General features: G+C 62.8%; 56 protein-coding genes and 3 pseudogenes (2 of these 59 only partly in view). 24 read left to right on the forward strand and 35 right to left on the reverse strand.

The annotated features are described in order from the left end of the window. The 4 genes from ACG873_RS17605 to ACG873_RS17620 all read right to left on the reverse strand — a co-directional run. On the reverse strand, positions 1-246 hold the 5' portion of the coding sequence (locus ACG873_RS17605; RefSeq protein WP_394886285.1) for a hypothetical protein. The gene continues 93 nt to the left of window position 1, outside the view; 246 of the gene's 339 nt are visible here — the first part of the coding sequence; the start codon lies at positions 244-246; its stop codon lies beyond the left edge, outside the window. A gap of 15 nt (positions 247-261) precedes the next feature. Then, positions 262-2,094 (reverse strand): SLC13 family permease, encoded by a 1,833-nt coding sequence (locus tag ACG873_RS17610; protein ID WP_394886286.1) that lies wholly within the window; start codon positions 2,092-2,094, stop codon positions 262-264. Positions 2,095-2,249: 155 nt separating this feature from the next. Next, positions 2,250-3,461, reverse strand: a complete 1,212-nt coding sequence (locus ACG873_RS17615; RefSeq protein WP_394886288.1) for a M20/M25/M40 family metallo-hydrolase — start codon at positions 3,459-3,461, stop codon at positions 2,250-2,252. A gap of 54 nt (positions 3,462-3,515) precedes the next feature. Then, positions 3,516-5,066, reverse strand: coding sequence for an AbgT family transporter (locus tag ACG873_RS17620; protein WP_394886289.1), 1,551 nt, complete (start codon positions 5,064-5,066; stop codon positions 3,516-3,518). Between the two features lie 493 nt (positions 5,067-5,559). On the opposite strand from ACG873_RS17620, the gene ACG873_RS17625 reads away from it, so the two are divergent. After that, positions 5,560-7,197, forward strand: coding sequence for a hypothetical protein (locus ACG873_RS17625; RefSeq protein WP_394886291.1), 1,638 nt, complete (start codon positions 5,560-5,562; stop codon positions 7,195-7,197). A gap of 133 nt (positions 7,198-7,330) precedes the next feature. Here the strand turns inward: ACG873_RS17625 and ACG873_RS17630 are convergent, their stop codons facing one another. Next, complete coding sequence (locus tag ACG873_RS17630) at positions 7,331-7,525, reverse strand: hypothetical protein (protein ID WP_394886292.1); 195 nt, start codon at positions 7,523-7,525, stop codon at positions 7,331-7,333. A gap of 253 nt (positions 7,526-7,778) precedes the next feature. On the opposite strand from ACG873_RS17630, the gene ACG873_RS17635 reads away from it, so the two are divergent. The 3 genes from ACG873_RS17635 (at position 7,779) to ACG873_RS17645 (ending at position 10,748) form a co-directional block, all read left to right on the forward strand. Then, on the forward strand, positions 7,779-8,459 hold the full coding sequence (locus ACG873_RS17635) for an esterase/lipase family protein (RefSeq protein WP_394886293.1): 681 nt from the start codon (positions 7,779-7,781) through the stop codon (positions 8,457-8,459). A gap of 96 nt (positions 8,460-8,555) precedes the next feature. After that, a complete protein-coding gene (locus ACG873_RS17640) occupies positions 8,556-9,845 on the forward strand; it encodes an alpha/beta hydrolase (protein ID WP_394886295.1) in 1,290 nt (429 codons plus the stop codon). Positions 9,846-10,055: 210 nt separating this feature from the next. Then, a complete protein-coding gene (locus ACG873_RS17645) occupies positions 10,056-10,748 on the forward strand; it encodes an adenylate/guanylate cyclase domain-containing protein (RefSeq protein WP_394886296.1) in 693 nt (230 codons plus the stop codon). Between the two features lie 93 nt (positions 10,749-10,841). Here ACG873_RS17645 and ACG873_RS17650 read toward each other — a convergent pair whose 3' ends face one another. Beyond that, complete coding sequence (locus ACG873_RS17650) at positions 10,842-11,291, reverse strand: GatB/YqeY domain-containing protein (protein ID WP_394886298.1); 450 nt, start codon at positions 11,289-11,291, stop codon at positions 10,842-10,844. 287 nt (positions 11,292-11,578) lie between these two features. Between ACG873_RS17650 and carA the strand changes: the two are divergent. The 3 genes and pseudogenes from carA to ACG873_RS17665 all read left to right on the forward strand — a co-directional run bounded on the left by carA (position 11,579) and on the right by ACG873_RS17665 (position 14,791). Next, positions 11,579-12,782 (forward strand): annotated as a pseudogene (gene carA, locus ACG873_RS17655) (glutamine-hydrolyzing carbamoyl-phosphate synthase small subunit). 690 nt (positions 12,783-13,472) lie between these two features. Continuing rightward, positions 13,473-13,693, forward strand: a pseudogene (locus tag ACG873_RS17660) (glutamine amidotransferase-related protein); the annotation flags it as partial. Between the two features lie 399 nt (positions 13,694-14,092). After that, positions 14,093-14,791 (forward strand): SH3 domain-containing protein, encoded by a 699-nt coding sequence (locus ACG873_RS17665; RefSeq protein ID WP_394886300.1) that lies wholly within the window; start codon positions 14,093-14,095, stop codon positions 14,789-14,791. A gap of 17 nt (positions 14,792-14,808) precedes the next feature. Here ACG873_RS17665 and ACG873_RS17670 read toward each other — a convergent pair whose 3' ends face one another. From ACG873_RS17670 to ACG873_RS17685, 4 genes are all read right to left on the reverse strand, one after another. Beyond that, positions 14,809-15,723, reverse strand: a complete 915-nt coding sequence (locus tag ACG873_RS17670) for a neutral zinc metallopeptidase (protein WP_394886302.1) — start codon at positions 15,721-15,723, stop codon at positions 14,809-14,811. A 129-nt stretch (positions 15,724-15,852) separates the two neighbouring features. Next, the gene (locus ACG873_RS17675) at positions 15,853-18,552 is read right to left on the reverse strand and encodes an EAL domain-containing protein (protein WP_394886304.1); all 2,700 of its coding nucleotides are present in this window, start codon (positions 18,550-18,552) and stop codon (positions 15,853-15,855) included. Between the two features lie 196 nt (positions 18,553-18,748). Next, a complete protein-coding gene (locus ACG873_RS17680; protein ID WP_394886306.1) occupies positions 18,749-18,937 on the reverse strand; it encodes a hypothetical protein in 189 nt (62 codons plus the stop codon). A 149-nt stretch (positions 18,938-19,086) separates the two neighbouring features. Next, positions 19,087-20,268 carry an MFS transporter gene (locus ACG873_RS17685; RefSeq protein ID WP_394886308.1) on the reverse strand — a complete coding sequence of 394 codons (1,182 nt, stop codon included), beginning with the start codon at positions 20,266-20,268 and terminating at the stop codon, positions 19,087-19,089. Positions 20,269-20,545: 277 nt separating this feature from the next. Here ACG873_RS17685 and ACG873_RS17690 point away from each other — a divergent pair, with 277 nt between their 5' ends. Next, positions 20,546-20,899 carry a hypothetical protein gene (locus ACG873_RS17690; RefSeq protein ID WP_394886310.1) on the forward strand — a complete coding sequence of 118 codons (354 nt, stop codon included), beginning with the start codon at positions 20,546-20,548 and terminating at the stop codon, positions 20,897-20,899. Between the two features lie 50 nt (positions 20,900-20,949). Here the strand turns inward: ACG873_RS17690 and ACG873_RS17695 are convergent, their stop codons facing one another. Continuing rightward, a complete protein-coding gene (locus ACG873_RS17695; RefSeq protein ID WP_394886311.1) occupies positions 20,950-21,231 on the reverse strand; it encodes a hypothetical protein in 282 nt (93 codons plus the stop codon). A gap of 322 nt (positions 21,232-21,553) precedes the next feature. Here ACG873_RS17695 and ACG873_RS17700 point away from each other — a divergent pair, with 322 nt between their 5' ends. Next, the gene (locus tag ACG873_RS17700; protein ID WP_394886313.1) at positions 21,554-22,255 is read left to right on the forward strand and encodes a class I SAM-dependent methyltransferase; all 702 of its coding nucleotides are present in this window, start codon (positions 21,554-21,556) and stop codon (positions 22,253-22,255) included. A gap of 378 nt (positions 22,256-22,633) precedes the next feature. Beyond that, positions 22,634-23,077 (forward strand): MucR family transcriptional regulator, encoded by a 444-nt coding sequence (locus ACG873_RS17705; protein ID WP_394886315.1) that lies wholly within the window; start codon positions 22,634-22,636, stop codon positions 23,075-23,077. A gap of 49 nt (positions 23,078-23,126) precedes the next feature. Here ACG873_RS17705 and ACG873_RS17710 read toward each other — a convergent pair whose 3' ends face one another. From ACG873_RS17710 to ACG873_RS17725, 4 genes are all read right to left on the reverse strand, one after another. Continuing rightward, complete coding sequence (locus ACG873_RS17710; RefSeq protein ID WP_394886317.1) at positions 23,127-23,480, reverse strand: RcnB family protein; 354 nt, start codon at positions 23,478-23,480, stop codon at positions 23,127-23,129. Positions 23,481-23,644: 164 nt separating this feature from the next. Then, on the reverse strand, positions 23,645-25,900 hold the full coding sequence (locus tag ACG873_RS17715) for a xanthine dehydrogenase family protein molybdopterin-binding subunit (RefSeq protein WP_394886319.1): 2,256 nt from the start codon (positions 25,898-25,900) through the stop codon (positions 23,645-23,647). Then, complete coding sequence (locus ACG873_RS17720; protein ID WP_394886320.1) at positions 25,893-26,951, reverse strand: FAD binding domain-containing protein; 1,059 nt, start codon at positions 26,949-26,951, stop codon at positions 25,893-25,895. The genes ACG873_RS17715 and ACG873_RS17720 overlap by 8 nt, the downstream gene beginning before the upstream one ends. Next, positions 26,948-27,439: a (2Fe-2S)-binding protein gene (locus ACG873_RS17725; protein ID WP_394886322.1), complete on the reverse strand. Its 492-nt coding sequence runs from the start codon at positions 27,437-27,439 to the stop codon at positions 26,948-26,950. The genes ACG873_RS17720 and ACG873_RS17725 overlap by 4 nt, the downstream gene beginning before the upstream one ends. 185 nt (positions 27,440-27,624) lie before the next feature. Here ACG873_RS17725 and ACG873_RS17730 point away from each other — a divergent pair, with 185 nt between their 5' ends. Further along, positions 27,625-28,221 carry a TetR/AcrR family transcriptional regulator gene (locus tag ACG873_RS17730; RefSeq protein ID WP_394886324.1) on the forward strand — a complete coding sequence of 199 codons (597 nt, stop codon included), beginning with the start codon at positions 27,625-27,627 and terminating at the stop codon, positions 28,219-28,221. Between the two features lie 92 nt (positions 28,222-28,313). Here ACG873_RS17730 and ACG873_RS17735 read toward each other — a convergent pair whose 3' ends face one another. From ACG873_RS17735 to ACG873_RS17745, 3 genes are all read right to left on the reverse strand, one after another. Next, positions 28,314-28,565 carry a DUF6074 family protein gene (locus ACG873_RS17735; protein WP_394886326.1) on the reverse strand — a complete coding sequence of 84 codons (252 nt, stop codon included), beginning with the start codon at positions 28,563-28,565 and terminating at the stop codon, positions 28,314-28,316. A 137-nt stretch (positions 28,566-28,702) separates the two neighbouring features. After that, complete coding sequence (locus tag ACG873_RS17740; protein ID WP_394886328.1) at positions 28,703-28,933, reverse strand: hypothetical protein; 231 nt, start codon at positions 28,931-28,933, stop codon at positions 28,703-28,705. 276 nt (positions 28,934-29,209) lie between these two features. Beyond that, positions 29,210-29,674: a CAP domain-containing protein gene (locus tag ACG873_RS17745; RefSeq protein WP_394886330.1), complete on the reverse strand. Its 465-nt coding sequence runs from the start codon at positions 29,672-29,674 to the stop codon at positions 29,210-29,212. Positions 29,675-29,924: 250 nt separating this feature from the next. Between ACG873_RS17745 and ACG873_RS17750 the strand changes: the two genes are divergently transcribed. Further along, complete coding sequence (locus tag ACG873_RS17750; protein ID WP_394886332.1) at positions 29,925-30,281, forward strand: ArsR/SmtB family transcription factor; 357 nt, start codon at positions 29,925-29,927, stop codon at positions 30,279-30,281. 27 nt (positions 30,282-30,308) lie between these two features. On the opposite strand, the gene ACG873_RS17755 is transcribed toward ACG873_RS17750, so the two are convergent. Continuing rightward, complete coding sequence (locus tag ACG873_RS17755) at positions 30,309-30,878, reverse strand: hypothetical protein (RefSeq protein WP_394886334.1); 570 nt, start codon at positions 30,876-30,878, stop codon at positions 30,309-30,311. A gap of 251 nt (positions 30,879-31,129) precedes the next feature. On the opposite strand from ACG873_RS17755, the gene ACG873_RS17760 reads away from it, so the two are divergent. Continuing rightward, a complete protein-coding gene (locus ACG873_RS17760; RefSeq protein ID WP_394886336.1) occupies positions 31,130-31,789 on the forward strand; it encodes a dihydrofolate reductase family protein in 660 nt (219 codons plus the stop codon). Between the two features lie 4 nt (positions 31,790-31,793). Here ACG873_RS17760 and ACG873_RS17765 read toward each other — a convergent pair whose 3' ends face one another. After that, entirely contained in the window at positions 31,794-32,396 is a 603-nt protein-coding gene (locus tag ACG873_RS17765; protein ID WP_394886338.1) for a TetR/AcrR family transcriptional regulator, read from the reverse strand. A 128-nt stretch (positions 32,397-32,524) separates the two neighbouring features. Between ACG873_RS17765 and ACG873_RS17770 the strand changes: the two genes are divergently transcribed. Beyond that, on the forward strand, positions 32,525-33,535 hold the full coding sequence (locus ACG873_RS17770) for an NADP-dependent oxidoreductase (RefSeq protein ID WP_394886340.1): 1,011 nt from the start codon (positions 32,525-32,527) through the stop codon (positions 33,533-33,535). A gap of 120 nt (positions 33,536-33,655) precedes the next feature. After that, positions 33,656-34,093, forward strand: a complete 438-nt coding sequence (locus tag ACG873_RS17775) for a VOC family protein (RefSeq protein ID WP_394886342.1) — start codon at positions 33,656-33,658, stop codon at positions 34,091-34,093. 139 nt (positions 34,094-34,232) lie between these two features. Here the strand turns inward: ACG873_RS17775 and ACG873_RS17780 are convergent, their stop codons facing one another. The 4 genes and pseudogenes from ACG873_RS17780 to ACG873_RS17795 all read right to left on the reverse strand — a co-directional run bounded on the left by ACG873_RS17780 (position 34,233) and on the right by ACG873_RS17795 (position 38,119). Then, on the reverse strand, positions 34,233-35,423 hold the full coding sequence (locus ACG873_RS17780) for a calcium-binding protein (protein ID WP_394886344.1): 1,191 nt from the start codon (positions 35,421-35,423) through the stop codon (positions 34,233-34,235). Next, positions 35,414-36,208 (reverse strand): hypothetical protein, encoded by a 795-nt coding sequence (locus tag ACG873_RS17785; protein ID WP_394886345.1) that lies wholly within the window; start codon positions 36,206-36,208, stop codon positions 35,414-35,416. The genes ACG873_RS17780 and ACG873_RS17785 overlap by 10 nt, the downstream gene beginning before the upstream one ends. 606 nt (positions 36,209-36,814) lie before the next feature. Beyond that, positions 36,815-36,949 (reverse strand): annotated as a pseudogene (locus ACG873_RS17790) (pirin family protein); the annotation flags it as partial. A 276-nt stretch (positions 36,950-37,225) separates the two neighbouring features. Continuing rightward, a complete protein-coding gene (locus ACG873_RS17795) occupies positions 37,226-38,119 on the reverse strand; it encodes a LysR family transcriptional regulator (protein WP_394886347.1) in 894 nt (297 codons plus the stop codon). A 153-nt stretch (positions 38,120-38,272) separates the two neighbouring features. Between ACG873_RS17795 and ACG873_RS17800 the strand changes: the two genes are divergently transcribed. Continuing rightward, positions 38,273-38,926 carry a hydrolase gene (locus tag ACG873_RS17800; protein ID WP_394886348.1) on the forward strand — a complete coding sequence of 218 codons (654 nt, stop codon included), beginning with the start codon at positions 38,273-38,275 and terminating at the stop codon, positions 38,924-38,926. 202 nt (positions 38,927-39,128) lie between these two features. On the opposite strand, the gene ACG873_RS17805 is transcribed toward ACG873_RS17800, so the two are convergent. The 3 genes from ACG873_RS17805 to ACG873_RS17815 form a co-directional block, all read right to left on the reverse strand. Further along, entirely contained in the window at positions 39,129-39,422 is a 294-nt protein-coding gene (locus ACG873_RS17805) for a hypothetical protein (protein ID WP_394886349.1), read from the reverse strand. Between the two features lie 172 nt (positions 39,423-39,594). Then, positions 39,595-40,221 carry a hypothetical protein gene (locus ACG873_RS17810; protein ID WP_394886351.1) on the reverse strand — a complete coding sequence of 209 codons (627 nt, stop codon included), beginning with the start codon at positions 40,219-40,221 and terminating at the stop codon, positions 39,595-39,597. Positions 40,222-40,302: 81 nt separating this feature from the next. After that, on the reverse strand, positions 40,303-40,509 hold the full coding sequence (locus tag ACG873_RS17815) for a hypothetical protein (RefSeq protein WP_394886353.1): 207 nt from the start codon (positions 40,507-40,509) through the stop codon (positions 40,303-40,305). A gap of 247 nt (positions 40,510-40,756) precedes the next feature. On the opposite strand from ACG873_RS17815, the gene carB reads away from it, so the two are divergent. From carB to ACG873_RS17840, 5 genes are all read left to right on the forward strand, one after another. After that, positions 40,757-44,236 carry a carbamoyl-phosphate synthase large subunit gene (gene carB / locus ACG873_RS17820; RefSeq protein ID WP_394886355.1) on the forward strand — a complete coding sequence of 1,160 codons (3,480 nt, stop codon included), beginning with the start codon at positions 40,757-40,759 and terminating at the stop codon, positions 44,234-44,236. 598 nt (positions 44,237-44,834) lie between these two features. Next, positions 44,835-45,404 carry an HD domain-containing protein gene (locus ACG873_RS17825; protein WP_394886357.1) on the forward strand — a complete coding sequence of 190 codons (570 nt, stop codon included), beginning with the start codon at positions 44,835-44,837 and terminating at the stop codon, positions 45,402-45,404. Between the two features lie 55 nt (positions 45,405-45,459). Further along, entirely contained in the window at positions 45,460-46,284 is an 825-nt protein-coding gene (locus ACG873_RS17830) for an IS5 family transposase (RefSeq protein ID WP_394885740.1), read from the forward strand. A 115-nt stretch (positions 46,285-46,399) separates the two neighbouring features. Beyond that, positions 46,400-47,203, forward strand: a complete 804-nt coding sequence (locus ACG873_RS17835; RefSeq protein WP_394886359.1) for a hypothetical protein — start codon at positions 46,400-46,402, stop codon at positions 47,201-47,203. Next, positions 47,190-47,708: a hypothetical protein gene (locus ACG873_RS17840; RefSeq protein WP_394886361.1), complete on the forward strand. Its 519-nt coding sequence runs from the start codon at positions 47,190-47,192 to the stop codon at positions 47,706-47,708. Before ACG873_RS17835 ends, ACG873_RS17840 begins: the two co-directional genes overlap by 14 nt. A 110-nt stretch (positions 47,709-47,818) precedes the next feature. On the opposite strand, the gene ACG873_RS17845 is transcribed toward ACG873_RS17840, so the two are convergent. After that, positions 47,819-48,580, reverse strand: a complete 762-nt coding sequence (locus ACG873_RS17845) for a DUF899 family protein (RefSeq protein ID WP_394886362.1) — start codon at positions 48,578-48,580, stop codon at positions 47,819-47,821. Positions 48,581-48,837: 257 nt separating this feature from the next. Then, positions 48,838-49,008 carry a hypothetical protein gene (locus tag ACG873_RS17850; protein WP_394886364.1) on the reverse strand — a complete coding sequence of 57 codons (171 nt, stop codon included), beginning with the start codon at positions 49,006-49,008 and terminating at the stop codon, positions 48,838-48,840. 192 nt (positions 49,009-49,200) lie between these two features. Here ACG873_RS17850 and ACG873_RS17855 point away from each other — a divergent pair, with 192 nt between their 5' ends. After that, positions 49,201-49,719: a hypothetical protein gene (locus ACG873_RS17855; RefSeq protein ID WP_394886365.1), complete on the forward strand. Its 519-nt coding sequence runs from the start codon at positions 49,201-49,203 to the stop codon at positions 49,717-49,719. 144 nt (positions 49,720-49,863) lie between these two features. Here ACG873_RS17855 and ACG873_RS17860 read toward each other — a convergent pair whose 3' ends face one another. The 3 genes from ACG873_RS17860 to ACG873_RS17870 all read right to left on the reverse strand — a co-directional run bounded on the left by ACG873_RS17860 (position 49,864) and on the right by ACG873_RS17870 (position 51,948). After that, entirely contained in the window at positions 49,864-50,322 is a 459-nt protein-coding gene (locus ACG873_RS17860; protein ID WP_394886367.1) for a GFA family protein, read from the reverse strand. Between the two features lie 73 nt (positions 50,323-50,395). Beyond that, on the reverse strand, positions 50,396-51,436 hold the full coding sequence (locus ACG873_RS17865) for a serine hydrolase domain-containing protein (RefSeq protein WP_394886369.1): 1,041 nt from the start codon (positions 51,434-51,436) through the stop codon (positions 50,396-50,398). Between the two features lie 77 nt (positions 51,437-51,513). Further along, on the reverse strand, positions 51,514-51,948 hold the full coding sequence (locus tag ACG873_RS17870) for a MarR family winged helix-turn-helix transcriptional regulator (RefSeq protein ID WP_394886370.1): 435 nt from the start codon (positions 51,946-51,948) through the stop codon (positions 51,514-51,516). A 102-nt stretch (positions 51,949-52,050) separates the two neighbouring features. Here ACG873_RS17870 and ACG873_RS17875 point away from each other — a divergent pair, with 102 nt between their 5' ends. Next, positions 52,051-52,722 (forward strand): glutathione S-transferase family protein, encoded by a 672-nt coding sequence (locus ACG873_RS17875; RefSeq protein ID WP_394886372.1) that lies wholly within the window; start codon positions 52,051-52,053, stop codon positions 52,720-52,722. A 4-nt stretch (positions 52,723-52,726) separates the two neighbouring features. On the opposite strand, the gene ACG873_RS17880 is transcribed toward ACG873_RS17875, so the two are convergent. Next, on the reverse strand, positions 52,727-53,203 hold the full coding sequence (locus ACG873_RS17880; RefSeq protein ID WP_394886373.1) for a GNAT family N-acetyltransferase: 477 nt from the start codon (positions 53,201-53,203) through the stop codon (positions 52,727-52,729). A 15-nt stretch (positions 53,204-53,218) separates the two neighbouring features. Then, positions 53,219-53,911 carry a transglycosylase SLT domain-containing protein gene (locus ACG873_RS17885; RefSeq protein ID WP_394886374.1) on the reverse strand — a complete coding sequence of 231 codons (693 nt, stop codon included), beginning with the start codon at positions 53,909-53,911 and terminating at the stop codon, positions 53,219-53,221. Positions 53,912-54,106: 195 nt separating this feature from the next. Here ACG873_RS17885 and ACG873_RS17890 point away from each other — a divergent pair, with 195 nt between their 5' ends. Continuing rightward, positions 54,107-54,697, forward strand: a complete 591-nt coding sequence (locus tag ACG873_RS17890; RefSeq protein WP_394886376.1) for a methylated-DNA--[protein]-cysteine S-methyltransferase — start codon at positions 54,107-54,109, stop codon at positions 54,695-54,697. A 9-nt stretch (positions 54,698-54,706) separates the two neighbouring features. Here the strand turns inward: ACG873_RS17890 and ACG873_RS17895 are convergent, their stop codons facing one another. Beyond that, on the reverse strand, positions 54,707-54,899 hold the 3' portion of the coding sequence (locus ACG873_RS17895; protein WP_394886378.1) for a hypothetical protein. It continues 131 nt past the right edge of the window; 193 of the gene's 324 nt are visible here — the last part of the coding sequence; its start codon lies beyond the right edge, outside the window; its stop codon occupies positions 54,707-54,709.

Consider the following 54,899-nt stretch of genomic DNA (forward strand, 5'->3'; position numbering starts at 1 on the left):
CGGGGTGAGGCCGCCCATACTTTGAGACGTGGCGTCAGCCGCCTGTTCGACGCGCCCGACAAACCGGCCGATGCCGGGCGTCCGCGCCGCCAGCCAGGTCAGCGCCAATCCGCCGATCGCGCCGGCAAGCGCGTCGCCGCCAGCGCCGAGGCTCAGGCTACGAACGAACCTTCCAAAGAAGATGCCTCCCGCCGCGCCGCAAACGATCTCGATAATGATTGGAACGAGTGCTTGCGCCGTCAGCATGGCTTCACCCCGCCTTCAAAACCGCCAGATCAGCGGCACGATGAAGACCGCGACAACGAAGAACCAGAGCAGCAGCGGCAGTCCGAGCTTCCAGTAATCGCTGAAAGCATAGCCGCCGGGTCCCATCACCATCAGATTCGTCGGCGTTGCGATAGGAGTCAGGAACGCGGCGGCGGCGGCCACCGCCACGCTCATCAGTACGGGACGAGGCGAAATGCCCATGGCCGCCGCGGCGGCTACACTGATCGGGATGATGATCAGCGCGGTGGCGGTATTGCTGATGAGCTGACCCATGATGGCGGTCATTACGAACAGGCCGGCGAGCAACGCCAGCGGGCCTGCGTCGCCGACGACGTCCACGAGGTGCTCGGCCATGAGCTTCGCCGCGCCCGTTTCCATCATGGCGGTGGACAGCGGCATCATGGCCGCGACCAGGATCACCGTCGTCCAGCCGATAGCGCGGTAGGACTGCTCCACAGTCATGATCCCCGAGAGCACGATCGCGCCGGCGGCGAGCAGGCCGGCGACTGCCGGCGGGACGACGCCAGTGGCAAGCAGCAGAACCATGGCGACCAGAATGGCGACGGCCTGGCGTGCACCCGGTCCCATAGGGACAGCCTGGCGTCGCACCAGGTCGGGGGAATTGACGACCAGAACGTCGGGATCGTCGAGGTGAGAATCGAGCGCTTTCCATGTTCCCTGCAGCAGCATGGTGTCGCCGGCCTGCAGCTTGATTCCGCCGCCATGCCTGGTTGCGCCGGCTGCGATCTCCGCGCCTCCGCGCTGCACGGCCAGAATGATCAGGTCCCCGCTTTCGGTGACCATGCCGGGGAAAACACTTTGGCCGATCAGGCCCGAGCGCGGCGGGATGACGACCTCGGCGAGACCGGAACTGCGATTGAACAGTGTCTCTTCGCCCTTGCCGGACGACGCCTCTTCGCGAAATGCAAGATGCTTTTCGCTGGCGAACGCCGCCGCCGCCGCCGCCTCGCCGCGCAGCAGCAGATGATCTCCCTCGGCCACCACGGCCCTGCGAAGCGGACTGGCAGTTTCGCCGTCTTGGACGGCAACTAGCTGTAGTTCCGGATAGGCGGCGAGATCGATCGCCGACGGCAGCGCTCCCACATAGGGCGAGTTCGCGCGCACCCGCATCAGAAAGACGCCGCTGGCGAGGCCGTACTGCTCGACCAGCGTCTTGGCGTGGCGGCTGAAATCCGAGGGCATGGTCGCGCCGTTGCGCTCGGGAAGGAGCTGCTTTCCGAAGAGTATGATAATCGCCATCGTTCCCGCCAGCAGCGGCACGCCGACAAGCGCGAACTCGAAAAAGCCGAACATGCCAACGCCGGCGTCGCCCGCAGCATCGGAAACCAGCACGTTCACAGGTGTTCCGGTCAGCGCGAGCATCGAGCCTGCATGTGCGGAAAAAACCAGCGGCATCAGCAGTTGCGAGGAGTTCCGCCTGAGCCGGACGGCGATCACGACCACCACCGGCAGCAGTGCTGCGACTGCACCGTTGACGCTGATCAGCGCGGTGAGCAGCGCGACCAGGCTCATTGTCAGCACCAGAAGGCGCGTGCGGCTTTCTTCGCCCGCTCCGCGGATCAGAAGCTGGCCGGCCCATGCGGTCACGCCGGTGATCTCGAGACCCGCGCTGACGACGAAGAGCGACGCGATGAAAATAACCGCGGGATCGCCGAAGCCGCCGAGGGCCTGCCCGATCGTCAACACGCCGGTCGCCCACAGCGCCAATGCGACCAGCATCGAAACTATGACCACAGGCAGTCTGTTCGAGACAAACAGGACGACGGCGACGGCGATGATGGCGCCGGTATAGGCTATTGGGCTCAATCGCTCAGCTCCGTACAAAATGCCGGCATCTTGCGGGTTCCTCTTCGACTACGCCATGCGAGGAAAAGCGACCCGCGCAGGACGACGAGGACCAATCGGCCGAGCCCGGTTCCGAAGCTGGCTGGGAGATGTCCTCCGGTGATACGCACCCGTTGCTATCGCTGGTTCTCCAGCGTCGCCATGAGCAGCCCGAGACGGCAACCTTTCTCGTACTCGGCAAGGTTCACATATTCCTTGATCGTATGGATCTCGGCCTGGCCGGCGCCGATGGTGATGGTGGGAATGCCGTGCTTGTCGAGCCAGTTGGCATCAAGTCCGCCATTGGAAAACAGATAGGTCGGCTCGATGCCCAGCATCCCGAGCGCTTTGGCGGCGCGCTTCACGATCGGGCTTTCTTCGTCGAGCTTGAAGGGCGGGTAGGACGCCACGTGGCTGAACTTGACCTCTGCGGATTCACCCTCGTGATCGACCACAGCCGCCTTTGCCTTGGCGAAGGCTTCCTTGTAGCCTTCCGCGATCTTGGTGGCGAAGGCCGCCTCCGGGCTGCGCGCCTCGCCTCGGATATAGGCGTACTCGGTGACGACGTTGGTCGCGTCGCCGGCGGCAACCTTGCCCTCCTTGCCGCCGAAGATGCCGACGTTGCTGGTTCCGCGTCCATCCGGCTTGACGACCTTGCCGAACCAGCCGGCGCTCCGCGCTTCGGCGAGCGCTACGGCCCCGACCATCGTTGCCGATATTCCCTTCTCCGGCGCGACGCCGGCGTGGGACGCCCTGCCCTTGATATCGACCTCCCAGTTCTCCTGTCCGACCGCGCCGACGATCAGTTCCGAGGCGCGCTGGCCGTCGACATTGATGCACATGACCGGCCCGCCGAGATCCGCTGGGTTCAACTCGCGGGCGCCGTGCAGACCGCTTTCTTCGCGGACCGTGAACAGCAGGGTTATCGGCGGATGCGGGAGCTTGTGCTTGATGAGCGTCTCGGCAACGACGACGAGCAGAGCGACGCCCGTGCGGGCATCGCCGCCGAGTGCTGTCGTGCCGTCCGAGACGATGCGGTCGCCCTCGCGCCGGGGCTTGGCGCCGGCGCAGAGCGGCACGGTGTCGAGATGAGTGGAGAAAAGCAGATGCGGTCCCGGCCGCGTGCCGGGCAGATCCACGATGAGGTTGCCGGTTTCCGTCGGCAAAGGGATGCGCTTGTTTGCATCGTCGAAACGAATGGCCGAGGCCGGCACGCCGGCGTTCTTCAGCGCATCGCTGACCGCGGCGGCGATGTTGGCCTCGTGGCCGGTCACGCCTTCGACCGAAAGGAAACGCATCAGATGCTCTTCCGCGGCCGCGACATCGAGTGGAATAGAGCTACTGCTCATGGCATCCTCCGATCGTTCAAGTCGTTTCGTCCAGGCGGCCGGGATAATCGGCTGTCACAGACCCCAGGGAAGGCCCAGCGCCTGCCAGATCGCGAAGAGCACCGTCCACAACACGAGTATCAATACGACGTAGGGGAGCATCAGGGACACGATCGTGCCGACGCCCGCGGACTTGTCGTATTTCTGGGCGAAGCCGACGACGAGGGCGAAATAGGCATTGAGCGGTGTAATCGCGTTCATCGGCGAGTCGCCGACGCGATAAGCCGCCATGACAGCTTCGGGCTCGACACCGAGCTTCATCAGCAGCGGGACGAAAACCGGCGCGAAGATCGCCCATTTCGCGATCGCGCCGGTCAGCAGCAGGTCGATGATCGCCACCACGATGATGAAGCCGATAAGCAACGGTAGCGCGCCGATATTGGCCGCCTGCAGAACGCCGGACAGGCTGAGCGCCATCACCGTTCCCATATTGGTATAGGTGAAATAGGCGACGAACTGGCTCAGCACGAAGAACAGGAAGATCGTGCCGCCCATATTCTTGATCGACTTCTCGATCGCGCCGATCACCTCCGTCAGGGTCCGCAGGGTGCCGGCGCCGATGCCGTACGCCCAGCCCGTCACCAGGAACAGCAGCACAATAAGCGTTATGAGGGCGTTCATGAATGGCGAGTTGCCGATCAGTTCGCCGGTGGTCGGACTGCGCAGCGGCGCCCACTCGGGAATCGTCAGAAGGCAGAAGACCGCGATGAGCCCGAGCAGCCCAAAGCCGGCGAACCTCAAGCCGCGCGACTCCTGCTCGCTGAGCATAGCGCCCTGGTCGGTCGTGGTGCCCTCGGAGGCCTTTTCAGGATTATAGGCTCCAAGGCGCGGTTCGATGATGCGATCGGAGATGAATGCGATAATCACCGTGAGAAACAGCACCGATGCAATCGAGAACCAGAGGTTCGACGCCAGGCCGATCGACCTGTTGGGATCAACGAGATGGGCCGCATCATTGGTGAACTCGACGAGGACGGTGTCGAGCGGCTTTATCAGCCAGTTGATCGTGAAGGCTGCGGCCACGCCGGCAAAGCCTAGCGCCAGCCCGGCCAAGGGATGCCTCCCGACAGCCAGATAGGCGATGCCCGCGAGAGGGATCAAGACCAGATAACCTGCATCGGCGGCGATGCTCGCCGTTATGCCGACAAAGGCCAGGATGTAGGTGAGCGCCCAGTGCGGCGAAACCGCGACGAGCTTGTGGATCAGCGCCGTGACCAGGCCCGACTCCTCGGCGACCCCCGCGCCGATCATGGCGGCGATCATCAGGCCCACGGCGGTGAAGGCCATGAAGTTGGGCACAAGCGACTCGTACATGAAACGAATGCCGTCGCCGTTCAGAAGGTTGCGGATGGCGACGCTCGCTTGCTCGATTTCGTGCGTCTCGGGGTTGATGCGCTCGAAAGTGACCGCCGTTCCAAACGCGCCCAGCGCGGCTGACAAAACAATTACGATGGCAATCAGGATGAGAAAGATAATGACCGGGTGGGGGACCATGTTCCCCACTTTCTCGACGCCGTCGAGAAATCTCTGCATCAGGGTCTTGGGCACAGCGTTCACGGTGGCCATTGCTTGCCTCCCTTAACAACTGTTGCCAAGACGGGCATGCAGTCTTGGGCGGTTGCTGTCTGCTGGTTTGTTACTTTACACAGACAGAGCACCCGCACACAATCCCAAACTTGTTGCCTTTCTCTAAATTTAAAGGCGAAGAAAACGTGATTAATATTAGAGATTGCTAATATAATTACCAACAACTCCAATTCGGATGTTTAACGAAACCAAACAATAGCACGCTTCCTTTCAATTTTCATAAATCTATAATGGACGAAGCTGGAATAAATGACCATCCTCGATTGCTGGAGATGCCAATGATCGATGGGCCGGCCAGTTCCAATTGCGGAGATTGAGGTGGACGCGCCCGGATTGCGGAGACGATCCGCAACCGAGGCCAAGCCAAGCGGATGCAAGGCGCATGAACGAAACCACTCCGGAGGTTGGATTTGTCGTTGCGGTCGCGTCCCGCCTCGCCGATTTTCAGCCGCTCAATCCAGCCGAGGCCAAGGTGTTTGCGGAACTGCGGTCTGGAGATTTCGAACGGCTGGGCGATGGCCTGCGCCCGGAGTGGGACGATCCTGCGAGAATCGTTCGCGCCGAGTTCATTCGCTTCCTCATTCTTGGTGGTGACGAAGGCTCCCGCTTGCACGAGAAGGGGTTGAGAATCAGCGGCGCTCGCGTGGTCGGAAAACTGGACCTCGAAGGTTGCCGCATTCCGCGCGACATCGGCCTCAAGGATTGTCTCTTCGACGCTGCTCCGGTGCTGCGCTCCGCGATCATCGACAATCTTTTCCTCGACGGCTCGGCCTTTCCCGGCTTGCAAGCCGAACGGCTCGAGGCGCGCGGCGGTCTCACGATCCGCAGCGCGAACGTGACCGGCCAAATCCGACTTTCCGGTGCTCGAATAGGAGGCAACATCGAGGCAGATGGAGCCACGATCGCGCTGCCGGACGAGGTGGCATTCCATGCGGATGGATTGGAGGTCCGGGGAAGTATCCTTTTGCGCGGCGCGCATGTGCGCGGAAGTGTCAACCTCTCAGGGGCGCGGCTGGGCGCCGACGTCAATGCAACCGGCGTGCGCATCGAAAGACCGGGTGAAGTCGCACTCGACGGCGAGGGCATCGCAGCACGTGGCGACATGGTCCTTAGAGGGGCGACAATCGCTGGCGAGGTGCGTTTATGGGGCGCCGATTTCGGCGGCAACGTTCATTGTGCCTCGGCAACGCTTGCCCAGCCTGGCGGTTATTGCATGCGGCTCAATCGCGCGAAGGTAGACGGTGCATTTTTTCTTCTGGAGGGCGCCTCGGTCGATGGGGTGCTCGACCTGACCGCCGCGGCGATTGGCGCGATCCACGATGACGAAGCAAGCTGGCCCCAACGGGGTGATCTGCTGCTCAACCGTTGTCGATACGGCGCCTTTATCGGCGGACCGGTCGACGCGGAAAGCAGGCTGAACTGGTTGGCGCGCCAGGTGCCCGAGCGATGGAAAGAGGATTTCTGGCCGCAACCCTACGAACAGCTTTCGACGGTGCTTCGAGACATGGGCCATGATGAGGACGCCCGCACCGTCCTCATCGCGAAGGAACGGCTGCAGCGGCGCGCACGGCGGGCACGCACAAAAAATCCGGCGTTGCGGATAGTATTGGCGGCAATCGACGGGGTCCTTGCCGTGACCGTCCGCTACGGACGCCAGCCCCTGTACGCCTTTGTCTGGCTTATGCTGTTTTGGGTGATCGGAGCGGTGGTGTTTAACCTCGCCTATCGAAACGGCGCGCTCAAGCCCAACAGCCCCATAGTCCTGCGCTCTCTTGAATGGACACTGTGCGCCCTCGAACAGACCGACGGTCGCTATATGCCCTCGACCGGACAGGTCATGTCTGGACGCGCGGCGGCCGGTCAGACCCAATTGTCCTGCTTCCTCAGTCAACCTGAATCAGCCAGCTATCCGGAATTCCACCCGTGGATGTATTCGCTCGACACGCTCCTGCCGGTTACGGAGCTAGGCCAGGGAGAATTCTGGCGCCCCGATCCATCCAAACCGAAAGGCTGGTTTCCCCTGCACTACTATTTTTTCCAGTCGGTTATCGGCTGGGCGCTGAGCCTGCTGGCGGTTGCGGGATTTTCGGGACTCGTCAAGTCGAGATAACCTCCTCCATCTCGCCGGAGTTCGCATGTACCGCGAGGCGCGGCACTCAAAGCTTTTGAACGGAAATCACGTCCCGGATGTGTCGACAACGCAGTTGACCCGGGCGCGCCTGCCAATGAGCGCACGACGTCCCTCAGGCGTTTTCGTTACGTCTAACGATCTTCAATACCAGGAGGACCAGGCCAACAGCGATAAAGACGACACCCGCCACGATAAGCCAGTTAGACGTGGACCTGTAGCCTTCGGCGGCCAGCAGGAAACCGAAAATGATCGCTACCAGAGCGCCGAGTTTGTTGATCAAAGGGTGAGTTTCACCGGAGACTGCCATATCGAAACTCCCAGCATGAGTTGGCATCCACCGCGCAGAGTATCTCTCATGGAAGGGATAGTCGAGTTAACCTCGTTGCCGAATGCGCGGAGATAACTGACGCGCGCTTTCCGGTGAGCGCTTGCACCGTACGGCGGTGTGCAACCAACGCCGGCGCAATGCCGCCGCGCTTGAGCTTCCAGTCCAATCCGGACTAATCTGATCCATGCGCTGGTTCATCGCATTTCTGTTTTCATTGTTTACGCAGGCAGCCTTGGCACAAGACTGCGTGGTCCTGATCCACGGGCTGTCTCGCTCCGACGCTTCTTTCCTTCTGATGGAAGAGACGTTGAAGGCGTTCGACTTCGCCGTGGTCAACGAAACCTACCCGTCGACCGGCGCTCCAATCGAGAAGTTGCTGGCAAATATCGACGCGTCGGTCGCGATGTGCGGGGAGGTCGGTAAAATCCATCTCGTCACCCATTCGCTCGGCGGCATCGTGCTCAGGGCCTGGGTCGCGCAAGGCCGGCCTGACAATCTCGGCCGCGTCGTCATGCTGGGGCCGCCCAACCAGGGCTCGGAAGTGGTGGACGCGCTCGGCGATCTCAGGATCTTCGAGTTCTTCAACGGTCCGGCCGGCCTGCAACTCGGCACGGGTCCGGACAGTGTCCCCAACACGCTCGGCCCCGCCGATTTCGAGTTGGGCATCATAGCCGGCGACCGGTCGGTCAATCCGATCCTGTCGACCATGTTCAACGGGCCGAATGACGGCAAGGTTTCGGTGGAAAGCACCAAGCTCGATGGCATGGCGGACCATATAGTCCTGCCGACCACCCACACTTTCATGATGAACAATCCGCTGGTCATCGCGCAAGTGCTGAACTTCCTGCGCGACGGACATTTCGACCACAAGCTGACGCTGCGCGAATTGTTCCTGCGCGCCGTCCGGGATTGAAATGCAAGGGGCTGGGCAATCGGTTCCCAGCGCGGATCGGACAATTCCGGAAAGGCCTCAGCCGGGCCGGCATGCCAGAAGGTTCGAGGGAAGACCATGGTTCGCTTCATCATCATCCTCGGCCTGGCCGTCATCGGCATCACCGTCGCGCTGGCGTTCTACCACCCGCCGATGCGGCTGATGCCAGCGCCGAAGGCCTTCCTCGATGGCGAGGTGAATGCCTTCACCGTCAATCCGGCCCTGGCCGAGGACCCGCGGATTCCGCTTTTCTATGCGACCAACCGCCTGCCCGTGGGCCCGCGCAGCAACCGGCTCTATGCGGTGGTGCCAAGGCTCGACATGCATATGGGCGTGGCGACGGTCCGCATCGGCGAAGAAGGCACGACCTGGGACCGCATCTACGCCTGGTCGACCGGCGCCGGCGGCGACCGCCGCCCCTTCCTCAACCTCGAGAACCTCAACGAGCAGGCGAAATTCGAGACTGGCGAGCCGCTGACCGCCGAGGCCCTGGTATGGTTCGCGGACATAGAAGCGGTGCTGAAGCGCAGCCGCGACAGGGACATCACCATCTATGTCCATGGCGCCAACACCACTGTCGAGCGCGCCGCGGGCCAGGCGGCGCAGCTGCATCATTTCACGGGCCGCAATTCGGTCGTGGTGTTGTTCGCCTGGCCGACCGCCGAGAATTTCCTGCGCTATTCCAGGGATATGGTCACCGCATTCGGCGCCGCGCCGCATCTGGCGAAGCTGATCGAACTTCTGGCCGAAAACACCAGCGCCAGGAATATCGATGTCTTCACCTACAGCGCCGGCGGCACGGTCGGCAGCGACGCCCTGGCCATCGTCGGCCGCGACCCCGAGCAGCCGGATGCATCCACGTTCCGCATCGGCGAAGTCTATCACGCCGCCCCGGATGCCGATTTCCGGACTTTTGTCGACGACATGCGCCATTATGCCGACGATGTGCGGCGGATCACGGTCGCCGTGAACATGAACGACAGCGCGCTCAGGCTGTCGCAGATCGTCAACCGCGCCTCGCGCGCCGGGCGGCCCGACATGCGCGAGCTTGACCCGGAAGCCACCGACTGGCTGCTTCAGGCGGCTGTGGATTACGGCCTCGAAGTTCTGCGCGTGCGGCCGGAAAACATTCCCGGCCTGTCGAACCGGTCGCATACCTTCTGGTACGACGATCCCTGGGTAAGCAGCGACGTCCTGATTGCGTTGCTTTTCCACCTTTCGCCGGACGAACGCGGTCTGGCAAAGGGCGAAGGTCCTTCAGGGTCCTACTACTGGACATTCATGCCGGACTACCCGGAGCAGTTGGCGAAGGTGATGGCAAGGCTGCGGCAGGAGGGCGAGGTTCGGCCAGCTGCCGCGGGCCAGTGAACGTGAGCCGGTTCGGCATTCTGGCGAAGCGGGATGAGCAGCTGTTGCTGCGTGTCCGCGGCGATAATGTCTTCCGCGAATGGCCTTCCAGCGACGGCGGTGAAGCGCGTGGAACTCCGCCCTGGCCAAATTCCGATAACTGCCATATCCGCCCAGCCGGGCTCGTTTTGAGATTCGCAAAACGGCGCGAACGGCATAATTATCTTTGCCATGAACAGAGAAGAGACGGACAGAGAAGACACGAGCCCGACGCAGAGCTCCGCCAGTGCGACGGCCACCGTCGCATTCGTGGACCTTGCGGGATTCAGCGCCATTGCGGACGTCTATGGAGACGCGTCCGCCATCGCCGTGCTCGAGATTTTCGAGAGCATGGTCCGCGAGGCGCTTCGTGGCTACGAGCCCCCGATCAAATGGATCGGCGATGAGGCGATGCTCTCGTTTCCCGAGCCGGAAATCGCGATCCAGGCACTTGGAACGCTCTTGCAGGCATGCCGAAAAGAACCGCGCCTGCCGCTGACCCGGGCGGGGCTGAACCACGGGCCGGTCATCCGCCGGGCAAACGACCTCTTTGGGTCGACCGTCAACATAGCCGCGCGCATTGCGTCGCTTGCATCCGCTGGTCAATTGCTCGCTACTCAACCCATCGCCGAAGCAGCGGCAGCCAGAGGCATCCTGGTGGGGGACCTCGGAAAAGTGGAGCTGCGATCGGTGGCTGGCAAAGTCCCTCTCTACGAGATCGAGCTTGCTCCGTCACCCGATCCTGCCTGGATCGATCCGGTGTGCAAGATGCATGCTCCCTATGCATCTTACCGGCGAGCTGCCCCGGAAGGACCGTGGTTTTGCTCGCCGCTTTGCGAAGAGGCGTATCGGAAATCGCCGCAGACTTATCCGTTGCCTCGGTAGTGCGCGGCTCGTGGCGACGCGGCAACTTGCCAGTGCCGCGAGCCTTTGCGGCAGCCTCAGGAATCAGGGTAGCGCTAAAAGCGCCGCCCTCGCCTACTGCAGCATCGTCTTGACGATGCCGCTGGCCTTGCCGAAATCCATCTTGCCGGGGAACTTTTCCTTGAGCGCGTTCATGCAGCGGCCCATGTCGCGCAGGCCGTCGGCGCCGACCTCGTGAATGACCTGCTGGCAGGCCTGCTTCACGGCGTCTTCGCCGAGCTGCTTGGGCATGAAGCCGCGGATGATCGCGATCTCGTCGCGCTCCTGTGCAGCTAGTTCCAGCCGGTTGCCTTCCTCGAAGGCCTTGGCCGATTCCTCGCGCTGCTTCACCATCTTGGCCAGGATCTGCATGATCTCCTCGTCGCTGACGGGGTCTTTGCCCGCGCCGCGATTGGCGATGTCGCGGTCCTGGATTGCCGCATTGATCAGGCGCAGCGTCGAGGTGCAGCGCTTGTCCTGGGCTTTCAGCGACGATTTGAGTGCCTGGGCGATTTGCTCGCGCATGGCGGAATCTCCTTTGTCGGCGAGCGACAATAACGCCCGCGACCGATCAACGCAACGCAATGTGGACCGCCAAGTTCCTGTTTTCCAAAGGAAAGTTTTTGGCTGTCCGTGCGCCCGCGCTCATTGACCGCTCGGCCGGCTTCGCTTATTGTTCGCGCCTTGCATGAACTGTTTTGCTATGCACGGGGCCATCGCGGCATCCCGTGCTTTTCGTTGCGCCATATGGCCCCTGGCGGGCCGTTTTGCAAGGGCGCAGGGTTTCTGGACCGACCGCACGGAGCACCGCCATGGCCGCCGCCACCGCCCCTTGGGCAACAGAGACGCCGACCGCACTTCTGGTGCTGGCGGACGGCACCGTGATCGAGGGGCGCGGGCTCGGCGCGACGGGCAGCGCTGTCGCCGAAGTGTGCTTCAACACAGCACTCACCGGCTACCAGGAAATCCTCACTGATCCGTCCTACGCTGGCCAGATCGTCACCTTCACCTTCCCCCACATCGGCAACATCGGCGCCAATGAGGAGGACATTGAGGATCTGAACCCGGCGGCCCGCGCCGGCGCGGTTGGCGCTGTGTTCAAGGCCGATGTTACCAACCCGTCGAGCTACCGCGCCGCCGTCCATCTCGATCAGTGGCTGAAGCGGCGCGGCGTCATCGCCATTTCCGGTATCGACACCCGAGCGCTCACCGCGCTGATTCGCGAGAAGGGCGCGCCCAATGCGGTCATCGCACATGCGCCCGACGGCAGGTTCGACATCGAGGACCTGAAGGCCCGCGCCAAGGCGTGGTCCGGCCTCGTCGGTCTCGATCTGGCGAAGGAAGTAACCTCCGGCCAGTCCTCCGTCTGGCGCGAGACCCCCTGGGTATGGGACGAGGGCTATGGCGAGCAGGGCGAACCGTCCATGCACGTCGTCGCCGTAGATTACGGTATCAAGCGCAACATCCTGCGGCTGCTCGCCGGCCTCGGCGCCAAGATCACGGTGGTGCCGGCCAGGACCGGCGCGGACGAGCTACTCGCCATGAAACCGGACGGCGTGTTCCTCTCCAACGGACCCGGCGACCCGGCCGCCACCGGCGAATACGCCGTGCCGGTGATCAGGGACCTGCTCAAGACCGAATTGCCGGTGTTCGGCATCTGCCTCGGCCACCAGATGCTGGCGCTGGCGCTCGGCGGCAAGACCGAAAAGATGCACCAGGGCCATCACGGCGCGAACCACCCGGTCAAGGACCACACCACCGGCAAGGTCGAGATCGTGTCGATGAACCACGGCTTTTCGGTCGATTCGAAATCTCTGCCCCAGGGCGTGGAGGAAACTCACATCTCGCTGTTCGACGGCTCCAACTGCGGCATCTCGCTCACCGGCAAGCCGGTGTTCTCGGTGCAGCACCACCCCGAGGCCTCGCCAGGCCCGCAGGATCTCGCACTATCTGTTCCGCCGCTTCGCCAACCTGATTCGCGAGCGGAAAGGCGAACCGGCGCTGGCGGAGCGCTGAGCGGCGCGCCTCCTGGAGCGCCGCGCGCGCTTTTCGGGCGCGCAACTTAGCCAAGGCTAGCGCGCGGTGTCACAATGTGCGAGCGAACCAGGCCCGCAAGCTCCCACATGGACAGCGATCGGCCCACGGCTCCGCCCCTGTTGCCGGTAGTCACCAGCTTTTCCCTTGCCGCAGACTTTTCTTGCCAGGCGACCCTGTGATCCGGGTTCGCCTTTGTCCTTCTTGTAGACATAGGCGCTCGCGCAGTCGCTAGTGTGGCTCCAAAGGCGGCCCTTGACCCTCCATCGGTAGGGTAACTCACCACCGGCCTTCTTCCAGAAGATCCGGCCCGACGTGTAGGCGTCCTTATCTGGACTCGTGCTTCGGTAAACTCTGCTCTGCCATTGTCCAGTCCACTCGGCAGTTGCTTCGCTACCGCTTAACGCGAAGATGGCGGTGAGGCCGAGCGCTAGACCGGCGAGCCGCCGTGTTTTCGCTCTCTGCATCTTTTCCTCCATGGTTTCGGGTGATGTGGAACAACCACACCGGGAAACTGATCGTCGGCGTTAGAGGCTACGGCTTGATTTCACGGAGGCGGATTTCGGGTTTCGATTGAAACCTGGTCATCGATCCGGAGTCCCCGGCATCGCGCACTCAATCGGGTCCGGAAGCCGGAATTCGAACGGGAGACACCACCGACCCGATTCCGATTTTCGGGTCGACGCCAAGTCTCTGCACGAAGGCGTGGAGGAAACTCACATCTCGCTGTTCGACGGCTCCACTGCGGCATCTCGCTCATCGGCAAGCCGGTGTTTTCGGTGCAGCACCACCCCGAGGCCTCGCCCGGCCCGCAGGATCCGCACTACCTGTTCCGCCGCTTCGCCAATCTGATCCGCAAGAGGAAGGGCGAGCCGGCGCTGGCCGAACGCTGAGCGCCGCGCCAAGGAGTGCCGCTCACCCCTTTGAAATGGGTTGCGTTGGACTCAGCCACCAGTTCGGAGGGGCGCGGTGCGTATTCAGCCGACAATGCCGGCTAGTGAGGCAGCTCTCGCCGTCATCTCCGGCTCGCGACAGAAATTTCGTGGCGGTCGGGTGACAATGAGGGACGCAGCGCCGGCAAATCGATTGGGCCAGTGCCTCGCGGCGAAACCCCGCACCCTTTCAAGGGGATAGGCACAATTCTGACCCGAACTGGCCACATTTGCAGGCCATGATTCGGCTGCGGGGGCATGCGTAGAGGGTTCAGTGTGAAAAATTTCCGTAAACTCGGCGCCGCCGGCGTACCGAAACTGCTGTTTCGGGCGCGCCTGGATTGGCGCAGGGCCCGCAGAATGGTGGGCTTCGCCGCTGCTGTGTCCGCCGTGGTCGCGGCCGGCACTTTGAGCGCAATGTTCGTCGACCACCTTGCCGAACGCGCGGTGATGCGCGCCGCGGCAGAGGCGCCCGCCGCCGCGCGCGAGGCCGCGGTCAAGTCGGCGGCCGACAGGGCCGCCAACGCACTGGCTGAGGTGAAGCCGGCCGCGCCTGCTAAGCGCGATGCCGGCAAGGTCGGAGCCGCACCTGCCGGCCTCGTGGCCGCCGCAGCACCGCAGAGCGCCGCCGCGTCGGCCGCGTTGAAACCGGCAACGTCCGCGCCGGAATTCCCCGGCGAGGAAGAGATGCCGCCGGCCGCGCCCACAAATGCCTATGCGGAGCAGAACGACGCCGATCGGAAGTTCGACGCGTCCGCGAAGGAGGCTGGCGACACGACCGACGGGACCGCCGCAATCGCCACGGTCCCCCTCCCCGCCTCCGCGCCATTCCCCGAGCCGCGCGACAAGGAAGCCGTCGAAGCGGAAGAGGCTGCGGGCCGCGAGGCGCGCGTGACCAAATACGTCAACCTGCGCTCAGGCCCCACTGACGAGTCCAAGGTCGTCGCCGTTGTGCCGGCCAAGGCATCGGTCAGCGTGATCGACTGCAAGGCCTGGTGCGAGGTTGTCTTCGACGGCAAGAAGGGCTGGATCTACAAGCGCTTCATCCGCGAGTCCTGACCGCCCGGCGCAACCCCTCAAATCGGATTGTTGAACGTGTCGCAATCCGCCAGCTTGCCGCTCTGGAAGCCGCGGTTGAACCAGGTCGCGCGCTGCTCCGACGTGCCGTGGTTGAAGCTTTCGGGCACCACATAGCCCTGCGTGCGCCGCTGCAGCGTGTCGTCGCCGATCTGCGTCGCGGCGTTCAGCGCCTCCTCCAGGTCGCCCTGTTCGAGCAGCCCCTTCTGGTCGGTGAAATGGCCCCATATGCCGGCGAAGCAGTCTGCCTGCAGTTCGACACGCGTCGACATCTGGTTGGCTTCGGCCTGGCTCATCGACTGCCGCATCTCGTTGAATTTCGGCAGGATACCGGTGAGATTCTGGACGTGGTGGCCCACCTCGTGCGCCAGCACATAAGCCTGCGCGAAGTCGCCGGCCGCCTCGAACTGCCGCTCGAGTTGATCGTAGAAGGCGAGGTCGATATAGACCTTGCGGTCGCCCGGACAATAGAACGGGCCGGACGCCGCCGAGGCGTAGCCGCAGGCCGAGCGTACCTGACGCGAAAACAGGACAAGCGTCGGCTCGGTGTAATCGAGCCCTTCTGCCTGGAAGATACCGTTCCACACATCCTCGGTTTCGGCAAGCACGGTGGAGACGAACTGGGTCATCTCGTCGCTGGCCTGCGTGTCCGTGGTCTCTGTAATCTGGCCGCCGCCGCCCGGCGCCGGGCCGGACGCCTCCTCCAGTATGGCGAGCGGGTCGATGCCGCACGCCCGCAGCGCGAAAAACAGCACGACGAGGATCAGGATGCCCGATATTCCGCCGCCGCCGACGCCTCGGCCCATCGGAAGGCGAACGCCGCCGCCGCGCCCCAGCCCGCCGCCGCCGAACCCGCCTCCCTGTCCGCGTGCGTCCTGGACGTTCTCGCTCTGTCGACGGCCTCTCCAGCGCATGGCGCATCCTTTCGAACCGGCTTCCCGCCGGCGGCGCCGATGCCGCCTGCGACCCTCAACCGATAATTAGCCCAACGGTTGCGGCCTGTCACAGCTTTTTGGCGCGGCGCCGAATGGCGGCGTGTGGAGCTACGAGGCGCGCAGCTTTCGCGAACTGACAAACGCCTTGAGATCGGCCGCGCTCATGGCATGTCCGAACGCGAAGCCCTGCAGCATGTCGCAGCCGAGATCCTTCAGGATGCGCGCGTGCTGCATGGTCTCGACGCCCTCCGCCACCACTTCGATGCCGAGCGACTTGCCGATGTCGACGATCGACGCAACCAGTTGCCTCTGCTTGGGCGACTTGGCGATCGGCATAACCAGCTGGCGGTCTATCTTCAGCCGCCGCGGCTTGAGCTTGAGCAGGCTGACGATCGAGGCGTAGCCGGTGCCGAAATCGTCGATCTCTATGTCGATGCCGAGTTCTTTGATCTGGTGGACGTTCCAGGCCACCAGTTCGTCGCTTTCGTCGAGGAAGATGGACTCGACCAGTTCGAACGAAACCGTGCCCGGACGGATGTTCAGCTTGCGCAGGCTCTTGATCAATTCCTCATCCTGGAGACGGCGCGCCGAGACGTTGACCGATACGCGGGGCACATCCAGGCCAGCCCTCGCCCAGTCGTCGAAATGGCCGAGCGTCTGCTCCAGCACGATGCGGTCTATGGTCGAGAGGACGTTCAGTTCCTCGGCGACCTTCACGAACATCTCCGGCGTCAGGACACCCGCCGTCGGATGCTGCCAGCGGGCGAGCGCCTCGACGCCCGCGATTTCCAGCGTCTTGGCGTCGAATTGCGGCTGGTAGTACGCGACGAATTCGTTGCGCTCCAGGCCGCCCAGTATTTCGTCGGCGACGCGCTTGGTGGTGACGATCTCCGCCTGCAGCGCCTCGCTGAAGAATTCGTGGCGGTTGCGGCCGCGGCTCTTGGCCCGGTAGAGCGCGATGTCGGCGTTGACCAGCAGGCGCTTGGGATCGACGTTTTCGCCCGGTTCCATGGCGATGCCGATGCTGACGCCGAACCGGCACTGATGACCCTCGTAGAAGACCGGTTGGCGCATCCGCCGGATAATGCGATCGGCAAGCACGGAGAGATCGTCCGAACCGCCATCCGCGGTGCAGACCACCACGAACTCGTCGCCGCCGATGCGGGCCACGAAGTCCTGCGGGCGCACATTCGACTTCAGCACCTGCGACGCATGTATCAGCATGGCGTCGCCGGCGGCGTGGCCGAGCGTGTCGTTGATCTGCTTGAAGCGATCGAGATCGATGTGCAGGAGCGCCGCCTGCCCGCCGCCCCGCACGCATGCGGCCGCGTAGTGCTCCAGTATCTCGTCCAGATAGCGCCGGTTCGGCAGCCCCGTCAGCGAATCGTGCAGCGAGTTGTGTTCGATGCGTGCCTTGGCCGCCTCGAGTTCGGCGTACCTGGTTTCGGCGAGATTCTTGGCGCGCTCCAGTTCCCTGGTCAGCATCACGTCGGCCGTGACGTCCCATTCCGCGCCGATCATCTTCGGCGTTTCGTTGCTGTCGTTGTAGATGATGGCGCGGGTGCGGATGTGGCGGATCTCGCCGTTCGGCAGCACGAGACGGTAATCCGACGAGTAGCGGCCGCCGGTTGAAACGGCCTTGTCGAAATCCGTCGTCGCGCGTTCCAGGTCGTCGGGATGGATCGAGCCGGCCCAGTCTTCATAGCCGCGCGGCCCGCCGTCCTGCGGCTTGCCGTAAATCTCGTTGACGCGGTCGTCCCAGACCAGATCGTTGGTTTCCAGATCGTGCTCCCAAACGCCGATCTGCGATGCTTCCAGCGCCAGTTCCAGGCGCCGTGACAATCGTTTGAGCTGCGTCTCGCGGCGGCGCGCTTCGCGGTAGTGCTTCTGGCGTTCCTCGATCAGCCGTCCGGCGATCAGGATCGGCACGATCACCAGCGCGCCGGCCACGAAGATCAGCCCCCGCAGCACCCAGGCGTTGGGCGGGGTCGCGGTCCAGCCGGCTTTCGGTACGGCCGCTATCTGCCACGAGCCCGAAGGCAAAAGCACGGTGGCGGTCACCGGATTGCCCTCGACCACTTCTTCCCGGCCGTAGAACCGCGCGCCGGTCTTGCCGAGCGCATCGTGCCCGGTCAGAGCTATCTCGATGGGCAGGTCCGGGTCGAGCAGCCCGCTCTCCCTGTAGAGCCGCTGCACGTCGATGACGGCCGAGACGATGCCCCAGAACCTATCGCTGTTCCCCGCGCTCGGGACATAGACTGGAAAGCGGCCGATAAAACCTTGTCCGCCTTGGGCCAGTTCAACAGGCCCTGCAAGAACCAATCGTCGAGTATCGCGCGCGCGAAACACGCTCTCGCGCTGTGCTTCGTTTTCGCGGTAGTCGAGCCCGATCGCCCTTTCGTTGCCCTTTATGGGATACATTTGGGAGATGACAAGATTCGGTGCGCCCGCGATATTGTTCAGCTGCGAACCTTCCGCAAACAGGTTGCGGGCGAGCGAAGCAAAGCGCTGCTGGCCCATGTAGGGTTCCGTCACGATCGCCGAGACCAGGCCGCGCACCAGCTGGATATTGCCGTTGATGTTGCCTTCGAGCTTGGCGCGGATAAGATTGACCTCCGCCAACACGTCGGCGCGGCTGGCCTGATCGTGCACGAGGCGGTTCTGTTGGTCGGCGAAGATGCCGCCAAGCACGATGACGATGACGGCGATCACTGCCGGAAGGTTCGTCCATGCAAGGACGACCCGGCGCGCCTGGGCGACACTGATGCCGAAAGAACTCAATACCGCAACCTGCCAGCAGTCCGGCATTCGAGCCGGTACGCGGACATGTTAGCATCCACTACTTAACTTTGGCTTTCCAAGGGATTTCGCGGGCTCTACCGGTCGAACCGCCGTCGCGCGGATTCGAACCGAAGGTCAGCGAAGTAGATTTCGCGGCGGAGCTTCGGACAAGATCATGCGGCCGATCAATACGTCGGAGCCACTCCCATCGGAATTGGACGGCTTAATCCCGCTGTTTGTCGCCAGCGCTCCTGCCGTCCGAGCTTTTTGACCTCTCCTCGAAGCGCTTTGCGCCCTTCGCGAGATCGCTGCCCTTCCTGGCCTCGGTCTTCTTTTCGTCCTTTTCCGCCGCCTGCTTCAGGCCGGCCGCCGCCGCCCTGCCCTTTGCCGTCGGTGCCTGGTTGACGCCCATTACGTTCCTCCGGATTGCGCGAATATCCTCCCCAACGCGCGATCCTTCAGCGCGTTCCGATCAGAGCATGATCCCGAAAAGTTGCGGACTTTTCGGACAGATCATGCGGCGAATAAACAGTTAGATCAGAATGGATCAGGTTCTGGAATCTACTCGGCTGCCGGCGCGGCGGCGACACGCCGCGACCTTGCGCTGGCCATGAGCACCGCCAGCGCCAGCATCGGAAAAACGGCGGCGACAAGGCCGAGGTCGGACGGCGTGGCGAATTCGAGCACCCGCCCGCCAACCACCGTCCCTGCGGCGATGCCGAAATAAAGCGCCGAGGCGTTGAGCGACAGCGTCAGATGCGCGACCTCCGGCGCGAAGCCGACGATGCGGCTCGCCTGCGCCGGCGGAAACGACCAGCCGATCGTGCCCCACAGCCCCATCAGCGCAATCAGCGTCGGCCCGGAGATCGCAGGCGGCAGGAATTTCAGGACGAGCGCGATGACGACGCTTACGGCGGCCGACGTCAGCAGCGCCAGGACCACCACCCGGGTCGCTCCGATGCGGTCGGCCAGATAGCCGCTGGCCAGGTTGCCGGCGACGGCGCCGACGCCGAAGGCGAGCAGCATGCCCGGTATCGCGAGCGCAGGCAGGCCCGCCCCTTCGGTGGTCAGCGGCGCTACATAGGAAATGATGGCGAAGCCGCCCGTGAGATATAGGAACGTCATAGCCAGTGACGGCAATATGCCCGGCCTGCCTATCGCGGCGAACCGCTCGCCGAGCGTCAGGCGCGCACCGCGCATTCCGTGCGGCAGCCGCACCCAGAGGATCGCCGCGCATGCGACGCCGAGCAGCGCTATGGCCACGAAAGTGCCGCGCCAGCCCCACATCGTGGCGATCAGCGAGCCCGCCGGTGCGCCGAGCGCGACCGCGAATGTGGTGCCGCCGACGACGACCGCTATCGCCCGCGCGCGGTGCTCCGGCCCGGCCAGCGCCACGGCGGTTGCCTGCGCCGTCGCGGCGAACAGGCCGGCCGACATGCCCATCAGGATCTGCGCGGCCAGGAGCCCGAAGAAGGATGAACTGGTCGCGGCGATGATATTGCCGGTGACGAATGAAACCATGGCCGCGGCCAGCACGCGACGCCGATCAATCTCGCCAGCCAGCGCCGACAACACCGGCGCGCCGATGGCGTAGGCGAGCGAGAACGCAGTGATGAGATAGCCGGCATGCGGAATGGACACGCCGGCATCGGCGGCGATCGCCGGCAGCAGGCTGGAGAACACGAACCCCACGGTGCTCATCGCGAACGATCCCACGGCGAGCCAGACAAGGCGCTTGTCCATGTTCTCTTCCTTTGTTCAAGGTTTCTTGAACTATTGAACTTATCGCGATGTCATGTCAATACGCTGGCATAAACCTCCTGCCACGTTTGTCTCATGTGTGGGTGGCCCCTTTCGCGCAAGAGGGCAACGAGTTCGGCCTCGATAACACAGAGGTGATTTGCCAGACCTCCCGTCCCGGGTTGATCCAGCGGGAGGAGCGAGAGGCTATGCCATCGGTACCGGCAAACATTTCGGTCGGCCCCCTCGATCCGAACCATGCTTGGAATAGGACATCTTAGTGAGAACCTACTTTGTGCGCGTGGCAGCCGACAAACAGGTGGTTGGCGTGTTCGTTACGCCGTCCCTCCTCATGCTGGCGGTTCTGGTAGACGAGTGTTGCGATCCGAATATCTGCGAGTACGCGCCAGCCGGGATGGGAGGCATCATGGTCGAGGAGCCGACCACGGCAACATGGCCGCTGTCCGATCCAGCCAACGACGAACGGGGCAGGACACAGTTTGCGACAGGCCTGGAAGGCGGTGGCCTGACCCAGCAGTGGGAAGATGATCTACGGTTTGCACCGAACGGGCTGGTATGGAAGCCCCTGGCCTCCGCCTTGCCAAGCACACGAAGAGGCCGTGGCGCGAAATAATGTCGAGGATGGATACGGAGCCGTTCTCGGGAATGGTTCGACGCTACATCTCATCCACCGAACCGGCGCACGTCGATACATTTGCTGACGGGGCACTCGTCTGTATCGGCTACCATTATTCTCTCTCTCGCCGTCATGGAGAGTGCTTGGCAAAACGCTCCATCCTTCACGAACCGGTCGTAGAGCACGACACCCGATTCTCCTTGCCGATAAAGAATGGCAATGCCGTCGCGATCGAGAGCCTCCTGTACCTCGGCGCAGGTCATGCCCTGCACCATGTAGCGGACGATCGCCGAGGCATCGGAAGAGGCGATCGACAAAATTGCGGCCATTGCGAGCCTCATCGTAGCTGCAGTCCCCTTCGCATCCGGCGCACCGCATGAAAGCATTGGCAAATCAGTTCGGCAAGGGTGTTGCGATGAACGCCCGCGAAAGTCTTGCCGCGACCTGATCGCCGCCTGTCCACCCATGGTGAACGACTGCACCACAATCTGGCCCTAGGCGTGGACACTCTCCGCTCGCTGGCTGATTTGGCTGCTTCTGGCGTAGCATCGTGTCCTGGGATTGAGTATTCGTGGTTGCGTCTTCGCCGGCCTCGCCGAGCCAAGACTCCTTCCGGTACACCGGATCAGTTCCGCAACAGGTTTTCGCACGATGACCGCTACCGCCGCCAAAAAATCCACTGCACCCCAATGCCCGATCTGCGGCGGCACGGTTTTCGTCCCCGGCCCGAAGGGCCGCATGGCGCCGAACGGCAACCTGCCGCGCTGCGCCGGCTGCCAATCGCTCGAACGCCACCGGATTTTCCGGATCATGTTCGAAAAACTCGGGCCCGAAAACTTCGCTGGCTGGAAGGCGATCCAGTTCAGCCCCGACCCCACGGTCGATCCGTCATGGTTCGCAAGCCACGAGTTGTCGGTCTATGGCGAACCCGGCGGCATCGACATCCAGGCGATCGACCGGCCCGACGCCGCCTACGACCTCGCCATCTGCTCGCATGTACTCGAGCATGTCGGCGACGATCGCGCAGCGCTCCACGAGTTGCTGCGCATCGCAAGGCCAGAGGGCCTGCTGTATCTAGCATTCCCCGATCCGTTTCGCGAGGAGGTGACGCGTGATTGGGGTTTCCCAAAGCCGGAGAAACACGGACATTGGCGTGTTTACGGCGCCGATGTCGTGGAGCGCTTCGGCGTCTACATCCCGTCGCAGCCCGTGCTTGCCTATCGCGGATGGGACCCGGTCACCGGCGAATGGGACGGCGCGTTCCTGCTCCCAAGATCGGCTGCACGGTATCGCTGGATCGTCGAACGGCTCGGCGGCGCGGTAACGCTATTCGCCGGCCCGCCGCTCGGCTGATCGCGCCAAGCGCGTCCCACAGCTGCGCCGCCGGCCGCACTTCTTGTTATGCCACGGTAAGCAAATCTACTTGGGGTTGTGAAGCGAAATAGTTGTGCCTGCTCGAAATTTTTCTCGCAATTCGATTGCGGGAAAATGACGGAAGCCTTGCATTGCCTGCAATGCTTCAATTTTCAGCAAAGTATATTAGAAAACCCTTTTATTTGTGCTCCCGCCTGCACTTCATCCGAAGCGCCGTTGGAACATTCGCAAATCCGACGGAATCACAACCCACTGATATCATTAAACTCTTTTTAAGTCGGCTCTCGGGGTTGCATCCATCCCAAGAAGCAATATCTACCTGTCGGGCGATCTTATGAATATGAGGGAATTCCAACTATGACCGATGACTTCAACAAAACAGATACAATCGGGCTGACAGTAGACGTGATTGCAGCTTACGTCTCGAACAACCCGGTTCCGGTGTCCGAGTTACCTTCTCTGATCGCTCAAGTTCACCAATCCTTGGCCGGGCTCTCGACGGCCTCGGAGATGACGCCGTTAGAAAAGCTTACGCCCGCTGTTCCCATCAAGAAATCGGTGACCCCTGAGTACATCGTCTGCCTCGATGACGGGAAGAAGTTCAAGTCCCTGAAGCGGCATTTGAAGACGACGTTTGGGATCACACCTGAAGAATACAGGGCGAAGTGGAATCTGCCTGTCGACTACCCGATGGTCGCACCGGCCTACGCGGCCGCGCGTTCGGAACTCGCCAAGAAAATGGGGCTCGGCCGCAAACCCACGGCGGCCGAACTGGTAAAGCGGACGCGAAAGGCGGCCTAGTCGCAAGAAGAAGAGGCGGGTTGATCGCCCGCCTCCGGAAAGTTGTTCCCTAGCGGCCCGCGATGATGCTCGCGATAATTCCTGTGCCCAGGCTGATCAGCAGGAAGTCATTGTCGACGCGTACCCACTGCTGGCCACGACCGGGACGCCTGAGGCCGTAGCGGTAGTGATCACGGATCGCCTGCCTGCGCTGCCATTCAGGAACACGTTTCCCTCTGGACCAGTGGTACCGCTTGTTCTGATGTTTGCGCACCTCATGCCGCCTGGGTGCATGGAAATCCCACTTATGCTGTTGCGAATAATACTTGCCCTGACGCGGACCATCATGGCGCTGCTGAGCCTGGGCGACGGGAACCGCGAGCATGGAGATCGCAATCGCGGCAAGAACGGTTCGTTTGAACATTGATAGGTTCCTCGTTGTCGATGTGAGGAACCTAGCGATCGGACGATGAACCCAAACTGAACATGCTGATTACATTTTTGTAATGAAATCAAAGGTTAAGCAAGGCTGCTTAAACGGATCGTGCAGCACTACGCACGAACGCGCCGAAGCATCCCTGCTTTGATCTACTCCGTTAAGTCCTCGATCCGGATCGGAAAGCGGTGCGCCCTTGTTCCAGTCGCGTGCCAGATGGCATTCGCGATTGCGCCTACCGTGCCGGTGATGCCGATTTCGCCGACGCCCTTGATCCCCAGCGCATTGACGTAGGGGTCATCCTCGTCGACCAGCAGCGCCTCCATCGCGGGAATGTCGGCATGGACCGGGACGTGATAGCCGGCCAGGTCGGCATTCATCGGCCGGCCCGTGCGGCGGTCGTGGATCGCCTCTTCGTGCAGTGCGAAGGAGAGACCCCAGATCATCCCACCGTAAAGCTGGCTGCGCGCCAGCCTGGGGTTGATGATCCGCCCTGCGGCGAAAGCGCCGACGAGCCGCGTGACCCTGACCTGGCCGAGATCGGGGTCGACCTTGACCTCGGCAAAAACCGCGCCATGCGAGAACATCGCCCGCGCTTCCGCGTTGGCCGGATCCCGGCCGCCCTTGCCGTTCCCCTCAAGAGTCTGGAGACCAGCCCGCGCGAGGATATCGGAATAGCTCTCGCTCCGGGTCTCGTCCGCGCGGTGGTAAAGCCGACCGCCGTGAGCCTCGACCCCTGCATTGCCGGCGCCGAACAGCGGAGAGTCCGGGTCGTTGACGGCAATCTCGGCGAGCTTGCCGATGACGTCGGTACCCGCGCTGTGCAGCGCGCTGCCGGCCGTCGCGGTATGGCCCGAGCCGCCGGCGACTCCGCCGTCGGGAAGCTCCGATGAGCCGGCGCGAAACTCGACCTTATCGATATCGAGACCGAGCCCGTCAGCGGCTATCTGGGCAAGCGCGGTCCAGGCGCCTTGGCCCATGTCGGCGGCGGCGGTCTCGACCAGCGCGGTGCCGTCGCTGCGTAGCGTCGCGCGCGCCTCGGCCTGAAACATCGGCGCAGGGAACAGCGCACTGCCCATGCCCCAGCCGACAAGGAGACCGGAATCGTCGCGCATCTGCCGCGGCGCCAGGGGCCGGCCGGCCCAGCCGAACCGTTCGGCGCCTTGCACATAGCACTCGCGCAGCGCCTTGGCCGAAAATGCCCTGCCCGTCGCGGGATCCGTCTCGGCGTAGTTGCGCAGGCGCATTTCCAGCGGATCGATGCCGCAGGCCAATGCGGCCTCGTCCATCGCGCATTCAAGGGCGGCAGAGCCGGTGGCTTCACCGGGCGCCCGCATCGGGCCTGGCGTTCCGATATCGGCCCGCACCGCGCTGTGCCGGGTCGAGATTGCGGGACTGGCGTAGAGGTTGTGGGAAGCATTCGCGGCAGGCTCTATGAATTCGTCGAAGCTGCTGGTCATGGCCACGGCGCGGTGCTCCAGCGCCGTCAGCCGCCCCTCGGCATCGAGACCGAGCCGCAGACGCTGTTGCGTTGCTCCGCGATGTCCTACGGGTCCGAACATCTGGTCGCGGGGCAAGACCAGCTTGACCGGCCGCCCAAGCATCCGCGCCGCCAGAATGCAGAGGATCTGCGGACCGGCCAGGATCGCCTTCGATCCGAAGCCACCGCCCAGAAATGGGCTGCGCAGCAGCACGTTCTCGGCCGGAATGCCGAAGAACGCCGCAAATCCTGCTCGCGCCATCAGGATCGCCTGGTTCGGGGTGTCGATGGTCAGTCGGTCGCCGTTCCAGTCGGCAACGATGGCATGCGGCTCCATTGCGTTGTGATACTGGGCAGGCGTCTCGTATTCCGTCTCGATCAAGTGCGTGGCCGCCCCGAGACCGGCAGCCAGGTCGCCGCGATCGAAATCGGCCGGTGAGCCGATGCCGACAGTAGGCGGATTGTGGCGCTCGCCGTTTTCGAAGCCGATGCGCGCCGGCTCCACCTCATAGGTCGGGGCCAGAAGGCGGGCGCCCTCGGTCGCGGCTTCCAGCGTCTCGGCGACAACGACTGCGATCGGCTGCTTGGCATAGCGCACCCGCTCGTTCTGCAGCGCCTCGAAGCGGAAGCCGAACAGGCCGTGCTTGCCGTCCGGATCCATTGCCAGCGGCGGGCGGTTGGCAGGTGTGATCACGTCGACGACGCCGGGATGGGCTTTGGCCGCCGCGACATCGAGAGAGGCCACCCGTCCGCGGGCGATCGTGCTGACCGCGACGACGGCATGCAGCATCCCGGCGGGATGGTTGTCGGCGGCATAGGTCGCCGCACCGGTGACCTTGAGCAGGCCGTCGCGGCGGGTCAGAGGCTGGCCGCTGCTGGAGCCAAGACGGACGTGTGGCGCCGCTGGAAATGGAATGGTGTCAAGCATGAGAGAGGACCCCGGTGTCAGAGCTGAAGGCGGAGGCGGGCAGCGCGGGCATGCGTTTCGGCGTTCCGGCCGCCGCGAGCAGGAAGGCGCGTTTGATCACCCGCTTTGCAAGTTCGATCTTGAAGGCGTTGTCGCCCGAGGGCATCGCGTCGGCGAGCGCCGCATCTGCCGCTCGCGCGAAAGCCTCGACGTTCGGTGTTGCACCCAGCAACAGCGCCTCGGAGGCGCGAGCGCGCCAGGGTTTGGCGGCAACGCCGCCCAGCGCAAGCCGCGCCGAGCGTATCGTCCCACCCTCGATCCGCAGCGCCGCGGCGGCCGAGACGAGGGCGAAGGCGAAGGAGGTGCGTTCGCGCAGCTTCAGATAGCGGGCATGTGCGCGGAAGCCGGCCGCCTCCGGTGGGAGACGCAGTCCAGTGATCAGTTCGCCCGCCACAAGAACGCTTTCGCGCGCGGGCGTCGTACCGGGAAGCAGGTGGAAGTGTTCGAGCGGCACGTCTCGGCGCCCCCTCGGTCCCTCGATCTCGACCACCGCGTCAAAAGCGACGAGCGGGACGCAAAAATCGGATGGGTTCGTGGCGATGCATGCCTCGGACCAGCCAAGGACCGCATGCGTCCGGTTCTCGCCCGCCAGCGCCTCGCAGCCCGCACCCGGCTCTCGCCGGTTGCAGGCGCTTGCGGTGTCGTAGAAATACGCACAGCGGGTACGTTGCATCAAATTGCCGCCGACCGTGGCGGTATTGCGAAGCTGTGGCGAAGCGCCGGAGAGCAGTGCCTCCGCCACCGCCGGATGAGCGGTCGCGAAAGCCTGGTCGCGGGCCAGATCCGCATTGCGAACCATGGCGCCGATACGCACGCCGCCATCCGCCAGCATCTCGATCCGGTCGAGCCCAGGCAGCCGCGTGACATCGACGAGGCGGCTCGGTCGCAGTGCACCGACCTTCATCAGGTCGACGAGATTGGTGCCGGCGGCAAGATAGGCAGCGCCGGGTTCGGAGGCTGCCGCGACGGCTTCGGCCACCGATACAGGCCGGACGTAATCGAACAGGTTCATGCGACCCTCCGTTCTTCATTGGCAAGGCGCTGCGCATCGAGCACGGCCTCGACGATTCCGGCATAGGCGCCGCAGCGGCACAGATTGCCGCTCATGCCCTCGCGGATGCGTTCCGGGTCGTCCCCGGCCTCGCCCTCGCGGATCAACCCGACCGCGCTCATGATCTGACCAGGCGTGCAGAAACCGCACTGAAAGCCGTCACGGGCGATGAACGCTGTCTGTACCGGGTCGAGCCGATCGCCATCCGCGAGGCCTTCGATGGTCAGCACATCAGCGCCGTCGAGGCTAACAGCCAGCGCCAGGCAGGCATTGATCCGCCGACCGTCGACCAGTACCGTGCAGGCGCCGCATTGGCCGCGGTCGCAGCCTTTCTTCGTTCCGGTCAGGTCGAGCCGCTCGCGCAGAAGGTCGAGCAGCGTTACCCTCGGGTCGTCAAGTATGACGTCCTTGCGGACGCCATTAACCGTAAGGCAGATGGACAGAGTCATGGTTGCTCCGATCGGGATGTCTTCAGATTTGTATCGACGTGGTGGGTCGGCTGTGCGAGGCAGGCAGCAGCATTCTTTCGATGCAGGGCCTGCGTGCCACCAAGACAGAGGGTCGCGTCGGCCGTGCAGAAAGACTATACGGAGGATGCCTCCGTTTTGCAAGCGGTAATGGAATGACAGGAGAAATGGGACAGCAGTCCGAAAAGCCAAACCGGAAACCGCGCGCAGATTCCCTGCGAAACCGCGACCTGCTGCTTGTCGCGGCGCGGGACATCTTCAACGCGGGCGGTCCGGATGCGAGCCTCGAAGCCGTGGCCCGCGTCGCTGGGGTCGGCATCGGCACGCTCTACCGGCATTTCCCGACGCGCGAGGCCCTGTTTGAGGCTGTTTACCGCCGCGAGGTTGACCAGCTTGTCGATCTCGCCGGAGCGCTCGCCGCGGAAGGATCATCACCGCTGGAGGCGCTGCGCCGCTGGCTCCACGCCAGTATCGGAATGGTTGCTACAAAGAAGGGCATGATTGCGGCTCTGGCCCCTGCCACCGGCAGTTCGACCGAGCTTTTTGCAGATTCCGCCGCGCGGCTGACCCGCTCCGTCGACGGCCTGATGGCGGCGGCGGCCGCGGCCGGCCAGATCCGCGACGACATCGCGGCCGAGGACGTGATGCGTGCCGTGTTCGGCATGTGCTACACACGCGAGCAGCCCGGCTGGCAGGAAACGGTCATTCGCCTCGTGGACGTCTTCGTGGACGGCCTGCGCTTGCGGCGCAACGAAGCCGACTGAGCATCCCTATCCAGTCAGATTTTCGCCCGCAATCTCGACGGCTTAGCGCCGCAAAGCTGACTGCCCAGCGTCAAGATGGGCGCCAGCCGATGCTATTGCGCAAATTTCGCGGCGCTCCGGGTGGCCATATCGCTCAAGACTGCGTGAAGAAGCGTTCCAACTTCCCGTTCGGCGAGCCCGGGTGCAATTCCTGATTCGGACAATTGAATGAGAATTTGTTTGGCGGTGCTGCGCCAGAAGGCATTCGCTTCTTCCCCGTTCTTGGATTCCAGAACCCGGGCGATCCCCTCCACCAATTTCCGCCGCCGATGCAGCGGAAATGCACTTATGTTTGAATCACCCATCGATCACCTCACCCTTTCAACCCTGCGCATAAGCACTGGCTGGTTGAAAAAATTGGTTAACGGCGTTTTTTTGACGGGGTCGGCAATGGGATCGAAGCGCCCGATAGCCGATGCGTGGCAAGGGCCCGTAGGCGCCACTAGCTCTGTCGTTTCGGCGTCGAATCGCTGAGCGCCTCTGCGACGAAGGAAGCGGCAATCAAGTCATCGGCGTTGAGCCGCAGGGAACCCGCTTCGCCTCCCATCAAAGAAGCGACCTTTTGGAAAGCTTTCATCTCGTCCTCGGTAACCTGGGCGCTTCGCATTTTCGATGCGAGGTCTGCGACACGCACCTCTAGCATTTGTGAAGTTCCATTTTCCGTTTTGGCCATAGCGCTATCGTTCCTCCCACCATGGTTGCGAATTTTCGGATTTAGGCTCTCCAAGCGCGTAATCCGATCGAAGGTTCCGAGGCGACAAGTTCACTAAATGATACGAGGCGCAATGACGTGATAGCTGCGATGCTTCCCTAGATCCGCATGGCAACGCACGGATCTTGAGCACGGCAGGATTTGTCACGCACATGAGGTCCGGATGCCCCGAACGTGACAATCACATTCGGGCTCGGGCAACACTCAAATCTTGTGATCAACGGGTCCGAAGCTGTTTTACCCACACGCGAAGAAAGTTGCGTAAGCCCCGACCACGGAAGTTCCCGCATATCGCATGTTAGGCCTAAGCAGGTTGGTGTTGTGGGCTGTGGAATTCCTCCATCCTGAAAAAAGCTGCTGCGCATTTTGATAACGAAAACCAACGTTTTCCGTACATACTCCGCTGGTCCCAGCAGCCTTGGCCTGAGCTGATCTCTGGCGGAAACCATCGTGGCCGAGGGCACTCCGGGCTGCTTGGTGCTGGCTGTGCTGCCTCGCCAAAGCCTTCAACCCATCGTGAGCGACCAGGGGAGAAAGGCCGCGACTGGTCCTGTAGGAATTGATCAGGATCAGGGCCTGGGGGCCGAAATCGACTGTCGGAACCGCCGGCTGAATCGTACCGGCACAACCCGAAACCAGAGCCGCAACCGCAATTGTCTTTAGAATTTTCATTTCGGATTTTCTCAGCTTCGCGCCTGCCATTCATGAACGCCCAAATATGGCGCGTCCATGTCACCCGGAGCTGCCAATGGTCGCAGGAAACCCTTGGAAATCAACGGTAGTCATTTGCAACATAGCTCCAGCCGGGAAAGAGATAGCCGTCGCGGATTGGCCGCCGCTTTTAATCTCTCTCCTTCTCGTGGGCGCACCCGCAGCCGAAATTCAAACCTAGACTTGGCCAGGAACCCTGCGCCGTATTGAATCGAGCCCTGAACGCCTTTACTTTCGACCCATGATCTTGCCTCACCCTTCGATCGACCAGATCGACCTTGCCAATGTGCTGGCCGTGCTCGGCGACCAGACGCGGTTGGCCATCGTCGGCTATCTCGCCCGCAACGAAGGCGTGCCTATGAATTGCAGCCAGTTCCTCGATTTCGGCTCCAGGACCAATCTCAGCTACCATCTGGCCAAGCTCAGGGAAGCCGGCATCACCCGCACCGAGATTTCCGGCACCAGCCGCCTGATTTCGCTGCGCCGCGCCGATCTCGACCAGCGTTTCCCGGGCCTGCTGGATTCGATCGTCGCCGCTGCGGCGGAGACGCCGGCGGAGCAATTCAGCGAGACGACGGACCTATTACCCCGGCTTTAGATAAGCCGGGCCGGGCCTATTCCGCCCTCAGCCCGAACGCCGGCCGATTTTCGGAACGCTGCCCCTGAAGCCAGGCTCGGGAGTTGGTGCCTGCGCAAGCGCCCGCCGATGCCACTCGTTCATCAGCCAGGCGAGTTCGGCTCGACCCAACTCGAAATTGTCCTGCAGGATGCGCTTGGTCTTGGTGGGGACGCCTCGCCATGCGCTGGGGGCGATGACCTCGAACGTGACCACCCGAAGCCGACGTATCGTATCCTCGCGGAAGTCTCGCACTACGTCCTGCCACGATATGCGCGTCGTCCGGAAGACCAGTTTGCACGCCAAACCGTCAGCGTCGATCGTCAGGCTTCCTACGCCGGGCACGAGCATTGCGATCGCGACCCTGACCGTGAGCGCAGCAAAGAATGCCAGCAAGATGGCGAAACCGATCCACTCGTTCGTGTCCTTGCTTGCCACGACCACGGCCCAGGCGGAGGCCATCGTCAGACCGAGGCACAGTGCGAACGAAACAAGCTTCCTGCTCCGCTTGATTTGCAGCGTAACAGGCCCGGGAAAGCGGGCGAGGATAGTCTCGGCGCGAGGCTCGAATGGAGACAAGTGCGGCGATCTCCGGCCCCGACGCTCTCGGCGACCATGTGCATTGTAAGGCATATGCGCCTACCATGGGAAGTGCGACGGGCGGCCGTCGCGGCCGTGGTGAACATGTTGGCGCCACAAGCGGCATGATCGCCGACGAAGGTCGGTGCGTCGTATTTTTTTCCAACCCCTGTCGGAAAGCGGCCGCACCGGCCGTCCTTGGAATAATCTCGGGGTTTTGGCCGGGTTTTCTTTCAACGAGGAGAAATGCGATGAGGAAAATAATCACCGCGACATTCGTGAGCCTCGATGGCGTCATGCAGGCGCCTGGCGGTCCGGAAGAAGATCCGACCAGCGGCTTCAAGTTCGGCGGCTGGGTGTTTCCACACTTCGACGAGGCGACCGGCGGCGCGATGGACGAGATTTTAGGCCGGCCCTACGACCTTCTGCTCGGCCGCAAGACCTACGACATCTTCGCCGCGTACTGGCCTCACATCACCGATCCCCACGACACGATCGCCCCCATCTTCAACCGCGTCACGAAATACGTCGCCTCGCGCTCGAAGCCCGAGCTTTCCTGGAACAACAGCCAGTGGCTGGGAGACGACGCCGTCGCCGCGCTGAAGAAGCTGAAGGCCGAGGACGGTCCCGACCTGCTCGTGCAGGGCTCCAGCGATTTCCTGCAGACGCTGTGGGCACACGGCATGGTCGACGAGATCAACGTGCTGATCTTCCCGGTGCTGCTGGGCAAGGGCAAGCGCCTGTTCGGCGACGGCGTGGCCCCGGCCGGCCTGAAGCTGGTGAAGTCGCAGTCCTATCCGACCGGCGTGATCGTCGCCAAATATGAACCGGCCGGCGCGGTCAAGACGGGATCGTTCGCCCACGAAGAGCCGACCGAAGCCGAGCTCGAGCGGCGCCGGAACCTGCGCTGAGCGATTAGCCAGTCCTGCTCGGATAGCGTTCCAGTGTAGACATAAATATCCGCGACAACGCCTCGATCGCCGCGGCCCGGTCTATGCGGCCGGCTGCGGCGTCGTTCGCCAGTGCTTCGGCGGCGCCCAGGAAGCCGGCGAAAATGGCATTGCCCTCTGCCGGAGGGACGTCGACGAGCTGTCCGAAACCTTTGCGGTATTCCGCGATGTAGCCCTGGCGCAGCGACTGGCGGAACGCGGCTGTCTCCTCGCTGGCGGCGAGCGCATCGAAGGCAGCGCCCATTTCGGGTCCGATGTCGAGAACGCAATTGACGTAGGCTGACGCGAAAATGGCGGCGATGTCCGCCAGCGTAGCGCTGCCCGTGGCGAGCGCCGCTTCCCGCGCCGCGACCTGCCGGTCGTTGTATTCGTCGCACAGGGCCACCAGGAGCCCGGCCCGCGTGGCGAAATGCTCGTAGGCGATCGGCTTGCTCACGCCGGCGCGCTCGGCGAGATGGCCGAGCGTCAACGCTTCGGTTCCCTCCTCCGCGATGATCTTGTGCGCCGTGTCGAGCAGTTGCTCACGGCGCGCCGCCTTCGGCATTTTTCTGGTCGCTGGTCTATCCACAACTGCTCCGCTGGTACAACCGAAACCGGCCCCGCACGCTTGGAAGGCCGGACGCCGTCTCCTATGTTACCGATAGTAAGTTACGGATCGTAAGTTACCATCGGTACACTTCTATATAGGGGATTCTCATGACGATTGCAGCACGCGAAATTCATCTAAAGAGCCGGCCGGACGGGCTGCCCAGCCTCGACAATTTCGAAGTGGTGAGCCGCACCCTTCCCGAGCCCGCGCCGGGGCAGGTTCTGGTCCGCACGACTTGGATGTCTGTCGACCCCTATATGCGAGGACGCATGCGGGACCGGCCGAGCTACATCGCGCCGTTCCAGCTCGGCGAGGCGCTGGAGGGTGCTGCGGTCGGCGTGGTCGAGCGTTCCGCCGACGACCGGTTCAAGCCGGGCGATCTGGTCAGCCATTTTTCAGGCTGGCGCGACTACACCATCGTGGATGCGTCTGCTGTGTCGAAGATCGACGCCGCCGCCGCCCCCGAACCGGCGTGGCTCGGACCGTTGGGTGTTCCCGGCTTCACGGCCTATGTCGGCCTCGGACGCATCGGGGAGCTGAAGGCTGGAGAAACGATCTTCATCTCGGCCGCCGCCGGCGCCGTCGGCTCGATGGCGGTCCAGATCGCCAAGGCGAAGGGCGCTCGCGTCATCGCCTCGGTGGGCGGCGAAGCCAAGACAGCCTGGGTCCGCGACGAGTTGGGCGCGGACATGGTGATCAATTACAAGACCGCGGGCGATCTGACCGCCGCATTGGCCAAGGCCGCCCCGGAAGGCATCGACGTCTATTTCGACAATGTCGGCGGCGAGCATCTCGACGCCGCCCTGGCCAATGCGAAGGACCACGCGCGCTTCGTCATCTGCGGCATGATCGCCGGCTACAATGACGAGGGCAACGCCGACGCGGCGCGCAATCTCGCCCGCATCGTCATCAACCGCCTCTCGCTGCGGGGCTACATCGTTCTCGACCACTACGACCTGCTGCCGGAATTTACCGCCCAGATGACCCAATGGATCGCCGAGGGCCGCATCAAGTGGCGCGACACCGTGGTCGAGGGCCTCGACAACGCGCCCAAGGCATTCCTCGGCCTGTTCTCGGGCGACAACATCGGCAAGATGCTGGTCAGGCTCGGCGAGTGACGGCACGTCCGCTCGCGAAAAAACAAGTCGCGCAGAAATTACAGTTTACGCCTTCCGCAGCGCTCACTGGCAAGCAGCTTATGAGTTTACGGCCTGGACGACGCCTTGTAGATTGGACACATGGCGCTCAAACGGATGGACAACGTAGGAATCGTCGTCGAAGATCTCGAAGGGACGATTGATTTCTTTCGCGAGCTCGGCCTTGAGCTCGAAGGGCGGGCCACGATCGAAGGCGAATGGGCCGGACGTGTCACTGGACTGGGCGATCAGCACGTCGAAATTGCCATGATGCGCACGCCGGACGGCCACAGCCGGCTTGAGCTATCCCGCTTCCTCAGGCCGCCTGTCGTCGCGGATCACCGCAACGCCCCGGTTAACGCTCTGGGCTATCTCCGCGTCATGTTCACCGTGGACGACATCGACGAGACGCTTGAAAGGCTCCGCAATCGCGGCGCGCAGCTCGTAGGCGAAGTAGTCCAATATAAAGACGTGTATCGGCTCTGCTACATCCGCGGGCCTGAAGGGCTTCTCATCGGACTCGCCCAAGAACTCAGCTGAGCCCAATACGACAACAATGACGAAGGGCGACCAATGTCAGCGAGCGCGTTTCACAAAGGGTTCGTTGTTGGGCTCGACGTATCGCAAGGCTCCCCTTCCAGAGTCCTGAATCAAGCACTTGCTCACCTGGCAAGCAGTTTTATGAGTTCACGGCCTGGTTCTCCAACCCTTCGAGCAGCGTGACGAGGGCGGCGTCCAGGGGGTCTGGGCCGACTTTCTCGAGCTGGAACAACCCTTCCATAGTCAACATGGTGATGCCATGCATTTGCGCCCAGCAAGCTGCCGCCTGGCCCCGCACGTCGCGCTTGCGCAGCACTCCGCCAAGGATAGGGATAGCTGTCGTTGTTCCCACTATACCTGTCGCCGGATTCGTCCATGAACCTGGCGGCGTCTCGATCATGTCAGTCCTGAATACAATCCGATCCTCAGGTCCACCACTTTCGATCCAGTCGTATCCTTCGCCTACAATGATTGTATCAGGCTCCCCGTCGTCTGCTAGCAGGTAGTAGTCGATTTCGCCTTCACCGCCTTCCAGGATGTCTATTCCGAAGTCATCACTGAGTTCGTCACTGCCACTGCCGCCTATTAGGTGGTCATTTCCCAGGCCGCCATAAAGAAGATCATCACCTCCGCGCCCCTTGATTATGTCATCACCCCCAAAACCCATAATGACGTCGGTACCGGAATAGCCGCTTACAGGTCCCGAGCTTTGGTTGTCTCCGATAACATGAACCCCGTTGGCCAGTTCTATGTCGTAAAGCCCATAGTCATGCGAGGGAAATAGTGAAGCCGACGCGCCAGCGTCTATTATACTCTGAAGATACTGAGTTGCCTCCGGGCCGCTGATGGACTCCGCCGTCAAGGTAGCCTCGATGAGCGTGATGGCGCCGGTTACCGGACCTGCCTCCACGAGATCGTCCCAAAAAGCAGCTTTCTTTTCTGGCGTATCGAGCGCGTTCAGTACAAAATTCGGTACCCAAGCGTCTACTGCAAGGCCATGATCCACGAACACATCGTTATGGTACTCTTGGATTTCTTGCCAACCTATGTCTCCGCCGTCACTGCGGGCTAAAAAATCCGCACGCATCAAGTCGAGGCCAATTTGAGCAACTTTCTCGCCTCGCGTCTCGTACGGAAAAACTGCGGTTCCGCTTGACTCGACCATATAGATGTTCGCGGCAGCACCCATCAGCGTATCCGCACTGACGATACCAAGCGCTTGTGTGCCGTATGGCTCGTTAAACGATGCCAGCAATCCGTAGTATCCTATGCGATCACCCGCGTCTACATAGTAAGAAAGCCAGCCGATTTGCTCTTGGTTCAATCCCATATCAATACTCCCGATTTTTCTGATATTTCTTCAATGTATACGCACGATAGGAAGGAAGTAACAATATTCTTTATCTCTTTCCATTTTGCAACATTGTCTGCGTCATAGGACGCAGTTACATCAATGTTTCTATAATCAAAAAGATGCTGACATTGTGGAAATCTTCCCGGCATCGGCGCGTCACATCTAAAAAAATCGGTGAATCTACCTCCAGATTGCGCGATATAGGTGCGTTTTCGTTCCCATGTTGAAGTCTTTCGATTGAGAACTTCGAACAATCCATCGATCTGGGAAGGCTGGAGTTCGAGAGGCGGCATATCGAACGACCAAGGAAGTCCAGTCATGATGCGCACGCTACCGGCGATCACTTTTTCCAGGCTATACCGGTCGTGCAGCAGGAAGCGGAACGATGGCGGCAGATCGCTCGGCTTGATTGGCTTGCCGGCCAGAGTGTGCCGCATCGACCACGGGAGGGGACCGCCATCCATCTGCATCACAAAATTTTCGCCGGATTGCCTGCTGGGCATCTCGCCAGGGTCTAGCGAGAAGGGCCATGCCTGATAATCTTGAGGAAAAACGAGACGAACGCTGACGGCCGGGTCGAACGATGCGGGAGGCGAGCTCCGCGGCCCTTCATCCTCTATGATCACCTCTGTTGGCGGCCCGGCCTCCTGGAAAGCAGCACAACTCGGCTCGGCTTTCACTTGCACGACAACCGGACCTGCAAGCGCAAATAACGCTATGCTACCAAACAATATTTGTTTTCTGGCCGCACTTCTGACCATTCGACTTGCCCTCTTAAACCCGCATAAAAATACATTCCACAGACTTACGGCAAATTCAATGGAAATATCAAGTCTAACCAATGTTTCTTTGCACTACATTAGACGATTAAAATATCGCAGGAAAGGATGTTATTAAAAGATTAACCAAGAAGGGACTGCACAATAGTGGGCGGGCTTAAACGAGAAAGGGCGGCTCATGGGGATGCTTTCGCTGTGCTCCCTGGCTGGATCGCATAGCCTGCCAGCGTAAACTTCAGCGGCGGCCCGGACGTTCTACAGATGCCCCGCTCATCATCGGCTTCTAGGATCTCAGGGAGCAGACGCGTGTTCCGGGCGGCCCGAGGGAGCGTCCCGAGCCTCAGCTCGGCCGAGCTCGAAAGGCGCATCAATGGCCTGCGAGAAGCCAATGGAATGGTGGTGAGGGTCGACTCTACCCTAAGCGGGAAGGTCGGCTTACGAGAAGAGCCGGGAAAGTCGGCAATTGGCGCAACCTGCTCGTTCCGATCAAAGAGACAGACGGCAGAGAACCACCAATCTCAGCCGTTCGCGTTTATGAGTTCCCGGCTCAGCCTTGCTGCAAAAGTGCCTGCGCCAACTCTTCCCATTCCGCTTCGGCGCCGGCAGAGCGCGCCGAACCTCGAAACCGCCAAGGTCGCGGGAACGCGGAACGATGAGGGTTTCGATCGCGTCGAGGCCAACCTCATCGGGGCAGCCCGGTTCGATTGCTGGGTTCCAACTCATGCGCGTCATCCTCTCCTGGGCTTCCGGGCGGCCTCGCCCCTCGCCGATGAGAAGGCGAATGCCCGGTTTCCGTCAATCTGCACGGCGCGAGCGGGTTGAGTACTACCCGCCCGACGACGGCCCGAACTAGCGAGCGGCTGTCTCCGCAGCTAGCCACGCAATGCGCCAAGCTGTGTCGCGGAAAGTGGAACGAGCAGGCAATGTCGCTGAGGTCGGCGGCTCGCAGGAGAGCCACGGTCGCGCGCCGTCTGCCAAGGCTCCGCGGATGTCAGTGCTTTACCGGTCGAGACCCCAGAGGTGGGGATTTCGTTCGAAATGCTCGATCAGCATTTCGGTGAGTATCCGTATCTTCCGTGCCGGATGCTGACCCGGGGGGCGGATGACATATGCACCCGCTGGCGGTGGCGGATACCGTGTCATGATCGGAACGAGCGCGCCGGTGGCCACATAGTCATAGGTGATGCAATCGGGGAGCCAAGCGATGCCGAGTCCTGCTGCTGCTGCGGCGGCGAGCGCCGTTGCGTTGTCGGCCTTGAACCTGCCCTGCGGCTGAACCATGACGATCTTGTCGCCATCCAAGAGTTGCCAGGCTTCGGTTCCCTGCATGAGGGCCTGATGGGCAACGAGCTCCTCCGGCGTCTCAGGCGACCCATGCGCTTTGATGTAGTCCGGACTCGCGACCAGCTTCCCGTAGATCGGCCCAACACGTCTCGCGATCAGGTTGGAGTCCTGAAGGTAGCCAACCCGGATTGCACAATCAAAACCCTCGGCGATGAGATCGACGAAGCGATCGCTGTAGGAGGTATGGATGTGGAGGTGCGGGTGGTGTCGCGCCATATCCGCGAGCACGGGGGCGAAGTGAGTCGGGCCGAAAGAAATCGGCACGGCGATTCGCAGGCGGCCGCGAAGGTCACCGGCGGGTAGAATCGTTTCCTTGGCCAAGTCGATCTCGGCGCTGACCCTGGCTGCGTGGTCGCGAAACGTGACCCCGGCTTCGGTGAGAGCGGCGCCGCGGGTGGTTCGTGCAAGGAGTTGGGCGCCAAGTTCCGCTTCAAGCCGGAACAACCGCCGGCTGACGATTGACTTGGAGACGCCGAGCCGGCGCGCAGCGGCCGATACGCCCCCTGCATCGGCCACTGCGACGAATGTCTGTAGATCTTCGATGTCCAATTCGGCGTTCCTCGGTTCGCGACACAGCTTCCCCGAATATGGCACTACCGCATCGCCAAAAGGAACAGCAAATTGCGTCCAGGCAACGTCGCCGCTGGCGCATGTCTCCCGTGAACCCATTGCCGTCCATAGCGGCAGAGAAAGGAAGTCTTGATGACCCCTCGTAACGGACTTGATTCGCTTCTTCGTCCCGAAGACTCGGTCCTCGTTCTGATCGATCACCAGCCTTATCAACTCGCAAACCTGAACAGCCACGATCCGCACATGGTGGTCAACAACACGACCGCGCTGGCGAAGCTAGCAAAAGCCTTCAATGTTCCGACCATTCTCACCAGCGTGATCGCGGCGCGCGGCGGACTCCTCTTTAAGCAGATCACCGACGTATTTCCGGACCAGGAAGTCATCGATCGCACCTGGGTGAACACCTGGCAGGACGAGAATGTGGTGAACGTCGTCAAGGCGACCGGCCGCAAGCAGCTGATCATCGCCGGCCTGTGGACCGAGGTCTGCGTCGCAATGCCTGTTATCCAGGCCGCCGGCGAAGGCTGGGACGTGACCGTGATCACCGACGCGTCGGGCGGGATTTCGAAGGAGTCTCACGAAGTTGCCATCCAGCGAATGATCGCGGCTGGCGCAAACATGATGACCGTGATGGCGCTCGCTGGCGAATGGCAACGCGATTGGGCGCGCACCGAGCATGTCGAGGGGCTGACCGAGATTCTCATCCAGCACTTCGGCGGCAGCGGCATCGCGTATCTTTGGGAGCAGCAGCTGCTCAACACGCCGGTGGCAAGCGACGCGGGCTAACCTGAATAGGGATGACGAGCATTCAGAACGATGCGTCGCAAGGAAGTTGAACACGCATCGGGCCTCGTCATCCCACGCTTGTTGATCGGCCCTTGAACGGAAAAGCTGCACCTGCTGGGTCCGGCTGGCCTGGGGAGCGCGCCTAAAAGCGGACTGACGGGTTTCCACCAATCTCAGCCGTTCGCGTTTATGAGTTCACGGCTCAGCCTTGCTGCAAAAGTGCCTGCGCCAACTCTTCCCATTCCGCATCGAGCGTCAAGGTCGACGGTTTGGCGCCGCAGCGGCGATACCAGTATTCCGCATTCGACTGATCGCCTTCCTTGCGATGGAGGTAGGCATGCACATGCATGCCCGCGGTGTCATCGTGCTCCTGCGCGCGCTCGTGCGCCTTGTTCCAATCGCCTTTTCCATCCCACCACAGCGCCTGCAATGCAGCGCTCAAGCCGGCGGGCGGCTGTGGCTTTGCGATCGGATCTCTGAAGGTTTGCAGATCCATTTTTGCCGCCGTCGTGAAGGCCAGGGCCGATAATACCAGCGCCGCCGGCCGAGCGGTAGCGTGTAGCGCGCGATTGCCGGAATGACCGCATGGGGTCTGGAGAGCCGGTTCAAATCATTGTCGGCTTTCAGGGTGTCGTCCGGCTTCATCGCCGGCACGTCCGGAGGCGGGTTTACCTCTTGCCTTCCTGCTGGCGCTGCTCGGTCCCGGCGCCGCCGGTGAAACGCCTCACGGCGCGCTGCATGGCGCCCCACTGTTCGCCTTCGTCGAGTCCCCGCTGCTTGTGGTATCTCATGTGGAAATAGGCGATCCCGTCGACCCTGCGCCACCAGTCCCCCGGCCGCTCGACCGACAGGCCGACGCGCCGGCGTTTTTCGCCGTTCACCGGGGCTACGCCCGAAAAGTCCGACCTGGCGTAGAAGCTGTGCAGCGCCCTTCCCTCCCCGTCGACCAGCACCGCCGCCGCGCCCAGCGTATCTTCGCTGACGGTTTCTCCGCCTCTGAACTCGAAATGGATCGTCGCCTTTCCGTCCTCATCGACATGCAGCCAGGAAAGGCCCTCCTCGCTGCTCCTGCCGTAGCGCCATCGGAAGGACAGCCGGTCCGGCCCCTGCAGCGTCTGCACGACCTTGTTGAACGGCGGCGGCAGCGTTCCGAAGGGAACGAGATCGCCATAGGGCTTCTCGATCACCACGATCAGCCTATCCGGATCGTCGCGGTCCGGAAAGACTGTGTAGGCTGAAGCCGGCCCGACCGCCGAAATCATCGCGATCAGCACCGTCGTCGGCAGGAGCCGCATTGGGTTGTCGTCCTTTCCCCGCCCGGGATATTCCCAGCCGCAAGCCGTAGGCGCAAGCACGATGCGAATGCGCGCTCTACCTCACTCGCCGTCGTCCCGAGGCACGGCGAGCCCGGAGGTCTTCTCGTCCTCGCTTGCCTGCGGCCGCCGCGCGCGCTTTTCCGTCGCGTCCGCCTGCTTCAGCGCATCGCCCTTCCAGCTCTCGTCCTTGTCGCGTTCGCGCAGTTCCTTCTTGATCTGGCTCCTGCCCTTATGGCCGCGCTCGACGGCCGCCTGTTCGTTGCGCATGGTTATCCTCCTTGATCCCTTTCGGTGTAGGCCAACGCGTCCCAGGCGGGCATGTTCCAAAAGGCTGCGACCCGTTTGCGGGTCCGCATTTTCGGGGTTACGCGCGCCAGAACATTTGCCTATAAGGCGCCCTTAGCCTGACTTCAGAAATCGCAGCGCCGCCGGCCGGGCCCCCGCGCCGGATTTTCGCGCGCAAGCCCACCCGCGACGCGTTAGCGCGCGAAACAAAGAACCACGGACCTCGCTCATGCCAAAACGCACCGACATCAAGTCGATCCTGATCATCGGCGCCGGCCCGATCGTCATCGGCCAGGCCTGCGAGTTCGACTATTCCGGCACCCAGGCCTGCAAGGCGCTGAAGGCCGAGGGCTACCGCATCATCCTGGTCAATTCCAACCCGGCCACCATCATGACCGACCCGGAACTGGCCGACGCAACCTACATCGAGCCGATCACGCCCGAGGTCGTGGCAAAAATCATCGCGCGCGAGCGCCCCGATGCGCTGCTCCCCACCATGGGCGGCCAGACCGCGCTCAACACGGCTCTGTCGCTGCGCCGCATGGGTGTGCTCGACCGCTACAATGTCGAGATGATCGGCGCCGACGCGCACGCCATCGACAAGGCCGAGGACCGCGCCCTCTTCCGCGAGGCGATGAAGAAGATCGGCCTCGAAACGCCCAAATCCATGCTCGCCAACGCCACCGGCCCCAAGGACGAGGACCGCCGCCGCCATGAGGCCGAGCGCGCCGAACTGAAGGCCTCGGGTGCTGCCGACATGGACGCCGCCCTCGACGCGCTCGAGACCACCTGGAACCTCGGCGAGGGCGACCGCAAGCAGCGCTATATCGGCCACGCCATGGCCATCGCCGCGCAGGCGCTCGACCATGTCGGCCTGCCCGCCATCATCCGCCCCTCCTTCACCATGGGCGGCACCGGCGGCGGCATCGCCTACAACCGCGCCGAATTCTTCGACATCGTCCAGTCTGGCCTCGACGCCTCCCCCACGACCGAAGTGCTGATCGAGGAATCCGTACTGGGGTGGAAAGAATATGAAATGGAAGTCGTGCGCGATAAGGCCGACAACTGCATCATCGTCTGCTCGATCGAGAACATCGACCCGATGGGCGTGCACACCGGCGATTCGATCACCGTCGCGCCTGCGCTGACGCTCACCGACAAAGAATACCAGATGATGCGCAACGCCTCGATCGCGGTGCTGCGCGAGATCGGCGTCGAGACCGGCGGGTCCAACGTGCAGTTCGCCGTCAACCCCGCCGACGGCCGCCTCGTCGTCATCGAGATGAACCCGCGCGTCTCGCGTTCCTCGGCCCTCGCCTCGAAAGCCACCGGCTTTCCGATTGCAAAAATCGCGGCAAAACTCGCGGTCGGCTATACACTCGACGAGCTGGAGAACGACATCACCGGCGGCGCGACGCCGGCCAGCTTCGAACCCTCCATCGACTACGTCGTCACCAAGATCCCGCGCTTCGCCTTCGAAAAATTCCCCGGCGCCGAACCCACCCTCACCACCGCCATGAAGTCCGTCGGCGAGGTCATGGCGATCGGCCGCACCTTCCAGGAATCCCTCCAGAAGGCGCTCCGCGGCCTCGAAACCGGCCTCACCGGCCTCGACGAGATCGAAATCCCCGGCATCGGCCACGGCGACGACAAAAACGCCATCCGCGCCGCCCTCGGCACGCCGACGCCCGACCGGCTGCGCATGGTGGCGCAGGCGATCCGCATGGGCACCTCGCTGGAAGAGGTGCACGACATGTGCAGGATCGACCCGTGGTTCCTGGAGCAGATCGACGGCATCATCGCCATGGAAGCCCGCATCCGCGAGCACGGCCTGCCCGCCGACGCCGTCAACCTCCGCATGCTGAAATCCATGGGCTTTTCCGACGCCCGCCTCGCCTCATTGACCAAGACCGACCCCGAAGCGGTGCACAAGCTGCGCGAAAAGCTCGACGTCCACCCGGTCTATAAGCGCATCGACACCTGCGCCGCCGAATTCGCCTCGCCCACCGCCTACATGTATTCGACCTACGAGACCCCCTTCGCCGGCCAACTCGCCAACGAGGCCCAGGTTTCCGACCGCAAGAAAGTCGTCATCCTCGGCGGCGGGCCGAACCGCATCGGCCAGGGCATCGAGTTCGACTATTGCTGCTGCCACGCCGCCTTCGCGCTCGCCGAGGCCGGCTACGAATCGATCATGATCAACTGCAATCCGGAGACGGTCTCGACCGACTACGACACCTCCGACCGCCTCTATTTCGAGCCCCTCACCGCGGAAGACGTGCTGGAGATCCTGCGCGCCGAGCAGGCCGCCGGCACGCTGCACGGCGTCATCGTCCAGTTCGGCGGCCAGACGCCGCTGAAGCTCGCCGACGCGCTGGAGCAGGCCGGCATTCCGATCCTCGGCACCTCGCCCGACATGATCGACCTTGCCGAGGACCGCGACCGCTTCCAGAAGCTCCTGCATAAGCTCGGCCTTTTGCAGCCGAAGAACGGCATCGCCTGGTCGGTCGAGCAGGCCCGCACCGTCGCCGGCGAGCTCGGCTTCCCGCTGGTGGTGCGCCCCTCCTACGTGCTCGGCGGCCGCGCCATGCAGATCATCCACGACGAGACGATGCTGCAGTCCTACCTGCTCGACACCGTGCCCGGCCTGGTGCCGGAGGACATCAAGCAGAAATACCCCAACGACAAGACCGGCCAGATCAACACGCTGCTGGGAAAAAACCCGCTGCTCTTCGACACCTATCTGTCGGGTGCCATCGAGGTCGATGTCGACTGCCTCTGCGACGGCAAGTCGACCTTCGTCTCCGGCATCATGGAGCACATCGAGGAGGCCGGCATCCATTCGGGCGATAGCGCCTGTTCGCTGCCGGTCCACACGCTCTCGACCGAAATCGTCGACGAGCTGGAGGCCCAGACCGCCGCACTCGCCAAGGCGCTCAATGTCGGCGGGCTGATGAACGTGCAGTTCGCCATCCAGGACGGCACGATCTTCATCCTCGAAGTGAACCCCCGCGCCTCGCGCACCGTGCCTTTCGTGGCCAAGACCATCGGCAAGCCGATCGCCAAGATCGCCGCGCGCATCATGGCCGGCGAAACCCTCGACGAGGCCTTCGCTGCCTATGGCGCGAAGCCCGACGCGCGCAACCCCGGCCACATCGCGGTCAAGGAAGCCGTTTTTCCATTCGCCCGCTTCCCCGGCGTCGACATCCTGCTCGGCCCCGAAATGCGCTCCACCGGCGAGGTCATGGGCCTCGACTACGACTACGCGCTGGCCTTCGCCAAGGCGCAACTCGGCGCCGGCGTCGACCTGCCGCGCTCCGGCACCCTGTTCGTCTCGGTGCGCGACGAAGACAAGCCGGGCATTCTACCGGCGGTCAAGCGCATTGCGGGCCTCGGTTTCAAGGTGCTCGCCACCGGCGGCACCCAGCGTTTCCTCGCCGAAAACGGCGTCGAGGCCCAGAAAATAAACAAGGTTCTGGAAGGCCGCCCGCACATCGAGGACGCGATCCGCAACCGCCAGGTCCAGCTCGTCTTCAACACCACCGACAGCCAGAAGGCGGTGTCCGACTCAAAATCGATCCGCCGCGCCACGCTGATGCAGAAGGTCCCCTACTACACCACCCTCTCCGGCGCCGCCGCCGTCGCCGAAGCCATCGCCGCGCTGAAGGCCGGCAATTTGGAAGTGCGCCCGCTGCAGGAGTATTTTTAAGCACCAACGCCCACCCTCCCCCTTGCGGGGAGGGTCGATCCGCCAAGCGGATCGGGGTGGGGGTGGTTCCGCTGGGCGCGAGCGTCGCGATTAGCCAATCTCCCCCTTGAGGGGGAGATGGCCGGCAGGCCAGAGGGGCGTCGTTGACAGTTGCACGCGACGCCGAAGCTGCTTTCCCCTCATCCTCATCCTGAGCGCACCAACGCTCCTCATCCTGAGCTTGTCGAAGGATGGAGGCGCAACGCCGAAGCCGCCCCCCTCTCCCCGTCACTATACGGGGAGAGGATGCCGGCAGGCAGGTGAGGGGCAGCGCCAGCTTCCGAACCGTTCTCTCCGCCCCGGGTCAATTCGCCCCGGCAAAAGTGAGAAAGACCGTCCGGTGCTGATATAAAAGTACAAATGGCCGACGCTTCATCGTAGCGAATTCAATTCGTGAGCAGCTTTTTCGAGTCTTTGACTTGCTTTTTAGGCATAAGCCATTGACAATACTTTTTAAAAAACGAATCAGGGGGATGAATAAGCCTTATAGATATTCCAGATTCCCGCGAGACTTTCCATTCGCGGAACCCTGCCTTTGGCGCCGACGTGCGGTCACTCCATGGCAGCCATTTTTCTTGCGGAGGCAATTTGTTCTCTATATGTTCTAGACATGCCGACCATGAAGCGCATTCGTGATCCTATCCACGGACTTATCACCTTCGACCTTGAGGACGAGGTTGATCGCGCCGCGTGGCGCCTCATCGACACTCCCGAATTTCAACGCTTGCGTCGAGTGAAACAGCTGGGCGTTTCAGAGTTCACCTTTCCGGGTGCAACCCACTCGCGTCTTGCTCATTCGATTGGCGTGTTCCATATCGCTCGGCGGCTCATGAAGGTTGCAGAGCGTTATGTAGCCGGAGACAAGCGAAAGCCTCATCGCATGCGTGCCGCGCTGCTGGCGGCACTCCTACATGACCTTGGTCATGGGCCGTTCAGCCACGCCTTCGAGAATGCCGAAAAAGCTCGATTGCCGAAGGACCGCTACCGCGACCACGAAGATTGGACCGCTGAATTGATCTGTCGGAAAGCCGGCAATGTCCGAAGCATTCTCAAGGAAGAATTTGGCGTCGACGGCTCAGTGGCGGACGATATTGCGGCCATGCTTAGTGTCCGTTCCAAAAAGAGTTGAGTGATTTCAGCAGGTTGTGATTCCGTCGGATTTGCGAGATCCGATGGAGATCACGATGGCCTGGACTGAAATCACCCGTGCGCATTATGAGCGGCGTTGCGCCCGTTACGCAAGCGATCTGACCGATGCGGAGTGGGCGCTGATTGCGCCGATGATGCCGTCGGCGAACCGCATCGGCCGGCCGCGCAAGACGGACCTGCGCGAGGTCGTGAACGCACTTCTTTACCTCGCCTCGTCGGGCGGCGCGTGGCGATTGCTGCCGAAAGACTTCCCACCCTTTTCAACGGTGCAGAAGTACTTCTATCGCTGGCGTGAGGAGGGCCTGTTGCGGACCATCAGCAACAGCCTCGTCATGGCGGCGCGCGAGGCCGAGGGTCGGGAAGCGAGTCCGACGGCGGGCGTGATCGACAGCCAATCGGTCAAGACCACGGAAAGCGGCGGAATTCGGGGCTTCGACGCAGGAAAGAAGATCAACGGGCGCAAGCGTCACATCGTTGTCGACACCATCGGGCTGATGGTCGGTCTCGTCGTCCATGCCGCCGATATCCAGGACCGGGACGGCGCACCGGCTGCCCTCAAGACCATTCTCGAACGCTGGCCGTGGCTGCGACACGTCTTCGCCGACGGCGGCTATGCCGGGCCGAAGCTTAAGGGCGCGATGCAAAAGATCGGCACGTTCACCCTGGAGATCGTCAAGCGGACGGACAAAGCCAAAGGCTTCGAGGTCCTGCCGCGCCGCTGGGTCGTGGAGCGCACATTCGCATGGCTGGGGCGATGCCGCAGGCTGGCTAAGGACTGGGAGAAATCCATCGCCTCCGCAGAAGCCTGGTTATACGTCGCCCACATTCGCCTGCTCACACGCAGGCTCGCAAGAGCTTGATATCAAAACATCCTTTTTGATTCAGGCTCTTAGAGGCGATGAGCAGGATCTATATTCCTCTGTTGTGTCGAGTTCATTTGATGCGGATCGCCTTGACTATCTTCAACGCGACAGAATGATGACTGGGTCGGGAGCCGGCGCCATCGATTTCGACTGGCTGTTGGACAACTTGAGAGTCGAGGATGTCCCAAGCAGCAGCGGCGATGATCCGCAAGATAGCGGTGGCAAGCCTATTCAGGTGTTCGCCTTCGAAGAGAAAGCGCTGCAGGCGGCCGAGAATTTTATTCTCGCGCGCTTCCATCTCTATTCTCAGGTCTACCTTCATAGAACGACACGAGGCATCGAGCAGATGCTGACAGCTTTCCTTCTGGCTTTTAGCGAAGAGGCCAAAAAGGGGGCAAATGCAGATCTTGCGGTACCCGAGGATCACCCCCTTCGGGCCTATTACATGAAAGCCACACCTGACCTGCAAAGCTACTTCGCACTCGATGACGCTGTTGTGTGGAGTGCGTTGGAGATATCTGCTGCGAAAGGCAATGGGCCGATTCGGGAGTTCGCGGAGCGTCTGTGCTCGCGAAAGCTCTTGAAGGCGGTATCCATAGATATGGTGAACCCGCAGCCGACTGACGTTGCGCGAAGGAAATTCATTGATCAAAATATGAAAGGTGAAATCGGAAAATCGATTTTCGAGGATCGAGCGCCGTTATCAATCTACAAGGATCCAAGCAAGGAAACTGTGAAGCCTCACAAACGCGTCTACGTGCGACGCGATGGTAACAAGGTAGTCGACATCACATCGTTGTCGAAACCCGTTGCAGCCTTATTCGCGGACCAAGAAATACTTCGTTACTACTTTATTAATGAAAATGACCGAAAAAAGGTCATCAACATCACGGGAGAGAGCCATGCCGGAACTTGATGATCTGGTAGTCGGCACCGTCGCACTGGCAGGCGGTGAGCTTGTCGGTCGTATTCGGTTGCAGAAGGTAGTCTATCTTCTGGACCAACTGGGTATGGGGAGCGGTGCGGCTTTCGAGTACCACCATTATGGACCTTATTCCGAGGCTATCTCGGATGCAGTCACGGACGCAAAATTCTGGGGTCACCTTAAGGAAGATGTGAAATTCCGCGTTACCGACGGCGCACCCTACAGCACGTTCAAGATATCTACGCAGGTAGCCCCCATCAATCTCGGCGATTTAACCGCTGAGGATGCTAGACACCATTTGGAGAAGTTTGCCGGCTACTCCTCTACTGTGCTGGAGTTGGCGGCGACCGTGCATTGGCTCGCCTTCGTGGAGAAGGTTTCGGACTGGCGCACTGAAGTCGAGGTTCGAAAGGCGGGCAAGACAGGAAACGGACGTTTGCAACAAGCGTTGTTGTTGCTAAAAAATATCGGCCTCGCACCAGTCGAGCCTCTATAAGGGGGAAGGGTGGGCACTTCTTTTGCCGATGAATCCAGGCAAGTGTGGCGCGCCAGAGATGACACCCGCATGGCCGCGCGGGTAGCTCCGGCCCCGCCCGCCCCTCCCCCTCACGCCACCACCAACCCCGGCTTCGCCTCCCTCGGCCCGCGATCGTCGATCTCAACATTCCAATCCGGACGCCCCTCCGGCGTCATGTCGATAAAATTCCAAACCGGCTCCAGCGTGCCGAAGGCGCGTTCGTCCTGGCCGGGTTCACTCTTGGCGAAATGCAATTCCGAGCTCCAGAAGTGGCGGATGCCGTCGGCTGAGCGATGGAACACATGCAGCACCGGCTGCTGATAGCCTTCCTCGTCCTCGCCGTGATAGTCCCGTTTGAAGCTGTTGCCCGCCGCCGACAGGAAGCGCACATGCCGCCAGCCCCTCTCGCCGGCAAAGGTCAGCAGCCGCTCCAGCGGCGTCTTGGCGATGACGACGAAGTTGAAGCCGGCGGCCTCCAGATGCGCCGCCGCGCCATCCCACTGGTCGACCAGCGCGGTGCAGGACGGGCACGGCGAATCCTCACGCGGCAGCCCGGCGAAAGCGCCCTCGGCCGGTTTCGGCCGCGGATCGGTCGGATAGCGGGGGAACATCATGTCATAAGCGATCAGCGTGTCGCGCCCCGGCGCGAACAGCTCTGAAAAGCGGATGCGCGCGGGCTTGCCGTCGGCCCCCAGCCCATCAAAAACATAATCCTCCTTCAACATGCCGCCCGGCGGAAGCTTCCGCCGCTCCTCGGCCACCGCCTCCATCTGACGCCGAAGCTCGATCTCCTTTTCGAGCAGGCGTTCGCGCGCCGCGCGATATTCCGTAGATTCGTTGGGAAAACGCATTTGCGAGCCTCCTTCCGCTGCCCGCCGCCGTGGTCATAACGAACAGCCCGGCGCTTGGTTTCGCCTGCGTTTGTGCCCCCTCCACCATGCTTCGCATGGTCCCCCCCCCGTAAACGGGGGAGGAACCGGCGTCGCCGCCGTTGCTGACCCTCCCCAGCGAAGCGGGACTGTGGAGAGCTGATCCTCCCCCGTTTACGGGGGAGGGGACCACGCGAAGCGTGGTGGAGGGGGCGAACCTCGCTCCAAGCTTGCCCGTGTCAGCATTTGTCAGGAATGTTTTCCCAAACTTTGTCCACACCCTCTCCCACTGCCCGCATACTTCGCCCAGCCAACTTGCCGAAGGGAATGAACGCGGCGATGGACTGGAATGCAGCGATCGAGAAAAACCGGGAGGCGCTGAAGCGCATCCTGGCGGCGCTTGTCGCCATGGCCGGGCTCGCCGACGGCCGCGCAGGCATGCTGCCGCGCCATCTCCACCGCGCCGTGCTCCGGCTGCTCAGGCCAGCCGAGGCCGCGACGCGGCGGCTGGTCATCGTGGCGGCGCGCGGGATTGTCGTCTCGCCCCCTCCACCACGCTCCGCGTGGTCCACCTGCCCCGTGAACGGGGGAGGATCTAGGTCGTGCCGACTTCACCGCTTCGGATCCTCCCCTGCGAAGCGGGGGAGGGGACCGCCGAAGGCGGTGGAGGGGGCGTCGCGGAACCGCACGCCACGCGCCCCCTGACGCTGCCGCTCCTCGACCCGCTGCGCCTGCCGCGCCTCCGGCGGCCTGTCGCCAGCGGCGTGCCGCGCATTTCCGTGCCCGGCTACAGCGCGCCGTTCTCCCTTCCGCCACCGCCCTCGCCCGACGACCCGGTCAATGCCGCGCGCCTTGGCCGCCGGCTCGCAGCACTTGCCGCAGCGCTGGACGATCTGCCGGCGCATGCCCGGCGCTTCGCGCGCTGGCGGGCTTGCCGCGATGCGCAAAACAGGGAATCGCGCGGTCTCCCGCATAGGCGCGGCCGGCCGCGCCGCCTTTGGCCGCTGCGCCCCGGCCGGCCACCCGGCTGGCGCCGCCGGCCCGAGCACGAGGTCCACGAGGTTTTGAACACCGCCCACGGACTGGCCTTCTGGGCGCTTGAGCACCCCGACACGTCCTGACGGTAATCGCATGGCGATTGTGAGTTTGAGCCGGACCTCGTCTGACGCCCTGCCGGGCAGCGGGCGGGCGTTGGAACCTGCCGCGCTCCCGACGATTCCCATCAAAGGCGTTCGCAGTTTCCTGACACCGGTGAGCGCCTCCCGTCAGGCTCGCCCTGCCCACTCCGCATATTCCTTCATCAGCCCGTCATAGGCGTCCATCGGCGGCAGGGTCTCGTACGAGTGCGGCGCGCCCGTCCCGGCGAAGGGCAGCTTCTCGGCAGTCCAGGTTTCGATGAACGGCGCGAAATCGGCCGCGCCGTCCAGCATCGTGGCGCGCACATTGACGAACCAGTCCATGCCTTCCGGCCGGGTGAACATCCAGCTCATGCAGTGAGGGCAGAACATATGCTTCGTCGCGCCGTGCAGCCCGCCGACCACGGGCTCGCCGGAAATCACCTCGAAGCCGTCGGCGGGAATGGCGGCCGACAGCGAAAATGCGGAAGAACTCATCTTCTGGCAGCCGATGCAGTGGCACGCCATGGTGACCAGCGGCGCTGCGCTGATCCTGATGCGCACCTGCCCGCAGCGGCAGGAGCCCTCGCGCGGAAGTTTCCAGTCCATCGAACCCTCCTCAGCAGACCGCGCGAGTTTAGCGCCGGAGGTTTGGAGGGCAAGCGCCGGGCAGCGAGAGGCCCTACCCCTCCTTCGCCGCGCCTGCGTCGCCAGCCTGTTCGCCCGCCTCCACCGCGCCGATGATCTCGGCAAGCAGCGCATGAAGATCGTCGCGATGGCCGTTGCGCGCCGAGGGGTTGTCCTCCGACGTCATGACGACGGTGAGGCCGAGGTCCGGCACGATGTAGAGCATCTGCCCGCCATAGCCCCAGGCGTAGCGCACGTCGCGCCCGCCGATGGTGCGCAGGAACCAGCCATAGCCGTAGCCGTCGCCGGTGTAGCGCGAATTGGTGCGCTGGCGCCATGAGATCTCGATCCATTCGCGCGAAACGAGCTGCTGCCCCTCCGGCGTCTTCCCGCCATTGCGGTAGAGTTCGCCGAAGGCCAGCAGCGAGCGCGGGCTCATCGCCATCTGGTTGCCGCCGAGATAAAAACCCTGAGGGTCGCGTTCCCAGGCGGCGATCGAAAAATCTTCCAGCGGGCCGAGCCATTCGCGCGCGAGTTCCAGCGTCGAACGGCCGCCTGCGCGCGTCAGTATCGCCGACAGCAGATGCGTCGAGCCGGTCGAATAGAGCATCTCCCCGCCCGGCTCGCCATCGAACGGCATTGCGAGCGCGGCGCGCACCCAGTCGCGGCTCTGCACCCAGCGCCCGTAATTCGGCCCGGAGGTGCGCCCAAGCCCCGCCTGCATCGACAGGAGATGGCTGATGGTGATCTCCTGGATGCGCGGGTCGGGGTCCTCCGGCAGATGGGAGCGCAGGATCGGTGCGATCTTCTGGTCGACGCCCTCCAGCACCCCCTTGTCGATCGCGATGCCGACAAGCGCCGAGACGATGGTTTTCGACGCCGACTTGATGTTGGTGGGCGTCTCCACCGAATTGCCGCGATAGCCGCGCTCGTCGACGATCTTTCCGTCGCGCGCCACGATCACCGTCTCCAGCAGCTCGATCGCCTCGGCCCGGTCGAGCACGGCAGCCAGCGGCAATGGCGCGCCCTCCTGTGCGGAAGCGGCGGGCGCGAAGATGAGGAGAAGGGCGAAAAAGAGTGCGGCGATTCTGGTCATCGGCGCGACTTAGGGCCTTCACGCGGCGAAATCACGGGTTGCAGCCCCTCCTCACGGCGATGTGACCGTATATTGCTTCACACCAGTTTTCCAAGCAGCGCCGCCAGCGTCGCCGCCTCGCCCGCCGAGAGCCTGTCGCCGACCGCCGCCTGGATCGCCGGGGCATACACCGCCCACATGCGGCGGCGCATATCCCGCCCGGCCGGTGTGATGGCGAGCATCTGCCCGCGCCGGTCTGCTTCCACGGCGCGGCGCTCGACCAGTCCCGCCTTCTCCAGCCGGTCGGCCAGCCGGGAAAGATTATATTGCTCGAATAGCAGCGCGCGTTCGAGCTCAAACGGCCGAAGCCCCGCCTCGCCCGCCCGCTCCAGCTCCCACAATGCGTCGTACCACGAAAGCGGCGGCAGGCCGCCCGCCTTCAGCCGCGCCTCTATGCTCGCGGTCGCGACGCGCTGCGCGCGCGAAAGCCCGATCCACGCCGCCTCGGTCGCCTCGTCCGGTTTCCTGTCCATGGCTCACACATAGTTGATTTCATGCATCTGCATCAAGATTGACATTCGATGCATCTGCATTTATTTTTCATGCAATTGCATCCACACGAAGGAACCGCCGCCATGCGCGCTGACAAAATAACGCTCGTCTCGTTCGACCTCTGCCCCTATGTCCAGCGCGCCGCGATCGTGCTGGCGGAAAAGAACGTGACGTTCGAGCGCGTCGACATCGACCTCGAAAACAAGCCGGACTGGTTCCTGAAGATCTCGCCGCGCGGAAAGGTCCCGCTGCTGAAGGTCGGCCACGAGGTGCTGTTCGAGAGCGCGGCGATCGTCGAATATCTCGACGAAACCGAGGAGCCCCGGCTGCACCCGGGCGACCCGCTGGCCAAGGCGCGCCACCGTGCCTGGATGGAGTTCGGCTCGGCGATCCTCGCCGACATCTGGACGCTGGAGACCACCGCCGAACGCGCCGCGTTCGACAATGCGGTCGCGGCCCTAAAGGACAAATTCGCCAAGGTCGAGGCCGAGCTGGGCGAAGGCCGCTATTTCGCCGGCGACGTCTTCTCCATCGTCGACGCGGTGTTCGCGCCGGCCTTCCGCTATTTCGACGTGTTCGACGAGATCGCCGATCTCGGCGTGTTCAACGGCTTGCCCAGGGTGCGGGCATGGCGGGCGGAACTCGCCCAGCGCGCCTCGGTCAGGAACGCAGTGGTGGCGGATTACAACGACCGGCTGAGGAAGTTCCTGCGCAAGAAGAACGGCCTGCTGGCGCGGATGCCGCTGGCCGCCTGAGTCTTCACCCCTCGAGCGGAACTTGCCGCATACCGACCCGCTCGTAGAGCCGGATCGCGCCAAGATTGTCGGCTTCGGTCTTCAGGTCGACATGCGCCGCACCCCGGTCGCGGAAGGCGAGGAAAACGTGGTGCAAAAGCGCCTCGCCGAGGCCGCGCCCGCGCATGTCGGGATGCACGGCAAGGTCGCGCAAAAAGGCGCTCGAAAAACATTGGGCAAGCCCGATCAGCCGCTCGTCCTGGTCGAACACGAGGAAAATCAGCTCGGGATCGTATTCAACGTTGCCCGAAAGCTTCGGCCACCAGGTCTCGAACGGACCGTCGTCGCCATCGTCAAAGGTCAGCGTCAGCAGCGCGTGGTGCGCCTCGGCATCGGACGGGCGGAAAATCCGCATGGCAAAACCGTCCGGACATTGCGGGGTTTCGAGGGTATCGTCGAGATCGCGGCGAAGCCGCACGACCTGTCGGTCGCTTTGGATCATGGCGCCAGCCTGCAATCAGACCGGATCGGCGGCAAGCGGCGCTGCGCGCCTGCGGCGGCGGTCCTTGCCGAGCCCCGTCTCCTCCAGCAGCCCCTTGCGCTTGGCGTCGTAGTAATAACCGCGTGCGTAGAAGCCCACCGAGCGGTCGTGGTTGCCGCCGGCGGTGAGATAGGCGCCGCGCAGATATTTGACCGCATATTTCAGGTTGGTTTCGGCATCGAGCAGGCCGCTGGCAGCGCCCCTGTAGCCCATGCCGCGCGCCGTATCGTGGCGGATCTGCATCAGGCCCCAATAGGGGCCGTTGCGGGCGGTGGGGCGAAAATTGCTCTCTCGCTTGACAACGCGCCGCACCAGTTCGATCGGCACTTCGTAATGCGCGGCATAACGGGCGATCAGCGCATCGAGTTCCGGGCTGCGGGGAGCGACGGCTTGCCGTCCGAAGTTTACGGCGGGCGCATCGATGCGCGCAAAGGCGCTGGGCTGGAGATCTTGTCCGCCATCGTCGCTGCCGGACAGCGCGGCAAGTGACGCTTCCCCTCCGGAGGCGCTTGCCGAAGCAGGAAGAATGGAGACGCTGTCGGGTAGGCTGACTTCCGCGCCGGACGCCATGGAAAGCTGCGCGCCCATGTCGCCGCCGGTTGTGCAGCCCGTGGCCAAGGCCGGTGAAAGCGCAGCCAGCACGATCAGAATTCGGTGGAAAGCAGGCAAAGCCGCACTCGCAATTGATTGAATATGTGGTCCCGCCCGGCTGTTTTCTTACATGACGATCGCCCGCGCGGCAATCGGGTGGCGGTTTCGCGATTAAGACGGCAGGATCGCAATAGTGCCGGTCGCAGTGTTCCCGATTTGTGCCTTCCGACTGTGCATGCTAACCTTGACAACGATCACGGTAAGGAAATCCCGATGCCCGAAACCGCACAGCAACCCTCGACCTATACTCTGTTTGAAACCGATATCGGCTGGATCGGCATCGCTTGGAGCGAGGCCGGCCTGACCCGGCTACAGCTTCCCGAGCGTAGCGAGGCCGCCACCGAACGGCGGCTGCTCGCCGCGATCGCCTCGGGTTCAGGCCCTGCACCACAACGCGCCGCGGGCGACCCGCCGGCAGCGATGGTCGCGCTCATTGAGGCCTTGCTGCGCTATGCAGCCGGCGAGCCGGTCGACTTCACCGATGTTCCAGTCGACCTCGCCGGCGTCGATCCGTTCCGCCGCGCCATCTACGACGCGGCGCAAAAGCTCGGCTTCGGCGACACCACGACCTATGGCGGCCTCGCGGCGGCGGCGGGGCATCCGGGGCTTGCGCGCGAAACCGGCCAGGCGCTCGGCCGCAACCCGGTTCCCATCGTCATTCCCTGCCACCGCATTGTCGCCGCCGGCAACAAGCTTGGCGGATTCTCGGCGCCGGGCGGCGCGACGACCAAGGAGCGGCTGCTCGCCATGGAAGGCGTGCGGGTCGGTCCTCCGCCACCGGCGCAGGCCTCGTTCGGGTTCTAGGTTGTGGACCTATCGCCGCCGCCGGAAGATGAAGAAATCGTCCGGGTCGACCTGCACGCACTCCCTGACGGGGCACGACCGGGTGTCGGCCGCCGGCACGAACTTCGTTTCCGTCACCTCGTCATGGCTGCAGAAGCGGCGGTCGCTCACATAGCGGCCGTAGAGCGGCAGGCTCGGATCGCGCGTTGAGCGGTAGCGCAGG

The organism is Allomesorhizobium aridi (assembly GCF_043769475.1).
Taxonomy (GTDB): Bacteria; Pseudomonadota; Alphaproteobacteria; order Rhizobiales; family Rhizobiaceae; genus Allomesorhizobium.

What these genes read in the sequence shown, in the direction of transcription:
- ACG873_RS17615 (WP_394886288.1), bottom strand. Translation starts at nt 3,461, where the DNA reads ATGAGCAGTAGCTCTATTCCACTCGATGTCGCGGCCGCGGAAGAGCAT.
- ACG873_RS17620 (WP_394886289.1), bottom strand. Translation starts at nt 5,066, where the DNA reads ATGGCCACCGTGAACGCTGTGCCCAAGACCCTGATGCAGAGATTTCTC.
- ACG873_RS17630 (WP_394886292.1), bottom strand. Translation starts at nt 7,525, where the DNA reads ATGGCAGTCTCCGGTGAAACTCACCCTTTGATCAACAAACTCGGCGCT.
- ACG873_RS17640 (WP_394886295.1), top strand. Translation starts at nt 8,556, where the DNA reads ATGGTTCGCTTCATCATCATCCTCGGCCTGGCCGTCATCGGCATCACC.
- ACG873_RS17645 (WP_394886296.1), top strand. Translation starts at nt 10,056, where the DNA reads ATGAACAGAGAAGAGACGGACAGAGAAGACACGAGCCCGACGCAGAGC.
- ACG873_RS17650 (WP_394886298.1), bottom strand. Translation starts at nt 11,291, where the DNA reads ATGCGCGAGCAAATCGCCCAGGCACTCAAATCGTCGCTGAAAGCCCAG.
- ACG873_RS17665 (WP_394886300.1), top strand. Translation starts at nt 14,093, where the DNA reads ATGGTGGGCTTCGCCGCTGCTGTGTCCGCCGTGGTCGCGGCCGGCACT.
- ACG873_RS17670 (WP_394886302.1), bottom strand. Translation starts at nt 15,723, where the DNA reads ATGCGCTGGAGAGGCCGTCGACAGAGCGAGAACGTCCAGGACGCACGC.
- ACG873_RS17675 (WP_394886304.1), bottom strand. Translation starts at nt 18,552, where the DNA reads ATGCCGGACTGCTGGCAGGTTGCGGTATTGAGTTCTTTCGGCATCAGT.
- ACG873_RS17680 (WP_394886306.1), bottom strand. Translation starts at nt 18,937, where the DNA reads ATGGGCGTCAACCAGGCACCGACGGCAAAGGGCAGGGCGGCGGCGGCC.
- ACG873_RS17685 (WP_394886308.1), bottom strand. Translation starts at nt 20,268, where the DNA reads ATGGACAAGCGCCTTGTCTGGCTCGCCGTGGGATCGTTCGCGATGAGC.
- ACG873_RS17695 (WP_394886311.1), bottom strand. Translation starts at nt 21,231, where the DNA reads ATGGCCGCAATTTTGTCGATCGCCTCTTCCGATGCCTCGGCGATCGTC.
- ACG873_RS17700 (WP_394886313.1), top strand. Translation starts at nt 21,554, where the DNA reads ATGACCGCTACCGCCGCCAAAAAATCCACTGCACCCCAATGCCCGATC.
- ACG873_RS17705 (WP_394886315.1), top strand. Translation starts at nt 22,634, where the DNA reads ATGACCGATGACTTCAACAAAACAGATACAATCGGGCTGACAGTAGAC.
- ACG873_RS17710 (WP_394886317.1), bottom strand. Translation starts at nt 23,480, where the DNA reads ATGTTCAAACGAACCGTTCTTGCCGCGATTGCGATCTCCATGCTCGCG.
- ACG873_RS17715 (WP_394886319.1), bottom strand. Translation starts at nt 25,900, where the DNA reads ATGCTTGACACCATTCCATTTCCAGCGGCGCCACACGTCCGTCTTGGC.
- ACG873_RS17720 (WP_394886320.1), bottom strand. Translation starts at nt 26,951, where the DNA reads ATGAACCTGTTCGATTACGTCCGGCCTGTATCGGTGGCCGAAGCCGTC.
- ACG873_RS17725 (WP_394886322.1), bottom strand. Translation starts at nt 27,439, where the DNA reads ATGACTCTGTCCATCTGCCTTACGGTTAATGGCGTCCGCAAGGACGTC.
- ACG873_RS17730 (WP_394886324.1), top strand. Translation starts at nt 27,625, where the DNA reads ATGGGACAGCAGTCCGAAAAGCCAAACCGGAAACCGCGCGCAGATTCC.
- ACG873_RS17735 (WP_394886326.1), bottom strand. Translation starts at nt 28,565, where the DNA reads ATGGGTGATTCAAACATAAGTGCATTTCCGCTGCATCGGCGGCGGAAA.
- ACG873_RS17740 (WP_394886328.1), bottom strand. Translation starts at nt 28,933, where the DNA reads ATGGCCAAAACGGAAAATGGAACTTCACAAATGCTAGAGGTGCGTGTC.
- ACG873_RS17745 (WP_394886330.1), bottom strand. Translation starts at nt 29,674, where the DNA reads ATGGCAGGCGCGAAGCTGAGAAAATCCGAAATGAAAATTCTAAAGACA.
- ACG873_RS17750 (WP_394886332.1), top strand. Translation starts at nt 29,925, where the DNA reads ATGATCTTGCCTCACCCTTCGATCGACCAGATCGACCTTGCCAATGTG.
- ACG873_RS17760 (WP_394886336.1), top strand. Translation starts at nt 31,130, where the DNA reads ATGAGGAAAATAATCACCGCGACATTCGTGAGCCTCGATGGCGTCATG.
- ACG873_RS17770 (WP_394886340.1), top strand. Translation starts at nt 32,525, where the DNA reads ATGACGATTGCAGCACGCGAAATTCATCTAAAGAGCCGGCCGGACGGG.
- ACG873_RS17775 (WP_394886342.1), top strand. Translation starts at nt 33,656, where the DNA reads ATGGCGCTCAAACGGATGGACAACGTAGGAATCGTCGTCGAAGATCTC.
- ACG873_RS17780 (WP_394886344.1), bottom strand. Translation starts at nt 35,423, where the DNA reads ATGGGATTGAACCAAGAGCAAATCGGCTGGCTTTCTTACTATGTAGAC.
- ACG873_RS17785 (WP_394886345.1), bottom strand. Translation starts at nt 36,208, where the DNA reads ATGGTCAGAAGTGCGGCCAGAAAACAAATATTGTTTGGTAGCATAGCG.
- ACG873_RS17800 (WP_394886348.1), top strand. Translation starts at nt 38,273, where the DNA reads ATGACCCCTCGTAACGGACTTGATTCGCTTCTTCGTCCCGAAGACTCG.
- ACG873_RS17805 (WP_394886349.1), bottom strand. Translation starts at nt 39,422, where the DNA reads ATGGATCTGCAAACCTTCAGAGATCCGATCGCAAAGCCACAGCCGCCC.
- ACG873_RS17810 (WP_394886351.1), bottom strand. Translation starts at nt 40,221, where the DNA reads ATGCGGCTCCTGCCGACGACGGTGCTGATCGCGATGATTTCGGCGGTC.
- ACG873_RS17815 (WP_394886353.1), bottom strand. Translation starts at nt 40,509, where the DNA reads ATGCGCAACGAACAGGCGGCCGTCGAGCGCGGCCATAAGGGCAGGAGC.
- carB (WP_394886355.1), top strand. Translation starts at nt 40,757, where the DNA reads ATGCCAAAACGCACCGACATCAAGTCGATCCTGATCATCGGCGCCGGC.
- ACG873_RS17825 (WP_394886357.1), top strand. Translation starts at nt 44,835, where the DNA reads ATGGCAGCCATTTTTCTTGCGGAGGCAATTTGTTCTCTATATGTTCTA.
- ACG873_RS17830 (WP_394885740.1), top strand. Translation starts at nt 45,460, where the DNA reads ATGGCCTGGACTGAAATCACCCGTGCGCATTATGAGCGGCGTTGCGCC.
- ACG873_RS17835 (WP_394886359.1), top strand. Translation starts at nt 46,400, where the DNA reads ATGATGACTGGGTCGGGAGCCGGCGCCATCGATTTCGACTGGCTGTTG.
- ACG873_RS17840 (WP_394886361.1), top strand. Translation starts at nt 47,190, where the DNA reads ATGCCGGAACTTGATGATCTGGTAGTCGGCACCGTCGCACTGGCAGGC.
- ACG873_RS17845 (WP_394886362.1), bottom strand. Translation starts at nt 48,580, where the DNA reads ATGCGTTTTCCCAACGAATCTACGGAATATCGCGCGGCGCGCGAACGC.
- ACG873_RS17850 (WP_394886364.1), bottom strand. Translation starts at nt 49,008, where the DNA reads ATGGCGACAAGCGCCGCCAGGATGCGCTTCAGCGCCTCCCGGTTTTTC.
- ACG873_RS17860 (WP_394886367.1), bottom strand. Translation starts at nt 50,322, where the DNA reads ATGGACTGGAAACTTCCGCGCGAGGGCTCCTGCCGCTGCGGGCAGGTG.
- ACG873_RS17865 (WP_394886369.1), bottom strand. Translation starts at nt 51,436, where the DNA reads ATGACCAGAATCGCCGCACTCTTTTTCGCCCTTCTCCTCATCTTCGCG.
- ACG873_RS17870 (WP_394886370.1), bottom strand. Translation starts at nt 51,948, where the DNA reads ATGGACAGGAAACCGGACGAGGCGACCGAGGCGGCGTGGATCGGGCTT.
- ACG873_RS17875 (WP_394886372.1), top strand. Translation starts at nt 52,051, where the DNA reads ATGCGCGCTGACAAAATAACGCTCGTCTCGTTCGACCTCTGCCCCTAT.
- ACG873_RS17880 (WP_394886373.1), bottom strand. Translation starts at nt 53,203, where the DNA reads ATGATCCAAAGCGACCGACAGGTCGTGCGGCTTCGCCGCGATCTCGAC.
- ACG873_RS17890 (WP_394886376.1), top strand. Translation starts at nt 54,107, where the DNA reads ATGCCCGAAACCGCACAGCAACCCTCGACCTATACTCTGTTTGAAACC.